General features: G+C 29.5%; 58 protein-coding genes, 4 tRNA genes, 3 pseudogenes and 2 riboswitches. Of the genes and pseudogenes, 13 read left to right on the plus strand and 52 right to left on the minus strand.

The genetic code is table 11. The features are described from left to right. The 6 genes and pseudogenes from BR66_RS24550 to BR66_RS0122365 all read right to left on the minus strand — a co-directional run. Positions 1–404: pseudogene (locus BR66_RS24550) on the minus strand (Ig domain-containing protein); the annotation flags it as partial. A gap of 799 nt (positions 405–1,203) precedes the next feature. Beyond that, complete coding sequence (locus BR66_RS0122345; protein ID WP_026884911.1) at positions 1,204–1,674, minus strand: GNAT family N-acetyltransferase; 471 nt, start codon at positions 1,672–1,674, stop codon at positions 1,204–1,206. Continuing rightward, positions 1,671–2,471 carry an alpha/beta hydrolase gene (locus BR66_RS0122350; RefSeq protein WP_026884912.1) on the minus strand — a complete coding sequence of 267 codons (801 nt, stop codon included), beginning with the start codon at positions 2,469–2,471 and terminating at the stop codon, positions 1,671–1,673. Before BR66_RS0122350 ends, BR66_RS0122345 begins: the two co-directional genes overlap by 4 nt. 158 nt (positions 2,472–2,629) lie before the next feature. Further along, the gene (locus tag BR66_RS26890) at positions 2,630–3,250 is read right to left on the minus strand and encodes a winged helix-turn-helix domain-containing protein (RefSeq protein WP_423219394.1); all 621 of its coding nucleotides are present in this window, start codon (positions 3,248–3,250) and stop codon (positions 2,630–2,632) included. Between the two features lie 53 nt (positions 3,251–3,303). Continuing rightward, positions 3,304–3,573 carry a response regulator gene (locus tag BR66_RS26895; RefSeq protein ID WP_026884914.1) on the minus strand — a complete coding sequence of 90 codons (270 nt, stop codon included), beginning with the start codon at positions 3,571–3,573 and terminating at the stop codon, positions 3,304–3,306. 507 nt (positions 3,574–4,080) lie between these two features. Continuing rightward, positions 4,081–4,590, minus strand: a complete 510-nt coding sequence (locus BR66_RS0122365) for an HXXEE domain-containing protein (protein WP_026884915.1) — start codon at positions 4,588–4,590, stop codon at positions 4,081–4,083. Between the two features lie 154 nt (positions 4,591–4,744). Between BR66_RS0122365 and BR66_RS0122370 the strand changes: the two genes are divergently transcribed. After that, complete coding sequence (locus BR66_RS0122370; protein WP_026884916.1) at positions 4,745–5,314, plus strand: TetR/AcrR family transcriptional regulator; 570 nt, start codon at positions 4,745–4,747, stop codon at positions 5,312–5,314. Positions 5,315–5,409: 95 nt separating this feature from the next. On the opposite strand, the gene BR66_RS0122375 is transcribed toward BR66_RS0122370, so the two are convergent. From BR66_RS0122375 to BR66_RS0122435, 12 genes are all read right to left on the minus strand, one after another. Next, on the minus strand, positions 5,410–5,607 hold the full coding sequence (locus BR66_RS0122375; RefSeq protein WP_026884917.1) for a helix-turn-helix transcriptional regulator: 198 nt from the start codon (positions 5,605–5,607) through the stop codon (positions 5,410–5,412). Then, positions 5,604–6,116, minus strand: coding sequence for a hypothetical protein (locus tag BR66_RS0122380; protein ID WP_026884918.1), 513 nt, complete (start codon positions 6,114–6,116; stop codon positions 5,604–5,606). Before BR66_RS0122380 ends, BR66_RS0122375 begins: the two co-directional genes overlap by 4 nt. Positions 6,117–6,379: 263 nt before the next feature. After that, positions 6,380–7,537 (minus strand): 2-iminoacetate synthase ThiH, encoded by a 1,158-nt coding sequence (gene thiH, locus BR66_RS0122385; protein WP_026884919.1) that lies wholly within the window; start codon positions 7,535–7,537, stop codon positions 6,380–6,382. Positions 7,538–7,550: 13 nt separating this feature from the next. Next, the gene (locus BR66_RS0122390; RefSeq protein WP_026884920.1) at positions 7,551–8,327 is read right to left on the minus strand and encodes a thiazole synthase; all 777 of its coding nucleotides are present in this window, start codon (positions 8,325–8,327) and stop codon (positions 7,551–7,553) included. Positions 8,328–8,580: 253 nt separating this feature from the next. Beyond that, a riboswitch (TPP riboswitch) is annotated at positions 8,581–8,678 on the minus strand. A gap of 123 nt (positions 8,679–8,801) precedes the next feature. Continuing rightward, on the minus strand, positions 8,802–9,719 hold the full coding sequence (locus tag BR66_RS0122400; RefSeq protein WP_026884921.1) for a class I SAM-dependent methyltransferase: 918 nt from the start codon (positions 9,717–9,719) through the stop codon (positions 8,802–8,804). Positions 9,720–10,034: 315 nt separating this feature from the next. Continuing rightward, positions 10,035–11,333 (minus strand): MFS transporter, encoded by a 1,299-nt coding sequence (locus BR66_RS0122405; protein ID WP_051624353.1) that lies wholly within the window; start codon positions 11,331–11,333, stop codon positions 10,035–10,037. A gap of 435 nt (positions 11,334–11,768) precedes the next feature. Continuing rightward, positions 11,769–13,064 (minus strand): histidine--tRNA ligase, encoded by a 1,296-nt coding sequence (gene hisS, locus BR66_RS0122410; protein ID WP_026884923.1) that lies wholly within the window; start codon positions 13,062–13,064, stop codon positions 11,769–11,771. 515 nt (positions 13,065–13,579) lie between these two features. Beyond that, positions 13,580–14,209, minus strand: a complete 630-nt coding sequence (locus tag BR66_RS0122415) for an HD domain-containing protein (protein ID WP_026884924.1) — start codon at positions 14,207–14,209, stop codon at positions 13,580–13,582. Positions 14,210–14,317: 108 nt separating this feature from the next. After that, on the minus strand, positions 14,318–15,055 hold the full coding sequence (gene nfsA, locus BR66_RS0122420; protein WP_026884925.1) for an oxygen-insensitive NADPH nitroreductase: 738 nt from the start codon (positions 15,053–15,055) through the stop codon (positions 14,318–14,320). Between the two features lie 269 nt (positions 15,056–15,324). Further along, positions 15,325–15,422, minus strand: a riboswitch (TPP riboswitch). Continuing rightward, positions 15,406–15,750 carry a class I SAM-dependent methyltransferase gene (locus BR66_RS0122425; RefSeq protein WP_026884926.1) on the minus strand — a complete coding sequence of 115 codons (345 nt, stop codon included), beginning with the start codon at positions 15,748–15,750 and terminating at the stop codon, positions 15,406–15,408. (Overlaps the previous riboswitch by 17 nt.) 72 nt (positions 15,751–15,822) lie before the next feature. Then, on the minus strand, positions 15,823–16,125 hold the full coding sequence (locus tag BR66_RS0122430) for a DUF6442 family protein (RefSeq protein ID WP_026884927.1): 303 nt from the start codon (positions 16,123–16,125) through the stop codon (positions 15,823–15,825). Further along, positions 16,115–16,345 carry a helix-turn-helix transcriptional regulator gene (locus tag BR66_RS0122435; protein WP_026884928.1) on the minus strand — a complete coding sequence of 77 codons (231 nt, stop codon included), beginning with the start codon at positions 16,343–16,345 and terminating at the stop codon, positions 16,115–16,117. The genes BR66_RS0122430 and BR66_RS0122435 overlap by 11 nt, the downstream gene beginning before the upstream one ends. 330 nt (positions 16,346–16,675) lie before the next feature. On the opposite strand from BR66_RS0122435, the gene BR66_RS24565 reads away from it, so the two are divergent. Then, positions 16,676–17,500 (plus strand): CPBP family intramembrane glutamic endopeptidase, encoded by an 825-nt coding sequence (locus tag BR66_RS24565; RefSeq protein WP_051624354.1) that lies wholly within the window; start codon positions 16,676–16,678, stop codon positions 17,498–17,500. A 108-nt stretch (positions 17,501–17,608) separates the two neighbouring features. Here the strand turns inward: BR66_RS24565 and BR66_RS24570 are convergent, their stop codons facing one another. Together BR66_RS24570 and BR66_RS25945 are read right to left on the minus strand one after the other, a co-directional pair. Then, positions 17,609–18,292, minus strand: coding sequence for a GNAT family N-acetyltransferase (locus BR66_RS24570; RefSeq protein ID WP_026884929.1), 684 nt, complete (start codon positions 18,290–18,292; stop codon positions 17,609–17,611). A 12-nt stretch (positions 18,293–18,304) separates the two neighbouring features. Further along, the gene (locus BR66_RS25945) at positions 18,305–18,460 is read right to left on the minus strand and encodes a hypothetical protein (RefSeq protein ID WP_156946358.1); all 156 of its coding nucleotides are present in this window, start codon (positions 18,458–18,460) and stop codon (positions 18,305–18,307) included. 479 nt (positions 18,461–18,939) lie between these two features. On the opposite strand from BR66_RS25945, the gene BR66_RS0122455 reads away from it, so the two are divergent. After that, positions 18,940–19,764, plus strand: coding sequence for a sugar nucleotide-binding protein (locus tag BR66_RS0122455; RefSeq protein WP_026884930.1), 825 nt, complete (start codon positions 18,940–18,942; stop codon positions 19,762–19,764). A 163-nt stretch (positions 19,765–19,927) separates the two neighbouring features. Here BR66_RS0122455 and BR66_RS0122460 read toward each other — a convergent pair whose 3' ends face one another. Continuing rightward, a complete protein-coding gene (locus tag BR66_RS0122460) occupies positions 19,928–20,221 on the minus strand; it encodes a hypothetical protein (RefSeq protein WP_026884931.1) in 294 nt (97 codons plus the stop codon). Between the two features lie 586 nt (positions 20,222–20,807). Here BR66_RS0122460 and BR66_RS24575 point away from each other — a divergent pair. Continuing rightward, positions 20,808–21,065, plus strand: a pseudogene (locus tag BR66_RS24575) (winged helix-turn-helix transcriptional regulator); the annotation flags it as partial. Between the two features lie 6 nt (positions 21,066–21,071). Then, positions 21,072–21,881 carry a nitroreductase family protein gene (locus tag BR66_RS0122470; RefSeq protein ID WP_026884932.1) on the plus strand — a complete coding sequence of 270 codons (810 nt, stop codon included), beginning with the start codon at positions 21,072–21,074 and terminating at the stop codon, positions 21,879–21,881. Here BR66_RS0122470 and BR66_RS26690 read toward each other — a convergent pair. Next, positions 21,861–21,992, minus strand: a complete 132-nt coding sequence (locus BR66_RS26690; RefSeq protein WP_278246829.1) for a hypothetical protein — start codon at positions 21,990–21,992, stop codon at positions 21,861–21,863. The two genes, BR66_RS0122470 and BR66_RS26690, sit on opposite strands and share 21 nt — an antisense overlap. A gap of 365 nt (positions 21,993–22,357) precedes the next feature. On the opposite strand from BR66_RS26690, the gene BR66_RS25425 reads away from it, so the two are divergent. Then, the gene (locus BR66_RS25425) at positions 22,358–22,525 is read left to right on the plus strand and encodes an aspartyl-phosphate phosphatase Spo0E family protein (RefSeq protein ID WP_084156588.1); all 168 of its coding nucleotides are present in this window, start codon (positions 22,358–22,360) and stop codon (positions 22,523–22,525) included. A gap of 2 nt (positions 22,526–22,527) precedes the next feature. Here BR66_RS25425 and BR66_RS25950 read toward each other — a convergent pair whose 3' ends face one another. The 12 genes and pseudogenes from BR66_RS25950 to BR66_RS0122545 all read right to left on the minus strand — a co-directional run bounded on the left by BR66_RS25950 (position 22,528) and on the right by BR66_RS0122545 (position 35,935). Further along, positions 22,528–22,701, minus strand: a complete 174-nt coding sequence (locus BR66_RS25950; protein ID WP_156946215.1) for a hypothetical protein — start codon at positions 22,699–22,701, stop codon at positions 22,528–22,530. A 330-nt stretch (positions 22,702–23,031) separates the two neighbouring features. Then, positions 23,032–24,234 (minus strand): macrolide family glycosyltransferase, encoded by a 1,203-nt coding sequence (locus tag BR66_RS0122490; RefSeq protein WP_026884933.1) that lies wholly within the window; start codon positions 24,232–24,234, stop codon positions 23,032–23,034. A gap of 515 nt (positions 24,235–24,749) precedes the next feature. Beyond that, positions 24,750–24,902, minus strand: coding sequence for a hypothetical protein (locus BR66_RS25955; protein ID WP_156946359.1), 153 nt, complete (start codon positions 24,900–24,902; stop codon positions 24,750–24,752). Between the two features lie 36 nt (positions 24,903–24,938). Continuing rightward, positions 24,939–25,760, minus strand: a pseudogene (gene spo0A, locus BR66_RS24580) (sporulation transcription factor Spo0A). A 465-nt stretch (positions 25,761–26,225) separates the two neighbouring features. Continuing rightward, the gene (locus tag BR66_RS0122505; protein ID WP_026884934.1) at positions 26,226–27,056 is read right to left on the minus strand and encodes an amidohydrolase family protein; all 831 of its coding nucleotides are present in this window, start codon (positions 27,054–27,056) and stop codon (positions 26,226–26,228) included. Beyond that, positions 27,053–27,715, minus strand: a complete 663-nt coding sequence (locus BR66_RS0122510; RefSeq protein ID WP_051624355.1) for a TetR/AcrR family transcriptional regulator — start codon at positions 27,713–27,715, stop codon at positions 27,053–27,055. The genes BR66_RS0122505 and BR66_RS0122510 overlap by 4 nt, the downstream gene beginning before the upstream one ends. A gap of 950 nt (positions 27,716–28,665) precedes the next feature. After that, positions 28,666–30,168 (minus strand): hypothetical protein, encoded by a 1,503-nt coding sequence (locus tag BR66_RS26560; protein ID WP_242841208.1) that lies wholly within the window; start codon positions 30,166–30,168, stop codon positions 28,666–28,668. A gap of 396 nt (positions 30,169–30,564) precedes the next feature. Further along, complete coding sequence (locus tag BR66_RS0122525) at positions 30,565–31,044, minus strand: hypothetical protein (protein WP_026884937.1); 480 nt, start codon at positions 31,042–31,044, stop codon at positions 30,565–30,567. A 13-nt stretch (positions 31,045–31,057) separates the two neighbouring features. Continuing rightward, entirely contained in the window at positions 31,058–32,491 is a 1,434-nt protein-coding gene (locus BR66_RS25015; RefSeq protein ID WP_051624356.1) for a hypothetical protein, read from the minus strand. 1,023 nt (positions 32,492–33,514) lie between these two features. Beyond that, positions 33,515–34,006, minus strand: coding sequence for a carboxypeptidase-like regulatory domain-containing protein (locus BR66_RS24590; RefSeq protein WP_051624357.1), 492 nt, complete (start codon positions 34,004–34,006; stop codon positions 33,515–33,517). 137 nt (positions 34,007–34,143) lie between these two features. Then, positions 34,144–34,464 carry a hypothetical protein gene (locus BR66_RS24595; RefSeq protein ID WP_035796949.1) on the minus strand — a complete coding sequence of 107 codons (321 nt, stop codon included), beginning with the start codon at positions 34,462–34,464 and terminating at the stop codon, positions 34,144–34,146. A 1,108-nt stretch (positions 34,465–35,572) separates the two neighbouring features. Then, positions 35,573–35,935 (minus strand): YmaF family protein, encoded by a 363-nt coding sequence (locus BR66_RS0122545; RefSeq protein ID WP_051624358.1) that lies wholly within the window; start codon positions 35,933–35,935, stop codon positions 35,573–35,575. Positions 35,936–36,492: 557 nt separating this feature from the next. Here BR66_RS0122545 and BR66_RS25960 point away from each other — a divergent pair. Continuing rightward, complete coding sequence (locus BR66_RS25960) at positions 36,493–36,660, plus strand: hypothetical protein (RefSeq protein WP_156946360.1); 168 nt, start codon at positions 36,493–36,495, stop codon at positions 36,658–36,660. Positions 36,661–36,803: 143 nt separating this feature from the next. On the opposite strand, the gene BR66_RS25020 is transcribed toward BR66_RS25960, so the two are convergent. From BR66_RS25020 to BR66_RS24605, 3 genes are all read right to left on the minus strand, one after another. Then, entirely contained in the window at positions 36,804–37,619 is an 816-nt protein-coding gene (locus BR66_RS25020) for a methyl-accepting chemotaxis protein (protein ID WP_051624359.1), read from the minus strand. Between the two features lie 206 nt (positions 37,620–37,825). Then, on the minus strand, positions 37,826–38,131 hold the full coding sequence (locus BR66_RS0122560) for a hypothetical protein (protein WP_026884939.1): 306 nt from the start codon (positions 38,129–38,131) through the stop codon (positions 37,826–37,828). Between the two features lie 161 nt (positions 38,132–38,292). Next, positions 38,293–38,871 (minus strand): DNA cytosine methyltransferase, encoded by a 579-nt coding sequence (locus BR66_RS24605; protein WP_051624360.1) that lies wholly within the window; start codon positions 38,869–38,871, stop codon positions 38,293–38,295. 148 nt (positions 38,872–39,019) lie between these two features. Here BR66_RS24605 and BR66_RS26300 point away from each other — a divergent pair, with 148 nt between their 5' ends. Next, positions 39,020–39,379, plus strand: a complete 360-nt coding sequence (locus BR66_RS26300; RefSeq protein ID WP_026884940.1) for a hypothetical protein — start codon at positions 39,020–39,022, stop codon at positions 39,377–39,379. A 348-nt stretch (positions 39,380–39,727) separates the two neighbouring features. Here BR66_RS26300 and BR66_RS24610 read toward each other — a convergent pair whose 3' ends face one another. Next, positions 39,728–40,096, minus strand: coding sequence for a DUF1847 domain-containing protein (locus BR66_RS24610; RefSeq protein WP_242841209.1), 369 nt, complete (start codon positions 40,094–40,096; stop codon positions 39,728–39,730). 336 nt (positions 40,097–40,432) lie between these two features. Between BR66_RS24610 and BR66_RS0122580 the strand changes: the two genes are divergently transcribed. Further along, on the plus strand, positions 40,433–41,041 hold the full coding sequence (locus BR66_RS0122580) for a TetR/AcrR family transcriptional regulator (RefSeq protein ID WP_026884941.1): 609 nt from the start codon (positions 40,433–40,435) through the stop codon (positions 41,039–41,041). Continuing rightward, complete coding sequence (locus BR66_RS0122585; protein ID WP_026884942.1) at positions 41,025–41,894, plus strand: alpha/beta fold hydrolase; 870 nt, start codon at positions 41,025–41,027, stop codon at positions 41,892–41,894. The genes BR66_RS0122580 and BR66_RS0122585 overlap by 17 nt, the downstream gene beginning before the upstream one ends. Positions 41,895–42,190: 296 nt before the next feature. Here the strand turns inward: BR66_RS0122585 and BR66_RS25430 are convergent, their stop codons facing one another. From BR66_RS25430 to BR66_RS0122615, 6 genes are all read right to left on the minus strand, one after another. Further along, positions 42,191–43,375: an IS3 family transposase gene (locus BR66_RS25430; RefSeq protein ID WP_084156591.1), complete on the minus strand. Its 1,185-nt coding sequence runs from the start codon at positions 43,373–43,375 to the stop codon at positions 42,191–42,193. Positions 43,376–43,487: 112 nt separating this feature from the next. Continuing rightward, entirely contained in the window at positions 43,488–43,946 is a 459-nt protein-coding gene (locus tag BR66_RS0122595) for a sigma factor-like helix-turn-helix DNA-binding protein (protein WP_051624361.1), read from the minus strand. A 69-nt stretch (positions 43,947–44,015) separates the two neighbouring features. Next, on the minus strand, positions 44,016–44,222 hold the full coding sequence (locus BR66_RS0122600) for a hypothetical protein (RefSeq protein WP_026884945.1): 207 nt from the start codon (positions 44,220–44,222) through the stop codon (positions 44,016–44,018). Positions 44,223–44,421: 199 nt separating this feature from the next. Further along, a complete protein-coding gene (locus BR66_RS26730) occupies positions 44,422–44,553 on the minus strand; it encodes a PDDEXK family nuclease (protein WP_341350090.1) in 132 nt (43 codons plus the stop codon). Between the two features lie 11 nt (positions 44,554–44,564). Then, complete coding sequence (locus tag BR66_RS25970; RefSeq protein WP_156946362.1) at positions 44,565–44,744, minus strand: hypothetical protein; 180 nt, start codon at positions 44,742–44,744, stop codon at positions 44,565–44,567. A 210-nt stretch (positions 44,745–44,954) separates the two neighbouring features. After that, positions 44,955–45,872 (minus strand): DUF2935 domain-containing protein, encoded by a 918-nt coding sequence (locus BR66_RS0122615; protein ID WP_026884946.1) that lies wholly within the window; start codon positions 45,870–45,872, stop codon positions 44,955–44,957. 63 nt (positions 45,873–45,935) lie between these two features. On the opposite strand from BR66_RS0122615, the gene BR66_RS0122620 reads away from it, so the two are divergent. Beyond that, positions 45,936–46,439, plus strand: coding sequence for a tyrosine-type recombinase/integrase (locus tag BR66_RS0122620; protein WP_026884947.1), 504 nt, complete (start codon positions 45,936–45,938; stop codon positions 46,437–46,439). A 763-nt stretch (positions 46,440–47,202) separates the two neighbouring features. On the opposite strand, the gene BR66_RS0122625 is transcribed toward BR66_RS0122620, so the two are convergent. From BR66_RS0122625 to BR66_RS0122640, 4 genes are all read right to left on the minus strand, one after another. Further along, positions 47,203–49,131, minus strand: a complete 1,929-nt coding sequence (locus BR66_RS0122625; RefSeq protein WP_026884948.1) for an ABC transporter ATP-binding protein — start codon at positions 49,129–49,131, stop codon at positions 47,203–47,205. Next, positions 49,118–50,857: an ABC transporter ATP-binding protein gene (locus BR66_RS0122630; protein ID WP_026884949.1), complete on the minus strand. Its 1,740-nt coding sequence runs from the start codon at positions 50,855–50,857 to the stop codon at positions 49,118–49,120. Before BR66_RS0122630 ends, BR66_RS0122625 begins: the two co-directional genes overlap by 14 nt. A 79-nt stretch (positions 50,858–50,936) precedes the next feature. Next, positions 50,937–51,368: a MarR family winged helix-turn-helix transcriptional regulator gene (locus BR66_RS0122635; protein ID WP_026884950.1), complete on the minus strand. Its 432-nt coding sequence runs from the start codon at positions 51,366–51,368 to the stop codon at positions 50,937–50,939. A 331-nt stretch (positions 51,369–51,699) separates the two neighbouring features. Then, positions 51,700–52,107 carry a nucleotidyltransferase domain-containing protein gene (locus BR66_RS0122640; RefSeq protein WP_026884951.1) on the minus strand — a complete coding sequence of 136 codons (408 nt, stop codon included), beginning with the start codon at positions 52,105–52,107 and terminating at the stop codon, positions 51,700–51,702. A 283-nt stretch (positions 52,108–52,390) separates the two neighbouring features. Between BR66_RS0122640 and BR66_RS26735 the strand changes: the two genes are divergently transcribed. Together BR66_RS26735 and BR66_RS26740 are read left to right on the plus strand one after the other, a co-directional pair. Next, positions 52,391–52,771: an Rpn family recombination-promoting nuclease/putative transposase gene (locus tag BR66_RS26735; protein WP_423219395.1), complete on the plus strand. Its 381-nt coding sequence runs from the start codon at positions 52,391–52,393 to the stop codon at positions 52,769–52,771. A gap of 48 nt (positions 52,772–52,819) precedes the next feature. Further along, complete coding sequence (locus tag BR66_RS26740; RefSeq protein WP_026884953.1) at positions 52,820–53,098, plus strand: hypothetical protein; 279 nt, start codon at positions 52,820–52,822, stop codon at positions 53,096–53,098. A gap of 226 nt (positions 53,099–53,324) precedes the next feature. On the opposite strand, the gene BR66_RS0122655 is transcribed toward BR66_RS26740, so the two are convergent. The 4 genes from BR66_RS0122655 to BR66_RS0122670 form a co-directional block, all read right to left on the minus strand. Continuing rightward, positions 53,325–53,401 (minus strand) — tRNA-Arg (locus tag BR66_RS0122655). A 65-nt stretch (positions 53,402–53,466) separates the two neighbouring features. After that, a tRNA-Gly gene (locus BR66_RS0122660) sits at positions 53,467–53,540 on the minus strand. Between the two features lie 6 nt (positions 53,541–53,546). Then, positions 53,547–53,621: transfer RNA gene (locus BR66_RS0122665), tRNA-Gly, on the minus strand. Between the two features lie 47 nt (positions 53,622–53,668). Then, positions 53,669–53,751: transfer RNA gene (locus BR66_RS0122670), tRNA-Leu, on the minus strand. Positions 53,752–53,805 lie beyond the last annotated feature (54 nt).

Below are 53,805 nucleotides of genomic sequence, written 5' to 3' on the forward strand. Positions count from 1 at the left end.
CTGTATTGTATTGAATAGCCTGGCATATTCTCTAATGTTAATTTAATAGCTTCAACTCTAAGAGCTTTACCATCTGTACCAGCTTCTTGTCCATCTTTAACTGTATTTTGCCAACCTATATTTTCCACATGTGCCTGTACATCTACATGAGCACCTGCTGGAGCATTTGTTAAATTGACTTTAAGTGCCTCAACTCTAAGACCCCTTCCATCAGTTCCTGCTTCTGCACCATCGCTAACCCATGGTTGCCATCCAATGTTTTCTACATGACTGTCATAGGTGACTCCTACTTCCGTAGTTGATGCAGGCGTGTCTGCTTTTACAGTTTGTCCATTCATTAACACTAAAATTGATACGCATAAAAAAATTGCAAGTGTTAACGATAATAATTTTTTTCTTTTCATTGAAACTTCCCCCGGCATAATTTTATTTTATTCCAATACAAATAATAATTTTTCAAATACATTATACAATATTTATCTGCATAAATCACCATAAACTCTAAATTATTCACATAGATACATTTTTATTTTTTATTGTCACTTTAAGTAAGTTTAAATCTAGCATGTATATATAACCATTACCAACTATTGAAAAATCAAACGCAATAAAATAACCACGAGCGTGAAATTTCCCCGATGTTTTTTCATACATTCAATAAACAAGTATAAAAAAATAGCTGTTTGAAATTCCAACCCTATTGTAAATAAACTTGATTTAATGCAAAAGTAAAAGCCAACAAACACTAATTTTGTTGGCTTTGGTGGTGCACCCAGAGGGAGTCTAACTCTCGACCATCAGATTTGTTTTATCGATTTTTTACTTTTCTACTCTTTTATGTAAATATTAGTATTACTGCATTTCCCTACTTTTGCTCACTAAGCCAATCTAAATCTAAATAACACTTGTATTGGAAAGATGTGTGAATATTTTTGTGAGATTATATCTCTTTCCCTATTGATCTTTTTTGTTCCTTTTGCAGCACTATATCAGACAATAAAATATAGAAATCTTGTTCTTCCCTCGTTTTTGATTTTTTAAATAATTCTTTAAAATCTTTATATGAATAATTCAAAAACTGCTAGTACAATCTATTTTTTTCATTTATCAATAGCCACACCCCAATATATATTTTTTAATTTTATTTACCATTCTTATATGATATTTTCACAAGTATATAATAATAAATGCATCTATGCTATTCTATAAAATTTTTATATACCAAACATCGCAAGCATAATGTTCTGTTTCAACTATCGGTTTTTCTAATTGAATAAATTCATTTTTTTTATAAAATTTATTGGCCGCAACCATGTTTTCAAAGGTCTCAAGATAACACTTTTTATAATACTTTTTTGCAAATTCCAAAGAAATTTTTAGTAGTTCTTTCGCAATTCCAGTACCTCTCACATCTTTTAGAGAATACATTTTCTGTAATTCACATATATCTTCTGTATTAGTTAAAGGACCAATACCACAACCGGCTACTATTTTATTATTCTCTAGAGCAACCCAATATTTAGATTTTTCATTTTGATAAACTTGATAAAATTTCCCTAAATTGTCATCTTCCCATGCACATCCTGGCTTATTTGCTCCAAATTCTATTAAACAAGTTCTGATAAGCGACTCAACTTGTTCATTATCTTTTTCTTGTATTTCTCTAATTATCATAAACTACCTCCAGCATAAAATTTTAGATATTTTTCAATATTGGATTGTATATACTCAGCACTATGATTGCCAGGGAATACATTATTTTGAGGATTTATGCCTTTTTCTTTCAATATTTGGTGTAAAATTGAACATCCTTCATAAAATTTGCCTTCATCCTTATCTCCAGCATCAAGATAGACATCAAGATCAGAAGAAATATTATGGTTTCTAGCAATAAATATTGGATCATATTTTTCCCATACAGCCATATTTTTAAAATATGGCTTGTCTTCCTCTTCAAGTTCCAATTCTAAAGCCGGCATATGACCTCCAACCTTTGAAAACATCTGCTGATGCCTAAATGTATTGTGAAGGGCTACGTAGCCACCTGCAGATATTCCACCAATATATCTCCCCTTTCTATCTTTTATAGTATTGAAGGTTTTATCTGTTAAAGGTACTATTTCTTTTATAAAATAATCTTCATACATTCCTAAATTTATGATTCTATTATTATCTTTAGGATTAGGCATTTGTTTACATATTAAGGATGAATTCAACCCCCGGCTGTTTTCAATTCTTGGACATGCAATTATCATAGGAGCAATTTCCCTTTTATTGATCATTTCATCAACTTTAGTGTTAATATCCATTTCAAACATTATATTTTCACTCCCGCTTCTTCCATGTAGAAAATATAATACGGGTAAAGGAGTTAAACTATTATAGCATTCAGGTAAATACACCAGCATGGTCATTTCTTTACCAAGTATATCACTATAAGATTCGACTTTTTCTACTTTTGATTTATTCATTTTTTTGCACCTCATTTGTTAAATTTATAATTTTGCTTATAGTTATACCCTGTAATTTTCTATATAATTTTAAGTTCCATGATAATATTCTTGGATGTTTCTTAATAAACTTCTACAAATGAGCTTCATATTCCTTTATTAATAAGATTTTATATTGTCTAATTACTGTTCTTAATAATGTTTTTTGCACCTATAATAGAATGTATTAAAGCCAAACCCAAAGGTGTAAAAAAATAAATTGTTGTTTGAATAAAAATGGATTTATTGATTATTCCTTCTTCTACTCCTATTTTCCTTAAAATCTTCAAATATAAAACCAAGTTCCTCTCTTCTAAATCTTTAACTTTCATTTTTGTTATATCCTTACCATTTATAAGTTTTCCGCATGCAATAGGTGTTTTAATTTCATGAACCCAGGACTCAATATATTTCTTGTATTCTCGTTGCTGCTCACTGAACTCTTTTATATGTTCAAGCATATCTCTATTTGTAACAGTTATTATTTCATAAAGGATTTTTCCATCCATAAATTCAGGTTCAGTTATTATTTCACTTAACAAATATTTTCTGTCTAGGCCTTCTAGGTTTTTTAGTAAATTATTATAGTAATCTGATGACCATAAGTATTCCATTAATTCTTCTCGTGATACTATATTACTCTTATTTTTTATTAAAAAGCTTAATATTTTCAATTCATTTTTTGTAAGCTCTATTGTTTTTTCTCCAAACATTATACTTCCATTTGCCAGACTTAATTGCAAGCCTTTATGAATTAACATATCTGTATCTTTAGAATTGGCATATGTTCTTTTTAATACAGAAGATATTCTTACTAGTAAAATTTGAGTATTATAAGGCTTTGTAATGAAATCATCAGTTCATCAAATTCACTAGCTCTACTTGTAACTACAATAATTGGTATTTGAGATTTTTTTCTGATTTCTTTACACAAATAGTATCCATCATACACTGGTAAATTTATATCTAAAAGAATTAAATCTGGATTAGCCGAATTAATATATTGCAGAATATCATCGAAAAAATTAGGAGCGTCTGTGCTATATCCATATCTATTTAAAAGTTCACTTAGTTCCAACCTCATAGTTTCAGAATCTTCAATGATTATAATCTTAGGCAGTTTTATATTGAAAAAATTGATGAACGAAATAAATTGATAATGCAACAAACAGGTTCAATAGGCTATGATATTGCTCTTGTGAGTCTTACAGTAGCAATGCTTGTTTCTAGTTTCTTTAGTATTGTTGTATGTATTACACTTTTTTTACAACCTTATTTTTAGCTATCATTAAAATATCATTAAAATTCTATTATCGTAAAAAATATTAACTTATAGTTTTTATGACCAGTAAGCAATTTTATTTGAATTTACTTCGAAATCGTGGTGTGAGAGGTCGTGAGATTTTAATTATATTCCCCTGGATTAACAATTAGAAAGGAGAAATTAATGATAAAAAAAACAAAATAAGTGAAAATTAAACGATCATAGTGATATTTACTCGCTGTGGCCGTTTTAAGATTCATTTGTATTAAATATTAGTAATACCAGCAAATTTGTACATATGCTGGTGCTAGACCTACCCTTACATAATCATTCCACTAATCTGGCAAGCTGGTTAATGTTATTATGTAGTATTTTCATGTTTATGAACCCAAATACAATTGCAATAGTTACCCAGATAGCGACTTCACCAGCAGAGTAGCCAAGGATGTTTTGGGCAAGTTTTAAAATATAACAGCATGGAATAACCGTCAGCCATGCCGTTACTTCCCCAGGGACATAATGGCGGTAAGACAATGGTAATAATATAATATGAAATAAAATCAGATGCACGATATTAGCTACGAGTAAGCCGTACCATAATCCATAAAATCCACTTATATTACCAATCATAGTTGCAATCATCCACAAAATTAGCTCTTCATATACACCTATGGCAATACCAGCTGTGCTTTTTGTGCCTCCAAATGGTGTTATTGGAAGATGGATATATTGTTTAAAACCTTTTGCACACCAGTACTTTGCCATAATGATTTCTTCCATATCATGTACAATAAACAACAATGGAAACAACCAAACAAACCATTTTAATTCATTCATTTCTTATTCCCCCCTTTGTTCTCTATTTTAATCATCTGCTTTAATGTTTCAACCATCAGATTTTCAATGATTATATAATTAAGCAACGAAAAGCATACATAATGTTGTTTATCTGTACAAAGTGTTTTAAAATAAAGGTAAGGAGGAATTCTAAATGAATCAAAATGATTTGCGTGTTATAAAGACAAAAAAAAATATTGAGACATCTTTTATTTACTTACTGGATAAAAAAGACTTTTACAAAATAACAGTGCAGGATATATTGGATACTGCTTTGATTAACCGCTCTACTTTTTACAAGCATTATCCAGATAAATATCAGCTGGCTGAAATTCTTTGCAATGAAGTATTTGATTTACTAAAAGCTGGTGTTAAAGATCGATTTTGCTGTACTACTGCGGAAGATACCCTCATGATTATAAAACCATTATATCAAATTCTATCTGTCAAACGAGAAGAGATTTTAGCGCTCTTTAAAATTAATACGGATACCATTCATTTGTATGATGACTTGTCTGATTTCTTAAAAGAAAGTTTTTACGAGCAGCATTGCTTACAAAATAAGCAATCCCATGACGTTTTAGACTATTTGTCTGAGTTATATGCATCACTTGTTATGACTTCAATTAAATGGTGTCTTCAAAATAATGGATATAAACAATTGTTCAATCATACTCAGCTTTTTTTGAAATTAGCAGAAGTGTTTGAATATCCATGCGAATAAATAATATTTACGATTTAATGTATTGTAACTTTAATTCCATAAAAAATTTCAAAATAATTCATTTTCAATATTTACAATATCCAGTCTCATTAGTGTTACTTTTGTGATAACACAAATAACTCTTCCACTGGAACATTTAGATATTTTGCCAAACGCATGGCTAATTCTAAGGTTGGATTGTATTTATCATTTTCTATGGCTATAATTGTTTGACGAGTAACCCCTAAAATATTAGCAAGCTCTTCTTGTGTTAATTTATATTGTTTTCTGTATTTCTTAATATAATTTTTCATGATATTTTCTCACCAAAACCGCATAATATTATAAATTTAGCTACAATATAAAAAATAATTTGCAGTACTATTATTATAATTGATATTCCAAGTTCTCCCTTGGCAAAAATATCGTAAATGCCCCAAATAATAAAAAAAATATTAATATAAACAAAGGTTACGAAAATTGATTCATCTGCAACGATACGCTCCCTTTCATCCATAAATCTGAAACTGTTAGTTCCGCTAACTAAAGGTTCACGTTTACCACCTAAGCGTTTATTAAATATTGCTTGTGTAATAAATAATACTAAAATTTGTGTGCTAATTATAATTACTATATTTTGATTAAGTGAAATAGAAATATGAATTAAAGATTTAAATAAATATATTGGTGATAAAACCACTACATTCTTATATATACTTGATGCAATAAATATAACTGGTATTAGCAATATTTCAAAAAAGTACGTATAACGAATTGTAATATTTCTAGCAATTTTAACGCGCTCATCTCTTTTTTTTAACATCTTGTCTCTCCTCCTAAATGTTAAAACATCTTTACATTTATAATACAATAACATTTAGGTAAATGTCAATACTTCTTTACATTTTGATTTGAATATTTTATTTAAATACTCCATTATTATTGAGATAAATTTTTCCAACTAAAATTAAAATCCACCCAATAAACCCCCGACTAATTTATTAATTGTCGAGGGTTTCATTTGTATAAGCTAACGCTACTAACTGTATCATATAATTTTATTCAACAAAATTAATTGATATCTTTTTATACATATATATAATCACTCATAACTGGTTGAAGACCATGACTTGCAATTACATCAGATATTTCTGATACTGTGCGGGGGTCCGAAATCTCAAATTGTTCATCACCTTTAGCTTCTTCATTATCACTGTGACCGCCTATTCCAACTGAAACTCCAGCTGAAATTTTAGTTGCTGCAAGTCCAATTACATTATCACGAAAACCAGCACGTTCACGGGTTGATATGGTAATGTTTGCAAAAGGCAAAAATATTCTATATGCAGTAATTATCTGTAGCAGCTGCTTCTCATGTACATCTTTTGGATTAATTTTATCATTATTAATTATTGGACATAACCTTGGACATGAGATGGCAATTTCAGCATGTGGATACTTACGTTGAAGAATGTATGCATGAAGTCCTGTTGCAAAGGCATCCTTTCTAAAGTCATCTAATCCCAAAAGTGCTGCAAATCCAACACCGCGCATTCCACCTTTTAATGCTCTTTCCTGTGCGTTAAAACGATAAGGGAAAACACGTTTGTGTCCCTCTAAATGCAATGTTTCATATTTATCTGAATTATAAGTTTCCTGAAATACGGTAACAAAATCCGCACCACATTTATGTATGTATGCATATTCATCTGAGTTCATTGGATATACTTCAAGACCAACCACCTTAAAATGTTTTCTAGCTATCTTGCAGGCTTCACCAATATAAGAAACATCCGACATACTACGACTTTCACCAGTAAGAATTAATATTTCTTGTAATCCGGTTTTAGCAATACTTTGCATTTCTTTTTCTATTTCCTCTGCATTGAGTCTAGCGCGCTTAATTTTATTATAGCGGTTAAAACCACAATAAATACAATAGTTTTCACAATAATTAGAAATATAAATTGGAGTAAACATATAAATTGAATTTCCAAAATGCTTATGTGTTTCTAATTTAGCGCGCCTAGCCATATCCTCAAGAAAAGGTAACGCTGCTGGTGACAATAAAGCTGCAAAATCTTCAATATCTAACACATCTTTCTTAAGAGCCTCAATCACATTATGAGCTGTATATTTTTCAGAATCATATGCTTCCATTTTTGAGATGACCTGATCCATTACTTTAGATTTAATCTCCTCCATACCTTCCATATATTTCATATGATCAACACGTTGTTCCATTTAAATCCCCTCCTTAATTTTCAAGAAATCCAGTTAATGGTGATGAAGCCGACGCACCTTTATAAATAATGCTACCAAGCCCTGAAAGATATGCGCCTCTTCCTGCTTCTATTGCCTTCTTAAAAGCATCCGCCATAGCTGGAATATTACCTGCCGAGGCAACTGCAGTATTAACCATAATAGCAGCAGCTCCCATTTCCATAGCTTCACAGGCCTGAGAAGGTCGACCAATTCCTGCATCCACAATAATTGGAAGTTCAATCTCATCAACTAAAATTTTAATAAAATCACGTGTACATAATCCTTTATTTGATCCAATAGGTGCCGCAAGTGGCATAATAGCTGCAGCTCCTGCATTTACCATATCTCTTGCAACGTTTAAATCTGGATACATATAAGGCATTACTATAAATCCCTCATTTGCAAGAATTTCAGTGGCTTTTAATGTTTCATAATTATCAGGTAGCAGATATTTTGAATCACGAATAACTTCAATTTTAATAAAATCTCCACATCCAAGTTCACGAGCTAAATGTGCAATTCGAACTGCTTCTTCAGAATTACGAGCTCCTGATGTATTTGGAAGTAATGTAACGTTTTTAGGTATATAATCTAAAATATTAGCAGCACCTCCCAAATTAGCGCGACGTAATGCTAACGTAATGATCTCGGCACCAGCATTTTCAACCGCTGCATTTATTAGATCAAGTGAATATTTCCCAGATCCTAATATAAATCGCGAACTAAATTCATGTTTACCTATAATAAGTTTGTCAGTATTGTTTTCCATGTTTTTTTCCCCCTAATTTGTTAACATTTCACTAGTTGTAATTCCAGTCTTGAAATTCATTTGTTTACCATTTATTATGATTTTAAACCCTCCTTTTGAATAAAAAAAAGCATAAAAAGTAAATACACCCGCGGTGGTGTACCCCTTTTTATGCTTTTGTAAATTCACATAAAAGTTACGTGTTACTCCATTTTAAGTTTACTTAACGTCAAAAAGATGCTTCAATCGTATAGATTAAAGCATCTGCATCATATCAAAATTCATGCTTGTTCCCTACGGCAGTATTAACTGACAGGTTCTAAGGGTCAGGTTTTATCCTTCTCAACTATATTAGTTCCCCTACAATTCATATTAAATTAACTTATTCTAAGTATGACATAAATTTATTTTTAATGCAATACTCTTGATAGATATTCTTTGCTACTTTAATATAAAACCATTTAGTAAAGATCTACTCATTTTTTCATATTGATTTTATTTCTTAATCGCCAAACAATAATTCACATTATCAAAGGCTTTTATAGGACATTTTGAATTGGACTGATTATATTTTTTGAAATACTGATTAGTTATTTCACTTGGTTTCAAATGTTTATAAATCGAGAAACTTCCATGAGATAATAATCTTTCTAGCTCTAAATAAGAATAACTTGCAAGCATTTTTTCATTTGCTGCACTAGCAAGTGCAATTGATTTTTTAACCCTTTCCCCTGCCTCTTGAGCATAAGTATCCTCATCTGGATAATCAAAAACAATAGTACTACCTTTGGGAACTATACTTGAAATAGTGCTGATTGTTTCTGAAAAAGTCTCTTTAGAAAGATAGTAGCTTAGTCCAAGTAAACTGCAAAAACTCATTTTGCTTTGATTAAATTCTGAACTAGCAATTATTTTACTCTCCCAGTTTCTTTCTGTAAAATCTACAGATACATAGTTTAAATTAACAGGCTTTTCTACTACTAATGACTGAATACGCTTTTGCTTGTCAGCGCCAGTAGCAGGCTGGTCAATTTCAAAGATTTGAATTTTTGCCGCCCAGTCAGGTTGACGATATGCAAATGTATCATAGCCTGCAGCGAAAATCAAGTATTGCTCTGCACCACAAACTCTCACAGCATTTTCAAGTGCCTCTTCTGCGAATGCCGCTCTACCAAGTGGAGTTGGAGATAAATTATTATTAACAATCCAACGCAAAGCTTCTTCCTCCGTACCAACAAAAGATGGATTGAAAAAAGATATTCCTTTTGACATATTACTTGCAATTTGTTCGTATTCATCCTTTCTAAATATTTTTTTTGCCAAATAATCATCAAATACTTTCTCCGAATTTTGTGCTGAATGATATGCTCTTGAAAATGCACTTACGAGTGCTGTCATACTTTTTTTCTCCATAAAATTATCACCTCTAATAATTAATACCATTTTTATTGGCAACAGTACAAGACTTGAAATTTTCCTTATTTTGTGGTATAATAGAGGTAGAAAAGATAGTTAATTTACAAAATATTCACATTTAATTGAAATTAAATCATTCTTAGTTGCTTCTTTAATTATCACAGTTCGTCACCTCAAAATTCATATTTATGACGTTTTTTTATACTCTTGTTAACATCCAGAGCCAATAATAATGTGGTGCTTAAATGAATATTCCGAAATAAATATTGTATAAAAAGTTTACTGTAGATTTGGATTATTTACTGTGTAAACTTAAGTATCCAATTCTCTATATTTTGATTTTTTTAATGCAATTAGACTTGCAATGCATCCTACTGTACCAGTAATAAAAAACATAATTGCCATTCCAGAACCTTTTCCTATTCCAAATACTGTTGAAAGAATTTGTTGTAAAGGCAAAGCGGTTTTCATAAATGGCTCAAATATATTATCTGCTAGGAAGCCACCAAGAAATAGTCCTAATGGTCTAGTAAAAAATTGAAGGGTATCTCGGGCAGCAAATACTCTACCTTGCATTTCTATTGGTATGTTAGTACGCATGATTGTCGTCATATTAACACCTATAAATGGAATTAGAACATTACCAGCAAACGCCGCAAATATCCAAACCCAAACATTCCGCCCAATTGCCCACAATTCATTAGTGAGTAAAAATGAGGCGGCTAAAGAAATAAATATAACCTTAGTTTTGCTCTTAGGTGGTTTCATTACTGTTACAATAGAGCTGCCAACCAATGTACCAATGCCGATAAAAGAAGAAACTAATCCTAGCACAGTTTTATTGTTGCCCGACCTTGCAAGTATCATGGCTGGCATTATACCATACTCAGTCATATATGAAAGCAAATTGATAAAGGAAAAGAATATTATAATTTGTAAAAGAGCATTATTATTCCGCAAAAAATTTATGCCATCAAAACATCGTTTAACAAATGGCTCTTTTCCTTTTCTACCATCGGTTTGTAAGGAAGGTATTTTTATAAAAAACAGTAATGATACAAAGGCAAATACAAAGGAGATTAAGTCGATTACAAATATAATCGAAAGCCCACCAAAGACAAGTAACGCTGTAGCAAGTGCAGGAGATGTAATAGATATAATTGAACCCGAAAATGCTTGTAATCCACTTGCACGAATATAATGCTCTCGCGGAACGAGCAGACTTTCTGCAACATACGAAGCAGGATTTTGAAAAGCGCCAATAAAACTTAGAAGAAAATTAATAATATAGATATGCAATATGTGCAAATTTCCTGTTGTAAAAAGGATAAAAACAGTCAACGTTCCAAGTGCAGATAAAGCGACGCCTAATAACATGATTATTTTTTTATTATATTTATCAACTATTGTTCCTGCTACAAAACTAAACAAAATTTGTGGTAATAATGCGCAAAAAGAAAGCATTGTGATACTTGTAGCTGTTGATTTTTGCTGATATACCCAAATGATTAATGCGTAGCTTGTCAAAGAAGAACCTAGTATCGAAATAGACTGGCTACTCCAAAGTAATAAAAAATCTTTCATTCCTGAAAACTTATTTAATTTTATCATTATTTTGCTCCTTTAATTATATTTAAAATAATTAGTAGAAACAAAATCCGTATTTGGACATAAAATAGTTATTTATTTTTATTATTGCTCCATACAAACGTCTGTCCCATTCGGATTTTGTATAGAGCTAAAGTAGCGCAAATCACCGATAGCACCTCCTTATACAACAATATATACATAATCGGTAATTCATCTTAAATTACCGATTCGTCTTAATCTGATCTTAATTTCAATGATATTATATTACTACTTATGTATAAAATAGTAAATGATTTTTATTTTTAACACCGCATTATTGAATTTTCAAAGAACATTGTTCGTATTTTCATTTTAATAGTTACGTCGTCTTTTTTTCACATTACTCACTTATAAAAAACTTATTTCACCCTAATTATTTTCTTCTAAAATCTTCAACATTAAATTGATTTTATTGATTTATAATAATTTATAATCAATATTCTTATCCTCACCAGACCACATATTTTTTATTTTTACTTCATTTTTTATCATCTCTTCTTCCCCAATTAAAATCACATTTTCTACACCTAATTTATTAGCATATTGCATTTTTTTCTTTAATGAATTATCCTCAAAATACACTGTTACCCCGTAACCATTTTCCTCTAAGCATTTCATAACTTTTACGCAGTAATTCATGGTGTCTCCAATTGGTATTATTAGATAGTCTAATGCATCTTTTATTTTATAATTTTCTATAAACCCTATTTCTTTTAACACGAAAAATAATCTAGTTATTCCTATTGAAATCCCAACCCCTGGCAATAAATTATCTGTATAATTTTCTGCCAAGTTATCATATCTTCCCCCAGAACAAATGGAACCATAATTTTGATTTCCTACTAAGATTGTTTCAAAAACTGTCCCCGTATAGTAATCTAAGCCTCTAATAATCTTTAGATTTATTCTGAATTGTTTACTATCTACATCTAGAATTTCTAGCATTGATTTAACCTGACTTAACTCATTTATTCCTTCAAGAAAATAATCATTTTTAATATCAAGTTTCAATAGTTCATCTAATATTATTTCATTAGTTCCTTGGATATTAAATATCCTATTTAAATATTTGCTTTTTTCATTGCCAATAATATTTACAAGCTCCTTTTCAAAACATTTTTGACCAATCTTATCATATTTATCAATTAAAATCATCACATCAGTAGCATTTTCTATGTCCAATTCACTTAGTATACCTTTTAATATTTTCCTATTACTAATTTGAAACTCATAATTTGCTACTCCTATATTTCTAAAAGCCTTGTCTGCTAAACTTATAACCCAAGCATCGTTATTTATACTTAATTTATCTTTACCAATGACATCAACATCACATTGATAAAACTCTCTATACCTGCCTTTCTGATTTCGTTCACCTCTATACACTTTTCCTAGTTGATATCTTTTAAACGGAAAGATTAAATCATTATAGTATTGAGCTACATACCTTGCAAAAGGTACTGTTAGATCAAACCTTAATGCTAAATTATTTTTACCCTTTTGAAAACTATATACTTGCTTTTCTGTTTCTCCACCACCCTTAGCAAGTAAAACCTCTGCTTTCTCTATTATTGGTGTATCTACAGACATGCATCCATTATTTTTATAAACATCTGTAATTTTATCCACTATGTCATTAAATATTTCTTGTTCTTTAGGTAATAACTCCATAAATCCCGCTAATATACTTGGTTTTATAATATTCTTCTTCATTTTATTAACCCCATATCTTATTTTATTTTTATATAACAAAAAAACCATGTAGGCAAAATATCCCACACGGTTCAATAAATCATGATTGCACTTAATTTATCATTACCTAGAGACACAAGTCTACTGAAATAGGCTTGTATCTGCTTCAACAGATCAAGTCTCTAGTAATGATGATGTAATAATTTTATACCATTTATAATAAGTGCTTCCATAATAGTCCTCCTGAGTTTATATTAGTAATATTATATATTAAACTATAGTAAACGTCAATAATATGATCTTTTATATTATTAATTTTCTGATCTAATCGTGATAATGTCTTAGTATACCGCAAGTGACTATGTCCCAAAAGAATGTAGTATAATAAAACCTCCTGACTAAGAAATGATGTGGATTTTTTCCCCGAATACATCCTTAAGCCCAATGAAACGCAAAAAACAGGAGATTACCATAAAATATCTGCTTACTATGACTGCTCCCTATTCATATGATTGTGAACCATTTATTTAATTTGTCTATTTTACTGGTGGTTTCCATAGTGGTGCATCTATAAATGTGGTTTCTTTTACATTTGGAAGAATATCATATATAGAACAACTCATTTGTTGTTCAAAATACTCCTTCATCTCAAATGTTGCATTCCAACGTTCCACAGTAAATGTAAATATTCCATAGCGTCTTGTTGTATTAACGAACCTTTTTTCTAACATGCAAAATCCTTTGTCGTCTGCAAGTGAATCACAAACAATCAACAGTTTATCGTAGTCATCATAAGTCATCTCATTTAAATACTTCTTAACAAATTCGCTTTGTTCTTCATTCATGTCATTTTTGCCTATTTCTTTATCAAAGTTAGGATCTGGGAATGAATGAGTCAAACAAATTCTAGCCACTTCATCCCAACCTTTTTCCATCATAAATTTATATCCGTCAATACCATGTCTTCTTGCACTTACACCATATCTTCTACCTATATCATGAAGAAGTCCTAACACATATGCTTTGTCTGAGTTAAGATTGCCACATTTTTCAGCAATGATTTCAGCCGCTAGTCCTACATTCATAGAATGTTTTGCCCATGGTCCTTTGTTTAACTGTCCTGCTATCTCTAATTCCTTTTCAGCCATTTCTCTATTTGGAAACATATTTTCCTCCTTGTATAGTTGTACTATGCCTTGTCCTTTAGTTTATCAAATCTCCGTGTATTTACTTTATAAATTACTATTGTTAATAGCAATTAATTTATGACCAATTCATTTCATCTTAAAACCTTGGTTATCTAAAAAGTTTTTCATATGTGGACGTTGAGGCTTACTCATCATAGAAGAAACCTGAGATGTCCATGTGTCTGATCTTTTTCCATCGGTCCTTTTTTTGTAATAAGCCATAGTTTTGGCATCATATTGTTCTATTCTTTTAGAATCACCATCTATGTTATACTCATCCGTTTTAAACACTACATCTAATGGTAATCTTTCTTTTTTATCCGGATTATCATCTGGATAACCAATACACATTCCAAATACAGGGTATACACTAGAAGGTATACTTAAAATTTTGCATATTTCTGATGGTTTGTTTCTTATTCCCCCTATATAAACTCCGCCTAACCCTAATGATTCTGCAGCAATCATAGCATTTTGAGCAGCGAGAGTGGCATCTGTAGTTGCAAGAATAAAAGCTTCGGTATATCCCTCTTCCATAGTTTTATTATTTGTTTCACAGGCTATTTTATTGCGGTTTAAATCAGCGCAGAAGACTAAAAATAATGGACACTGTTCCACATAACTTTGCTCCCCTGAAAAATATGCTATACTTTTTCTCTTTTCTTTATCTTTTACACTTATAATTGTGTAGGCTTGGATAAAACTAGAAGTGGAAGCACTTTGCGCACATTCTATAATTGCTTTTATCTTTTCATCTTCAATAGGTTGATTTTTATATTTTCTTATAGATCTGTGAGCTTTTAATAAATTTATAGTTTCATTCATATTCTTTACCACCTTTTTAGTTTATAGCATCTATTCTAAACAAAATTCAAACTTTTTAACCAAGTAAATAATATCTACCTCAATAAAAATCATTATAAGAAACCCTATGAATACTAAATATTTAACTATTTATGATACATTTTTCACAATTCCAATTATTTCCTAATACCACTCACTTATAGTCTTATTATAAGCTAATAAATACTCAATGCAAAGAAATCACTACACTATTTCCATTCAATCGTATAGATTAAAGCATCTGCATCATATCAAAATTCATGCTTGCTCCCTACGTTAGTATTAACTGACAGGTTCTAAGGGTCAGGTTTTATCCTTCTCAACTATATTAGTTACCCTGCCTGTTGAGCATAAGTATCCTCATCTGGATAATCAAAAACAATAGTACTACCTTTGGTACCTACACTTGAAATAGAGCTGATTGTTTCTGAAAAAGTCTCTTTAGAAAGATAGTAGCTTAATCCAAGTAAACTGCAAAAGCTCATTTTGCTTTGATTGAATTTTGAACTAGCAATTAATTTACTCTCCCAGTTTTTTTCTGTAAAATCTACAGATACATAGTTTAAATTAACAGGCTTTTCTATTACTAATGACTGAATACGCTTTTGCTTGTCAGCGCAAGTGGCAGGGTGGTCAATTTCAAAGCCTTTTTGTCGTGATTTACGAAAAGTATGCATAAACCTCCCTTTATAAAACTGTGTACTATATTTCATGATCAAGCTACTAGCATCTTGTAAATACTTATTAAACTAACTAAATTTTTTTAATATAAAAGCTAATGCTACACCCAAAATGGCTGTAAATATAAACAGAAATAATATTGATATTTTCCAACTCCTTGTAAATATTTTCTGTTTATACTGGTATACAGTTGTTGGTAAAGCGCTTAACATAACTATTCCAAGTAAGTCCCATGATGATTGATTAAGCCATATACCTCTGTACACAACATCAAGAAGTAATGCAATTGAAATAAAATTATATCCATATTTAAAACTTTTATTTTCTATAAATGTTGCTCTTTCATCTTTATCTATATTTTTAATTAACATTGTCATTTTCCTCCTCAAAATAAAATAGTTCTTCAAATTTTTTATCCAGCGCCTTACAAATCATTAATGCTAATTTTGCAGTTGGACAATATTGCCCAGTTTCTATTGAACTTATTGTTTGTCGTGTCACACTGGCCAGAATAGCAAGTTGTTCTTGTGAAAAATTTTTCTCAGCTCTGGCTACTTTTAAATGATTTTTCAAAACAATTTTTTCATTCATTAAACTACCTCCTGTTAATTTTATTATATTAAATATAATTTTTATTGTCAAGTTAACTTGTCATAAAGAATAGTGAACTTGTCATTTGCAAATAAAAATAAAAATCAGAAGTTATTTTTAAACTCCTACTTTATATGATATATAAACTTAATCATTTTGTAAGAATTGCTTAATAAAAAAGAAAAGTTTAGGTTATAAAATGAATTTGTAATTATGATGGGAAAAGAGAATATATTAATAATTTATACTAATAAAACTTGAACTAAAAAATATGCGAGGAAGATTATAAAAACTTCCATAAAAAAATGTGTCGGATTTGGAGTGATTTAAATGAATGAAAAAAAATATGCAAAAACTTATATAGTGTCCGTACTTTTAATTACTTGGATTATTACAGCTACTTTATTTATTCATCCTAATACAGGTCTTAAGCTTTTTACACTAATTATGTTTATACCTGGGATACTAGCTTTGATTTTTAATGACATCCAGTATAAAAGAAAAGATAAAATATACGAATGTTTTACAAATAGAATTAATAAAAAAGCAATGTTATTTGGTATATTCTATCCTATACTATTTATAATGATATGTTCTCTTATAGCATTTACTACAGGTATAGGAACATTAACTTCTGAAAAAATCCCTGTAACAAGAGACATTATATATCTTATATTTGCTTCTATCTTAACTTTGCCCTTTGCATTAGGTGAAGAATATGGTTGGAGGGGTTATCTTCTTCCTAAACTTACTAAAATATATGGTAAAACCAAATCCACCATAATAGTAGGTATTGTATGGGGTTTGTATCATGTTCCAATAGTGTTTTTACTTGCAAAAACAACAGGCTTACCAAATCCATTTTTGCTTTGTATTATCCAAGCTTTAGCTGCATTTACCTTTAGTTTTCCTTCTTCATATTGTTATTACTTATCAGATAATATAATACCTGTTCTATTTATTCATTCTGTATGGAATTCAATAAATGTAATGATGCTTGGTGATATATACAAGAATCAGTATGGAATTATACGTGGAAATTTAGTAACCATTAATGGAGAAGGTATTTTAGGTGTTATATTAGGTACAATTTTAATATTTGGGTTTATTAAAGTATGTTTTAACTCTACAACTCCAAGGTATTTAAAAAATTGAAAATGAAAAATGCTGCTACTCTAAGAAATTAGTACAACAGCATTTTTTTGCAACGAAACAATTCCTTATAAATTATTTCAGTATAAAACCTAAATCTGCATTGTATTACTAAAATTCACATCTATAATAATCAACTTGAAAATCGATCTTAAATCCACACTTCTTATATAAATGAAAAGCCGTTGGATTTTCTGAATCCACATCAAGCACTACTTTATCAGATTTGGCTAGTCCCTCAGTCAAGGCAAACTCAACCATTTGCTTTCCAAATCCTTTTCCACGGTATTTTGTAACAATACCCACGCCATAGAGAAAAGTATCAACTTCCTCATAATTAAAGGTAAAAACACCTACTGGAATCCCATCTTTGCAGGATATATATCCCTTTCGGTATTTAGAAGAAATTATAGTATCAATAAAATTATTGCTTTCCTCTAAATCTGGAAAAACATCCCGTGTACTTTCTGCAAATATTTCTTTGTTTTGATTATTCACCTCAAAAAACTGTAAATCCGAGTATTGTGGCAGAGTTTTCAACCCATTATGAGACATCTTGTATTCTGAGTGATCCAACTTAGCACACTCAAAATTTTTTAAAACCCCTGCACCGCTTTTGCTTTTCGGTTCTACAACTAACAAAAACCTATTTATCCCCACCGATAATAACGTTTCTTTAGCTAGCTTCAACAGTTTTTTAAAGCATCCCTTTAATCTCTGCTCTGGATGTGTAACCGCTAATATTTCCGCTTCATAAAAAGTTGGCATAAATGTAGTTAAAAAAGCAATCAGCACATCATTTTCATATCACATGTAGAAGCACTGCAATGTTTTATCAAAGTTAATTTCGTTTGATAAAAAAGCATGATTTTCTAAAATATCTTCATGAAAAGCGACTGTTTCTAAATTTATAATTTCACTCATCTGATTTTCTGTTAATATATTTGTAGTTTCGATCCTCACGTAAATTCCTCCTCATCAAATAAATATGCCAATAAAGAAACATTTTTGGTGTGTTTTGACAAACATTATGAATAACTATTGTCAACTTACTACCACAACACCTTATATATCATGTTGTTATATCTTTACACGCACATCTGCAGAAATAGTGTAGAAAAAAGCAAGTATATAAAAAAGGCTTATGTTTTATTGCAGATACTAATCAATGATGGGAAATAATTATTTGTAATTGTTTGTAATTATTTACTTTAATATTGATAATTTAGGACTTATAATATTCTAAAGCATAAAATCAATTAATAATTGTTTTAAAATGGGACAAGTATTTATACTTTATGGTAACAAATTATCAGCGTTTAATTTCTTTTTGAAATTTATAAAGGAATTAAGATGTTAATAAAATTTATTTGAATGGAGGTAAATTCTATAGAAAAATTAGATAATATCATTGAAATTATTGTAAGGAAGGTGCTTATATAGTGGATAAAATTTTGGTTTTAGGTGGAAGTGGATTAGTTGGGAAAGCTTTAATTAATGAATTAGAAAATGATTATGATGTCTATGGTACATATCACAGTGAATATAATAATAAAAATGCAAATAATTTATTTAAACTAGATATAGATAATTTAAATGATATAAAAGAAATAATAAAAACAGTAAAACCGAATATCATAATTTCATGTTTAAGTGGTGATTTTAATGAACAATTTAAGATACACAAAGAAATAGAAAATTATTTAAGCAGAATAAACGGTAAGTTGTATTTTTGCTCTTCTGCTAATGTGTTTGATAATGAAGTAGATAAAGTTCATTACGAATATGATTGTGTATCGGCTGAAAGTGATTATGGAAAATTTAAAATTAAATGTGAAAAAGAATTAGCTCTAATATTAAAAGATAAGTTATGCATAATTAGATTACCTTGTATTTGGGGTAAGAATTCACCGAGATTTAACAATTTAGTTGAAATGTTAAAAAAGCATGAAGAAATACCTGTGTACTCTAATTATTATTTAACAAATAATACTGATGTTATGTTAGCAAAACAGATTCATTATATTATTAGAAATAATTTTAAAGGTGTATATCATTTATCTACTAATGATGTAGTAAATTATCAAGAATTTATAGAGGAAATCATAGAAAAATTAGAGTACAAGGATATTAAATTTAAAATTACTAAATTACCTTCAGAAAAATATTATTTAGCAATTTCAACTATTCATACAGATATACCTAGCAATTTTAAAATTACAAATAAAGATGTAGTGAATTATTTAACTATGGTTTTTTTTGCCTAATACCCCCAAAACACCAACATTTACGACAACCCCCACTCTAAGAAAAATAGTACCATAAACCTTCGTTTAAGATACTTAAATAGAAAAATCGAAAGCCACACGATAGTAATTGTGTGGCTTTCATAATGATTAAATCTAATGAACAATATACGAATATTATGTATTAAATACCAGCTGATTTAATTATTGTCGAAATCATCACAAATAGTAAAAATGCAGAAACAATGCACATGAAAAAACCTAACACTCTTTGTTTTTGGTAACTGAAAGAATTAAGACCACTTAACAACATTATTAGACATAAACTTCCTTGAGTTAAAATACGAAATACATAACTATTACTATTACTATTACTATTACTATTACTAATAGTTAGTGATGAAAATACAATGGTGAAAATTGAAGCAATTATAATTGCTATTATAATTGGTGTATTCTTTTTTAATTCTATTTTCATAATCTTCAACCTCACTTTTTTAATTTAGTGAACAATAATTAACAAATATAACTCAAACATATACAATATTATACCATAATATTGATTAAATGGTAGATTGTAATTATTGAGATTATAGAGTATGAATTCCACACAATAACAATTGAGTTGAAATCATTAAATAGGCTTGAAGCTTTTGTACTTTATCCATTTATAAAAGTTAGTTCAACATAATATAATTATACAAATCACATGATACACTATTGGGACCTATTATCAACGTTTATTCTCTTTATTCTCTTACCTTTTCCTTGTCTCATATAACTATAGTTAAATGAGACGTAGTTAATCAAAGAAAATAGGTAGCATAAACTTAATATTTAGTAAAGGCACAAAAATGTGCGTACTAGCTTAATTGTTGCCTGGGCGTATAATAGGTGTTGTGGAGAGGTATTTTAGCAAATCATTCTACGACTAATGATTAAGCAAGGAGAAATAAAAAATGAATAGGAAAAATATTTATGGTGATGATTTCCCCATTTTACATGCACTAAACATTATAGGCGGGAAATGGAGACTTCCAATTATATGGTAATTATCGGATGGAGGTCTGCGTTATAACCAAATAAAAAGAAATTTAAATGGAATTACTAACATTATGCTAACTCGTTCATTGCAGGATTTAGAAGAATATGGCCTTGTCATACGTATTCAACATTCCGTAATACCACCACATGTTGAATATTTTCTAACTGAGCATTCAAAAAATCTTATTCCTATAATGACGCTGATTTCAGAATGGGGCAAAGATCAAATGTCCAGAGAAAAGAATGAGTTATTTCATTATAAAGATAAAAAGGAGTGAAAACCAATGGACTTGATTAAAGTGAACCAATCTAAATGTATTAAATGTGGATTTTGCGTGAATGTGTGTCCGTTAAATGTTTTATGTATGGGAGAAGATGGTCCTATAGCAATCAGCCCACAATCATGTATGAAGTGTGGACAGTGTGTTGCTATATGTCCTCGTAGAGCCATTGACAATATTAAGACACCACTAGCTAATCAATCCGTAATTAACGATTCTCTTTTTATAAATTCAGAAACGGCTGAACAATTTCTTAGGTCACGTCGATCAATTCGCTGTTATAAAAATAAAGCTGTACCTCGTGACCAATTAGAAAAATTAGTGGATATTGCGCGTTTCGCCCCCACTGCTAGTAATAGGCAAGATGTATCATACATTATTGTAGAAAATAAGGAGATAATTAAAAAAGCTACTGAGATAACTATAGAGTGGATGGAATCAGAAATTAAAAATTCTTCTTCACACTATAGTTTTCCATACCATGTTCATGCTTACAGAGAGACTGGCACAGATACAATCCTACGTGATTGTCCATATCTTATTTTGGCAACAACTCCAAAGGATTTTAAAAATGGCCGAGAAAATACAATGTTATCACTTGACTACCTAACGTTGTTTGCAACTACTTTTGGGCTAGGCACTTGTTGGGCCGGAGTCTTTGAAATGTGCGCATTTGCAAAGGATTCTCCAGTATTAAAGTTGTTCAACATTTCAGATGATAAGATTATAACCGGAGCAATTATGATTGGTTATCCCAAATATAGTTATAAGAGAATGGTTGATCGCAGACCATTAGATGTTACTTGGATTTAATGTTTTCTCGCTTGGTTGTTTAAGTACTCTAAAATGTGCATCACCTATCCAACCGTCCGTTACTATCCAAGCATCTTTAGTTTCAATCAGCTTTGGTTTGGGTCTATTCATTTTAAATTACCTTCATTCATTTTAATTTGAGCTCAAGCTTTTGGATTTGATTTCCTCGCCTTTTTATCCCATTATACCAAATAGTTCATATTTCCCCATATGGTTCAATCAATTTATGTATAAAATATTCTATATTGGTTATAACTTAAAATATCATACATTATTGTATATCAATCCTTAGAACGTGCCGAATGGTGAGTTCTTTTTTCTAATTGTCTACAGATAAACTATATGATTAGAGCTATTAGAATATCTTAAGGAATTTATTTGTATTGATTTATCCAATATAGTACATTACAATTATATGACATAGCAAATATATGACATAGCAAATATGTAAATATAATCAAAAGGGATTGATACTTATGAATTTAGATGAAAATATAGAAATTCTGAGAGAGCAACTAGATTATATGTTATTAAATGAGTGCGACATATTCGACGATAAAGTAATTAAATCAAGTACAGAATTGGACGAGCTTACTAATAGATATTATTCCTATGATGATAAACCTAATTTTAGTACCAATTGATTTTATCTTCTCATTTTTAATTTATTAGATCTACTATCCAAAAATCTTTTCTTTTGATACGTAAGGCTTTCATATTCTTTGTCATCTATTAAACCTCTTTGCTTAAGTTTATCTAATAAATAGATCATATGTTCACAAAGTTCTTTTATATCGTTCTCATATTTATTATTTTCCACACTAAACATCTCCAAATATAAAATCTTTATATTGCAATAATATCATATTTTAACAATTTGTTAAATACTTTGTTACATATTCGTTACCGGACCTAGTTCAGAATAATTTAATGTTACCGATAATTAGTGTGTACAATAGTTAATATTCAAATGGTCTCACCTAAGATGAACGTACCAAATGGTGCGTTCTTTATTATGTATAAAAATAATAATATAAATATTTATATGCATTCATTATAAATAAAGGAGAGCATAAGACTAGTCCTCCCATAATTTCCTTATTAATTATTACGTACACAATATTGAACTTAAATATATTTTTTTATGTTATTAATCAAAAATATGTTTTTCTTTTTTTAACTTAAAAATCTCTTCAACCGCTTTTTGATACCCCCCTGTTTGTTTAAAAGAGCTACTTATCTTTTTAATATTTTCAAGATAACTTGGATTAATTAAAACTTCTTTAACAGAATTTTTTAAAATTTCTGAAGTGAGTTTGTCTTTATCAAGAGAAATAGCTGCTCCAAGTTCTGAAGCTCTTCCTGCCATATATGGTTGATCTGCTCCTATAGGTATTGCTACAAAAGGTATATTATTATATAGTAAATCATTTGTACTATTCATTCCTGCATGAGTTATAGCAACATCAGTATACTTTAGAATTTTTGATTGCGGAACATAATTCCTAACAATGAAATTACTTGGTATATCAAATGAAGATAAATCTACATTGTACGCCGACATAACTACAATCACATCACTGTTTGCAAAACTTTTAAAGAATATATCATAGAGCTTACTGCTAGTATTGTTAAAGACTGTACCTAATGAAATATAAATTACTTCCTTACCTTCTAATTTTTCAAAGGGAAAATCCAAATTATCTTCACCGTCATATATTGGTGGACCAATAAATATAAAATTTTCGCTATAATATTCAGGATGTGGTACAAAATATTTAGAAGTATATGCAATGTTAATATCTCCCATATTAAAATACATATCAACTATCTCTGGCATTTTAATATTGTAAGTTTTTTCTAATTTACCTGCCACGTTTTTATAAATTCCAGTATTTTGATAATTTTTTATTTGATTTTCATTTATAGATAATGAATTCGCTGGCCTTAGTTCTTCTTTGGTGGCAAATATTGCAAATGAAGAAATAGTAGGAATCTTTAATATTTGACTAATAATATTTGCATAAGGAAACATAGCACTGTAAACTATATAATCAAATTTTATGTTCTTAATTTTTTCTAAAATTTCACTTATAGTTTCTTGACTTTTATAAAGATCATTATTTATAATATCTAAATAATCGTCAATAGTACTCATTTTTCCTGGAATATGATTTCCCCTAAAATTAGCATAGCTCTTAAATATAGCCCCAGTTTTTTCTATTTTCTTTTTAAATTGATCTGTGCAAAAATAGACTACATTCTCTCCTTCTTTAATTAGCGCATCTACAAGCCCTAATGTTGGATTAATATGACCATGAGCTGGAATATTTAAAAAAAGTACATTTGACATATCCTCACATCCTAACCTTATTTATACTGATATTTTACTACAATTATTAATTATGTCAATATATGAATAAACAATTTAATTAATAAATGTTGCATCAATCATTTCAACTCGGAATTCTAAAAATCAATAAATTATATATTGACCTTTTTTAATGGATTAAAATAAAAAAAATCTAGCTAAATATTAATCAAATTAGACTTCCAGGAATAATATCACTTTGTAAAAATAAAATCCAAGATATTATGTCCAAGATTTAAATTTATAATTTAGATTTTTGAATTGTGGCAACAATTTTTCTATTTTAATATTATTTTTTCCTCACTAATCAATGAAATGGTGCTCCAAATGGTGTGTTCTTTTGGTTCATGTACTCTCAATGATCTAATGTATCTTTTTAATTTTACTGAGTATACTATAATTGAATCAATATTGATTATAGATTCAATTATGCTATTTTTGTCAAAAAGAAAGCCAAAGGACTTTTTCTCCTTTGGCTTTCCCCATAGTTTATAATTTTACTTATTCTTGAAAGTTATAAACACAACTTCGCTACATTTTTTACATACTAATGCTATAGTACCATCTTCACAGTTTCTAATCTCAAAATTCACTATTTGATTATCTATTTTTAAATCTTCTATATTTCCACACTTACACATTAATTTCATTGTGTATCCTCCCCATTTTTGTACAGCTTGCATAACTTAATTTGCTATTTTATTACTAGACCTTATCTTATCTGCAATTGTAGCGATAAATTCGCTGTTTGTAGGCTTTGTTTCCCCGTTCCTCACCATACAACCAAATAGGTTATTGATGACTTCCGTTTGCCCTCTGCTATAGGCTACTTCTATTGCGTGTCTTATTGATCTTTCTACCCTACTTCCTGTTGTATTATGTTTTATAGCTACAGAAGGATACAGTTCTTTTGTAACTGCAGACATTAGTACCATATTATTCACTACCATACTTATAGCTTCCCTTAAGTATATATATTCCTTAATATGTGCAGGAATACCAATCTCATGGAAAATATCAGTTACAGATACCTCTAAGTAATATGAATCTTTAAATTCTGATACAGTCTTAGGCTTATTTGTTTTGACAAATGAATCTTCAAACTTAACTTCATCACTTAATAAAATATCATTTGCCATTTTCCTAATTCTTTTAATCAAAACCTCTAAATCGAAAGGCTTAATTATATAATAATCTGCTCCTAATTCTAATGTTCTCTGAGTAATTTTATCTTGTCCTACTGCTTATAATACAATAATTTTTGGCATTGGATTAAGGTTCATACTGTTTAATTCTTCAATAACTCCTATTCCATCTATATGAGGCATTATAATATCTAATATTACTAAATTAGGTTTTTTCTTCTCTATTAATTTTAAACCTTCTACTCCATCATTTGCTATTCCAGTTACAATTATATCTCCCTGATTTGACAAACAATCGTTAAGAACACTACAAAATTCTCTGTTATCATCTACTATAATTATACTAATTTTACTACTGTTCATACTTTTATTCTCCTTTATTTCTATATTATGGTAATAAAGGTTTCCGACAAAAGAGTCATAATTCCTTCTTATTTTAAAATAAAAAAAATTATTGATTACTCATCCCTATGTTTTCTTTTATTCTATAAATTTATTTCTTTAGAATATATTACCCTTACAATTTACCAACAAAAAACGTGCCAAGTGGTGCGTTCTTTTTTTATTGTAACATATTCTCATTTACTTATATTTATATTTATATTTATGTTTCCTCATTTTTTATTGTTCTTTCTCAATTTTATTAAAAGGCGCACCTATAAGGTGATACGCCTTTTTTGTTTTTTGAATTTATTATAAAAATCATCTTACAGCTACTTTACCCTGGTTACATGAATGCTGCTACTACCTCTCGTACAAATGTAAAGTGATCAATTAAATCTTATATCTCCCATCGTCTTTTCATAATAGTACTCTTAATTTCTCCAATTATATTCTTAATAACTTTTGCATATTTTTGCCTAGGATTAATTCTTTCTGTATATCTGATAATCCTAATTCCTGTATATTAGTTATGGCGTTTTTTAAATTTTCTCTCCCATTTGGCGTATCAGAACCCATTATTATCTTTTCTGCACCAAATTTCTCTATAGCTGGTACAATTTTATTTTTTGGTACTATTTGTGGACATGATATATCGAAATATATGTTTGAAATATCTATTTGGGAATTTATAAAAACTTGTAAACCGATAAGATGCGCAATAATAAATTTCGTATTTGTATGTTTCTTTATCAATTCAACCATATCAAAAGTATCCTTCTTTGTGCAAAGATGAATAAATATTGGCATTTCTTTTTCTCTAGCCCACTCTGAAATTTCATTCATGTAGCCTTCTTTCAAATCAAATTTATTAATACATTGATGTAATTTTATTCCTTTGAAATTATAGTTTTTATAATTTACATTTATCTTATCAATAATGTTCTTTTCGCAGGGATTAACCCAATAAAATTGAATTATTCTATCAGGTTGTTGTTTGACCAAATTATAGACATATTCATTTCCCAAATCTATTTTTGTTGAGGACCTATTAAAAAAATTCACTGTCTTTATAATATTATTAAGAATGTAAATAAAGTTTTCAGGATATTTTTCTATAAATTTAGAAAAAAAGGATAAATCATAATTTTTTTCACAATTTATTTGTGGAGTACCAGCTAATACTACATAATCTACATTATTTTCATCTAATATTTTTATGATATTATTAGTTTTTAAAAAATCTCCAGCAGCGTGTGCATGTCCATCAATTATCATACATTTGACCTCCTACTTGCTAATCCTTCAGCTAATAACTCAATTAAAAATTTTATTGAACTATCATAAATTTCCTCACCAATTTGATTTTTATGTAATGATATCGTGAATATGGAACGAATCAATCCAACAATAATTTTAGGCTGTTTATCAATTATAATTCCTTCATTCTGCCATTTTTTTATTAATCGTAATAACATTTCAGCATCCATTCTTTTATGTTTAGCAATTTTTTCACTTGGAAGCTTTCTAATAAATATTTCCATATTATTCTCAATGTATAATTGCTTAATAAATACATTAGTATCAATTAATTCAAAAGCATGAATAAGAAATTTTTCTATTACTTCTTTAGGAGAATCATTTATTAACATAATTTCTTCCAAAAGAGTTGATTTTATTAAATTTTCTTCTTTTTCTAGAATCTCAAAATATAGTTCTTCTTTTGATGAAAAAAAGTTATAGAATGAACCTTGAGCAATACCTACTGATTTTATCAAATCCCCTATACTGGTCTTTTTAAGCCCAAATGTATTAAAAAGACTTTTTCCTTTTTCCATTAGTTCGGCTTTTATTACTTGTTTTTCTTTATCATTAAAACCCCTTGGCAAAAAACCACCCCTTTCATGAATATATGAATATAAAACAAATATATTCATATATATTACTTCCATTTGACACTTTATTCAAGAATTTTAGTAAAATTCATTTTATTAATCTAGTTATACAATATTATTGGTAGAATTTCTTTATGTTTTATTTAGGTATCAATAATAATCCATTTAAATTATGCTCTAAACAAACTAATTTATTTATATCACTAAAAAATGTCCCCAGGGGATACCTTAGTTAATGAATACTAATTTTAGTAACCATCTTTAATATTTCAAATATACTTTTATATTGATCCTTTATTAAATTATCAATTTTTATTTTAAAATCTTGAACTTGAAAAACTGTTTAATATCTTTTTTACTAAAAAGAATAAAGTCTCTATTTATCATACCTATATTAAACCATTTGTTTACCTTCTGTTTTAGATAACATGAGAATTCCCTTCTAAAAATCATGTGGCAATTATTTCAAAATGCGTACCTAAATGTACGCTCTTTTTTTGTAGAAATATATTTAAAATTTTAATGTTTAAGGAGTGATTGAAATGGTTATAGAAAAAGGTGATAGAGTATACCTTAAAGGTAAATATGGGATGAGTTATGACGTCTCAGTTAAATCAGTCAATGGAGAGTATGCAACTGTACAATGAGATATTACATTTGGTACTAAAAAAGTTAAATTAAATAAACTAGTCAAACCACCTTCTTAATAGTTATTTATAAATTGTTTTATAATATGGTTAGTGTGTCGAGTATTCCTAAACGGATGCCCGAGGGGTTGGTAAATTTATGCCAACCCTTTTATTATTCAAAAAAATAAAGCCTAAGAGAAATTAATCCCTTAGGCTTTTACTGTTCCATAAAATTGTTTTTAATTTATTAGTTCAGGATAGCTTAATACTAAAACTATTTTCAATTTTTAGATTATATTTTCTACTTGATATTCTTCAAATTGATATTCTTCAAACTTACTACAAAATTATTAATAATCACTTTTAGCTACTATACTGTTTTAGTAATGCTTTTGTAATCAAATATAAATAACTAAAAATTTCATCTTCTGTTCCTGTTTTAGTAATAACCAAATCTTGCCTTTCATTTACACCATAAAAATACCAAATATCATTTTCTTGATAGCATCCTGTAGAATACGGTATATTTGTCTTTCTTCCAATCACAATATTTAATCTTTCCAAATTTATACCACCATTTGTAATTAATTCTCCATTTACTGCCCATGGAGAAGCTTCTCCCATAACACCGTACGTAGAATCTATTCCTTTTTCTTTACATAACTCAATCATATTAGGGTTGTTTTGAAATTTAATATAATCATCTTTCCATAAAACAATATCTGCTGCATCTACTTTTCCTAATCTTGTTCCATTTATTTTATTTTGTATATCAATAATAGAATTTATTTTATTAACAGACTCCTCTGGATTATCAATATCAAAATCTTTTATAGTATCAATTGCATATTTATAATATGTTCCTTCAAATTTATATCCATTTCTCGCATATTCATTTTCAATATTACAAATGGAACGTTCATTTTGTGTACAATGATATCCATTTTCCACTACACCCAAATTATTACCATAAGGACTACCAAGTCTATCTAAGTTGTTTGGTATTTCTATTTCCCCTGTCACCCCATTATACACAGATTTTGCAGTATTTTTATTTAATCCTGGGAAATCCGGCCAATCAATATCTGGCCATTCTCCCCAATTGGATTTTTCAGCATTTTTAAGTATTCTTACCTCATTTAAAACATTAAAATTAACTTTTTGTTCTGGTATTAACTTATCAAAGTTAGCTATCATAATATCAATCTTATCTGAATTAGATAACGTTTCATCACACCAAACATTTTCTCTCAAATATTTATTGAAATTATCTTGTGATTCTTTTCCTATACTTTTAAATGAATCACAAACATATTTTTTTAACTTAGGATTTAAACTAATTTTAGGATTACTAACCAACTTATCGATTCCATTTATTTCATCACTAGTCTTCGCTATATCTTCTGCTGTACTACTTATTTCTTCAACCTTAGATAAATCCCCACTTACTTCTCCTGCTTTTCCTGCTACACTTAACTCCCCTCCCCCTACGAATAATGTACCTATATTTAATGCCCAATCAGTTAGAAAGCTAGCTCTTGTATAAGCATCTCCATGTATTAAATTCCCATTGATTTCTTTACTTATAATCCCTTCTAATCCTTTTTCAAATCTCTCGTCATCCTCTGTTTTAGGCATTGCTGGATTTACTAATGCCGCTATATCTAGACCGACTCTTCCCAAATTTTTTATAGTGCCCTCTGGATTTTCTCTTAAGTCATAATATTGATCCACTATTCCCTTTCCAATACCTACTACTCCATCTATTGTTCCTTTTCCAAAATCATAAGTTCCTGCTATTATTCCTGCTCCTATAGGATTTATTTTTTTATATTCTCCCCAAGCTTCCTCTGATACAGAACCCATTTTATTCTTTACATCTACTGCATCACTTGCTATTTCTTTTATTTTACCATCCTTTATTATATCTTGTATCCCACTACATATATTGCCTGCTTCTTTTTTTATTCCATTAAATGCTTTTTCTTCATCATTTCTTAAACTATCAAATGTTTTTTCTCCATCTTTAAATAAAGACCTTGCTGTTGTTCCTATTTTTTCTCCAATTGATGTATTGGATCTTCTTATTTAAATTATTCTATATTTATTTTTATACAGTCAATTTAGGCTTAATTTTACAGCTAAATATTATTAACATTTTCTACAACTTTCAATAATTCTTTCAAAAGACATATTTTTTTTCTCATAATATCGGTGAGTCCCTTGCAAAAAATCTCACAAATTTTCACCATTTTTCAATTCCTATTCAACTATCAATCTAAATCCATATTCCGTATTACAAACACTATCAAAGCGTTCAATGCTATTCCAAACTCCTTTTTTAATAAATCCATCAGATAATTTAATATATTCCAATAATAATTTTTTGTTTTCAGCAATTTTATTTTGCAACTTTGTGATTATAAAATCTTTATTTATTTTAAATGGTGCAATATTATTTTTTTCTTTAAACATCTGACTTGTAACATATAATACTACTAAATAAATATCCATTGCATCACCATCCAACATTTTAATCAATGCATCTTCAAATATTTCCTTTGTTACTGGACTTTCTTTATACCTTTTATAAATTGCCTTTGACAGCACCTTGCCTGCATCTGTCGGTTCAACTCCAGGCATATATTGCGATATTTCTATTCTATATTCTTTTTCACCCCGCAAAAAAGCTAATATTTCTCCATGCTTTATAGCTTCATCTAATAATATTTTATAATCCATATTCTTCTCCTTTTTATTTTAATTCTATAATACTTACTTTTGAATCAACATTAGGAATTAAGTTCGAAATAGCTTCTGGTGTTCCACAATCAGTATACCCTCCTGGTAACCAATGTGAATTGGCACCAGCCTCATTTCCAGATGGCATTCTTAAATTTAAATCACTCACATCATTTATATTTATTTGCACTAAACCTCCACCATCTTCAAAATGTCCAATATCAAACCCTAATGATTCCTCATAATAAGATATATTCCCATTTGCTTTTGTTGCTATCTCCTCACATACATTTTTAGATAAAATAAATTGTGTTCCATCATCTGGTATTCCTATGTAAGAGTTTCCCTTGACATAATTTATATATTGCTCTTTTGTCATAATAATTGAAGCGCCATCATCAAACTGTACTAAATGCTTTTTAATATATTCTTTGCTTAAATAGGTTGAAGGATCAGGTCGTGATCCTTTTTCCATTGATAAGATTTCGTCAATTTTAGGTCGACTAATTTCAGCATTACTTGCCCCCACATCAATCTTACTTACATCATTTATTTCTTCTCCAACTTTAGTACCTTCAGACACTTCTCCTAACTTACTTCCTACTGCAAGTTCTTCGCCTCCAACTAAACATGAGAGTATATTCAATTTTAAATTAGTCACATATCTAACCCTTGTTAGTGTATCACCTTTTATAAATTTTTCGTCAAATTCCTTTACCATATAATTCATAATAACTTTTGGCGCTTCTTTTATCTCAGGATGTGAACTAACATATGATGCAATAACAGCTAGAAATCCTCCTGTATTATATTTGAAAACATATGGTGCCCATCTTTTTATTGTTCCCACTGGATCTGACTCAAATTCTTTGGTTTTTTTAATAAAAACATTAGCAATATTAATTGGGGCTGTAATTATACCTTTTACAAAATCATATGCTCCTAATATTTTTCCTGCTTTTATTGGATCTGCTTTTTTATATTCTTCCCACTCCCCTTTAGCTTTTTCATATCCCGATTCTAATCCTTCTTCACCATATTTAATTGTTCCTTTAATTTTAGCCTCTAATTCTCCAAAAAAGCTTTCATCTTTTTTACTTGCATTTCCTCCTACAGCTCTTATTCTTGCTTCACAGGCACTATCTACTTCCTTGAATCTTCTTATTGCTTTATCTACTTTGTTTATTGTACTTTCGATATCACTTTGCATTCTTGTAACTTGTCTTGAATAATCTCTAAGCTGGTCCGTTGCCATTTTTATTCTCGAGGAACCTTTATCCACTTGAAGTTTTGTTATTACTGTATTTATTTTTCTATTTAAATCTGTACTTCTATCTCTTGCACTTTCTAAGTTACTTTTTACTCTGTTCATTTCACTATAATCTATTCCTATTATTCCATTCCCTGAATTTATTAAGCTCAATAAATCAGTACCAATATAAATCATTTTAAAACTTTTTATTATGCTATTATCGTCATGTATTGCTTGGAATGAATAGTTATTCCTAAATTTAATAAAAATATCCTTTTTAAACTTTAGATAGGCACATTCCAGTAATTTCGCAATGATACATATAAAATAAATGCTAGAGAAGTCTTATATGCTCCCTTTAAAGTAGACAGTTTAAATACATAAACTATTACTTTGGAGGGATCATATCATTGCTCATATTTAGGGTTTCTTTTATTTTAAGATTATTTTTAATTTATTTGTTTAGAATGGTTGGATAGTATCGATAATTATATTACCCTTACAATTTACCAACAAAAGACGTACCAAATGGTGCGTTCTTTTTTTATTGCAACATTTTCTCATATATTCCATATAATAAAAGAGATGATATAAATGTATGATAGATGTATTTATATTTTCTCATTCTTCATAGTCTTTTTCCCAATTTTATTAAGATGCGTACTTGAGTGTACGCTCTTTTGTAAAAAAATAAAGCCTAATTTAATCCCTCAGCTCTTTACTGTTCTATAAAATTGTTTTTAATTTATTAGTTCAGAATACGATAATGTGTGTACAATAGTTAATATATACATGTCTCACCTAATATGAACGTGCCCAATGGTGGGTTTTTTTTATGCAAAAGTAATCATAAATGTACTATATTAAATTGATTTTTATAATTTCAATGTAAAATACGAAAATAAGCGTTAATCATAATATACGAATTTACGCTTATTTAACCACATGCACACAATTGTTTAACCTGTTGATCTTATTTAAATCCATAATATTTATTAACAGTTTATAAATTACTTTTGCAACTTTAATAAACACAAATAGGATACTATTTTAAATGTTATAAAATGCATACCTTTTTAGATACTTAACAGTCGCAGTAATTATGCATTCTATGGGTAATTGAAATCTATATTCTGATTAAAACATTATCTTATTAGGATACCGTTCACAGTAACGATTATAACGGAAGTTTTAAAATTTATAGAATTAAAAACAGTATTAATGTCTCTTTTTTTTATGATATATACTCTCTGTTAAATATATAGGTTGGTTACTATTCTGACCTGGCAGAACCTTTATATTGTACATTGTAGTCATAATGGAATCATTATAGATTGCTTTAATACTATAAAAACCTGGTGGTAAGTCCTCAATTGAATAGCATCCATTTTTATCTGCATTAGTCTTGTAAACAGGAAAGTCACTTACACCACCAAAGTAAAGAAAAATCTCAGCTTCTGTAGCAATAGCATTTTCTTTATTTATATATATAATGCCTGTTATCTTTCCAGAATAATTTTCTAGCTTAGTATTAACAGTTACATCAATTCTTTGAAGATTTATTTGTGAAGGTTTTACATCTACTTGCTGTTCTTGATCAAGATCTTGTTTATTTTCTTGTGTACTATGCTGATCTTGAAGCTTATTACTCCCAATTACACGTGCATTGTCTATAATTCCAGTTTCTCCTTCGTTTACCATTTTTTTCACGTAGATTCCTCCTTTTCTTATCAAATGCTTAATCTATAATATTCTAAAAGTATATTATGGGTGAGCAAAAAGTAAAAATCGTATAAGCAATAGATAATTACTTCTCTATTGCTTATACGATTAGTAACCTTTTTATATTAATATTTTTTATTTCTATTCTCTGCTTCTGCTTTATTCTTTGCTTCTGCTTCTGCTTCTGCTTCTGCTTTATTCTTTGCTTCTGCTTCTGCTTCAGAATCAGAGTCAGAGTCAGCATCATTTTCAGCTTCAGTTCTTTGTCCCTGGTCCTGTTTTACAATTTGTTTTTGATCAAAATGATTATAGTTTATTTGCTTGTTATATTGTTTTTGTTTGCTATCTTGATCACTATCTTGATCATTATCTTGATCTACATCTACATCATTTTTGTTTTTAGGTTCCCAATCTACTGCCAGTTCCTCAAAATATAAATCTTTCATAAAATATCCCCCTTTATTAACATACGTTAAAGTACTATAGATCTGTAACTTCAACTATTAATCTATACACCATGAAAAATCATTGAAGATTCGATATTTTCATAATGTATAGATTAAGTTTTCGTATTACATATCTATAATTAGTACTTTAATGTATAGTATTCAATAAGCCAAAATCCTGCTACAAATGGATTTTTATTTATTAATAATATACTTTGTTATTATCACAAATTATAAAGATTCACCAGTTCAGCAAATGGTTTTTCTCTAGCCCTCTAAGGAAATGGTAATTGCAAGTGTCTAACTGAAGTCTCATGTTAGTTCCCATAACCGCAACTAACATATGTAGATGATATGATATGCATACATGTGTCTCTATTATTTCTGCTTCTTTATGGATAACATCTAGTGTGCTGTCTCCTATTAATTAGAAAATCAATATTTTATCTAAATCTTTAACTATAATCTTTGAAAAACCAATTGTATTATCTTTAATTTTTTTCTCCAAAAATACTCTTTAACTCTATTGGATGTAAACTGTAAATTGGAGAATCAGGTTACAATTTATCTAATATTACACATTATAATTGTCTAAAAAACTATGGATTCAACTTAATAACCGCTATCCTGTAGAGCTCATTTTTTATTTAAATTTTAAGTATACGAATATGTTTATAAAGCTTATAAATAACAGGAATAGGAGATAAAATGTTTATTCTTCTATTAGAATTGATGTGGCTGCTGTTTCTACTATATGTGCATTATTTTTAGCTTTATTGTTTAGAATTTTAAATAGTAATAAGAATTGAGATGTAGACAAAATTATAAAGACGTGCCAAAAGATGTGTTCTTTTTTATGCAATATTTTCTCATATATTCCATATAATAAAACAGATGATATAAATGTATGATAGATGTATTTATATTTTCTCATTCTTCATAGTTTTTTCCAATTTTATTAAGATGCGTACCTAAATGTACGCTCCTTTTGTTGTAAAAAATAGGCAATATCTTAATTTAAAATCTAATTGCTAATGTTTTATAATCATATAACCAAACAAAAGGAGCAACATTTGAGTTGTTCCTTTTTATATTCTTTAAATCGCACTTATACAAGTGGACTATCTATTTGAGTAGTAAACAAAAAATCATGATTGTGTCCATCATCAATTGTTGTAGAACCTTTAACTACGTGTACATGCTTATTAGTACCTGTAATTTGTATATTTGGTCCTGTTGTAACTCCAATTTCATGATGGTGATCAAGAAAATCTGTATTGCTTAATATTGCATGAACATGTTGTCCATTCCCTATTGGAATAACTTCACTCGTAACTCCTGCTACACGGTGATTATGCCTATCCTCTCCATTCTCGGCTAGTTTTGTGCTTTCTGCAAATTCGTGCACATGCGTTTGTGTCCCTGTTGAAGACTGTTTGGTTAGGCCATTATTACCTTTATCAATAAGCATAGCATATTCCTCCCATAGTATAATAGAAAATATTCTTGCACATTTTCTATTATAGATTATGTTGCTTATATAACAAATGTTCATAAAAATTAATGCATATCTTTTAAGTTTTATTGCACATACTATAATTACAGCAATGTTTGATTATAAATTTTTACTGTTTTATAAAATTGTTTTTAACCTGTTAGTTCAGAATAGTTAGATAGTATCCATAAATATATTACTCTTACAATTTATCAACAAAAGGCGTGCCAAGTGGTGCGTTCTATTTTGTAACATTTTCTCATATCTTTCATATAATAAATAGAGGATATAAATGTATGATAGATAGATTTATGTCACCTCATTCCTTATTGTTTTTTCCCAATGTTATTAAAATGCGTGCCTACCTGTGCGCTCTTTTTTTGTAAAAAAATATTTAAAATTTATATATGTATAAAAACTATCCAATATATAGAATATATAGATAATGAGAACATATTATTAGTTTATATACCCTCGTAGAGACCTTATATAAATATATTATAGAAAATTTTAATATTCAAGGAGGGATTGAAATGGTTGTAGAAAAAGGTGATAGAGTATACCTTAAAGGTAAATATGGGATGAGTTATGACGTGTCAGTTAAATCAGTCAATGGAGAGTATGCAACTGTACAAGGAGATATTACATTTGGTACTAAAAAAGTTAAATTAAATAAACTAGTTAAACATACTTCTGAATAGTTTCTAAAAGATTCGCTTTAGATTGATAAAGACATGAAAACACTAAGTTATTAATTTAGTGTTTTCAATATATATAATTTTAATAAATAAAATTATATATAGAAATAACACCCAGCTTTAATTTTACTAAACCTAGAACTACTCTATATTATTTTAGCTATACTATCCAAGTTTACTGCCGATGTTGCAAGATCTTCGATGGCTTTCGCTATATCATTTATAGCTGTTGATTGGCTTTCTCCAAGACTAGCTGCCTCCAGAATAGTTTTATCCATAATTAATGATTTCTCTTGAATGTTTTCAAGTATTCCCTTTATGCTTTTTACAGAATCAGAACTATTAGTTGACATTTTCCTTATTTCTGATGCTACTACTGAAAACCCTCTTCCTGCTTCTCCTGCCCTAGCTGCTTCAATTGCAGCATTGATTCCTAATAAATTAGAATTTGAGGCTATATTATTTATAAATTTCAATACCTCATCTGTTTTATTAACTTCATCCATTACATCTTTAACCTTTGATTTTAGGCTTTCTAAATCTTTTGCTAATACTGTTGCAGATGCAGCGACTTCTTCTGTAGTTGCTGTAATTTCTTCGGATGTTGCCGCAATGTTTTGAATAACGTTCTGTAAAGTTTCTTGAGATTTCAGGCTTGTGGCATTTCCAACTGCTCCTATAATTTTATTATCCTGATAAATTGGCGTTCCAATTGCTTTTACAGGAACACCATAAACCTCATTTGTAAGAGTTTTATGAATCACTTTACCAGTTGATAAACATTCGGCTACCGCACTTCCTTGTGGTAATTTAGTACCTATATTAGCATTTAACTTAAAACCCTCTGCATCAATAAAATTCACTATTATACCTTCATTGTCTGCTATCATAACAACAGAATCCAGTGGATTTAAATCTTTAAAATTGTTTAAATATGAATTCAATACTTCCAAATTATTCACGCCAATCATCTCCATTTTGTATTTTTTGTCTTATTATATCTAATTTTCGTATATTTTATCATAATTATAACATTATCATTGTACTAATTACTATATTTACTATATTTTCATAATAAAATAAAGCCTAATGAGATTAACTCCTACTAGACTTTTAACAACCTACTATCATTAAGTGAACATTTATTTAATGGTCTTAAAAATTATAATTATAATGAACAAATTCTAACTTTAAATTTTTCATTTCTTAAATCTTTCACTAAATTAATTAAATCATCATTGCTTCCATGTCCAGTTTCATGAATAACAACCAAACAATTACGTTCATATAATTTGGAATTCAAATTTTCAACATCAATTAGTTTTTTAACACCTCCAAGTTTATAATTTGGAAATCCTGGATTTAAATTAATAATTTCTTCTTCACCTTTTATCCATATTGGGCATGGTGCAAATACTAACCCATAAGAATACTCTGTTGACTCATATGAACTAAAAACAACTGTGAATTTCATATTATATGCCTCACTCTATTAATGTATTTTTGATTACATTCAACAAAAGCACCGAAAAATCCTTCAAAAGCTCAAATAAAGCCCAGTTTTAGATTTTATAACAACCCCATACTTAGAGCTATTTCTTCATTGTATTTAATTAAGGGCTATTAAACATTGATTTACCTTGCTTTTATAATGATAATTAATAAACAGATTATTTTTTTAAAAGAATCTTTGCAAATGTCTTTTCTTATAGACACTACAAAAACCCTTTCTCTATGCTGAGGTACTCCATAATCTTTACTATTCAATACGTTCCAATAATTACAGTAACCTAACTTCTCTAGCGTATTTAAATACTTATCGAAATTATGCTTATGCTTCTTACATGTTACTGCCTTTACATTTTCCCAGATGACATACTTAGGCATCTTATTTCTAATAATATGAACTGTATACCACATTAATGATGATTTAGTTCCACTGCCCTCGTCTCCGCCTTCTCCTTTTCCTGCAAAACTAAAGCTTTGACATGGGCTACTATGTGTTAATAAATCAAAATTTTTAATATTGCTGATATCAACTTTTGTTATATCCCCTAAATTATAGTCTTCAGATATTCTATGCATTACTGAATATGCATAACTTGGAAATTTATCAATTTCACAATAATTTACTAACTTATAATCTACTTTTAGATTTTCTAGTGCTTTCTCAAAAGCACCAATTCCACTAAATAAACTAAATATTTTTATCATTTTACGCTTCTCCTTATTTTGATATTAGGTTATTTACACACCGCCCGTCACACCAAAGCAAGAGTTACAATACATTATTTATTGTAACTTTAATTTCTATAAAAACATACAATACAACTGTAGATAATTTAATTTCTTGGAGGAATATATGTTTTATAGAAATGAAAATAACTCTTCTAACCCGGATAATGAAAAACATAGTGATGCAATTATCCAATATACACAACCTATAGGCGATAATATCGATACCATGAATTCTTCTATGCACAATGATAGCCAATCATTTTATTGTCCATTTATGAATAGGCAAAGACCTTATCCTGTACAACGAAGACCTTATCCTATGCCCCCAAGGCGTCGTAGGCGTCGTAGACGTCGTAGACCATTCCCTTTTTTACCATTTCCTTTTGGTTACCCATATTCTCCCCAACATATGTCTTCTGATTATTATGATGATTATGACAATTATGATGACTATGATGACTATGATGATTATGATATGTATTAACGGACGTTAAAATAGTACCAAATCAATCTAATAGAGAGGAACAATCATCACTGAACGTTCCTCCCTTGCTTTTTCTATGATATTATCGTACTACTATGAATTAAGATATATTATATTTAAAATAATTTTAATATTTATTTAATTGTTTAACCAGAAGTATAATTTATTTACATTACCCTTATTTATATATTGATGATTTTTGTGTACAATTATATGGGGTGAGTAATATGAGAAATCAAGTCGATTATACAGAACTTGGAGACCGAATAAGGATTCAACGAGGATATTTTGATATGAGTAGAGAAAAATTAGCCTGACCTATTGGATTACACATTGTCACATTTGAATCTATATCAATAAAATCTTTTGATATATACCTCCATTTTTACAAATTACAGAATTTACAATAAACCTATTATAACTAAGAACTTTATTTAAAATCTTAGCTTCATTAGATAAACCAACACAAAATGCAATTGCTATACTTTTATACTGACATCTTTTACCGAAATCAGTTGTTTCTTCTAATCTTGCCTTTTCACCATATCCGTCACTCACAACTAATGCTGATACTTTAGCAATTTTAAAAATTTCTTCATCTTTATAAACTTCTTTAATTTTTTTCATTTTCTCATCAAGACTTGGACAATTTTTAGGTGCTTTATCCAGTTCTGTTTTATTACAAGCATGAATAGAACATAACGCTGAATTATACATAAAAAACCTTCTTTCATATAATCTCTACAATCATTTAAATATCATATTTAATTTTATTCCATCTTAATTATTTTTTATTTAATACTTTACTTCACAATTTTACCATTGTTGAACAATAAAAGAAAGATATGAAGTAACTGTCTGTAAATATAGTTTTGAAAAATCATCTTTATATTCATTTATAACTTCGAAAATAAATCTTATTTTATTCTTATAATAATACAGTATGAGAAATAAATACAAAAATAGATATTGATTTTTCACATAATTAAGTGGTATAATATCTACGACTTAAAATAACATATTAGTCATATAGTATTTGAAAGAGGTGGCAATATGGCAAAAGGCTTTAGTAGTAACGAAAAGGAAACTATACGAGAAACGCTTTTAAATGCTGCAGAGAATTGTTGGAGTAAATATGGCATTAGAAAAACAAGCGTTGATGAGCTTGTTAAAATAGCTGGAATTTCAAAAGGTGCATTTTATTTATTTTATAAATCAAAAGAACTTCTTTTTTGGGATGTTCTTCAGCGTATTGATGAACGCCTTAAAAATATGATGATTGAAACCCTAAAGGATTGCAATTGCACAAAAAAACAAGCTTTTATGAACGGATTAAGACAAATGATTTCAGAAGTTGAGAAAAACCCTTTTATTTTAAATCTTCAAAATGGTGATTATGTGCTACTCATGCGAAAACTAACAGATGAACAGATTAAAATGCACTTATCCAGCGATGATGATAAAACCAAACAGCTCTTTAAATTTTTTGACATTGATACCGATATTGAATTTGTGTCTAGCGTTATAAGGACTTTGTTTTTCACGACTCTTCATCAAAACGAAATTGGGAAAATTCGCTTTGATGATGTAACAGAGTTCTTAATTGAAAGTCTTGCAAACAAAATATTTATTGGGGGAATTAGCGATGAAATCAATATATAAAAGTACTGTTGGTAAGGAAAAAATACTTGATATTTATAACAAATTGCAAGCTCAATTAAATACAAAGTTTGACAGTTGTTATATAGACACACGCTTTGGTAAAACACATATACTAGTTGGTGGAGATGAATCTGCACCTCCTATAATATGTTTTCATGGTGGAAATGTAGTAAATCCAATAACGTTAAAATGGTTTGAACCACTTGCAAAAAATTATAGAATATATGCACCTGATGCCATTGGACATCCTGGAAAAAGTGATGAAACACGACTAAATCCAAAAAACAATGAATATGCAGAGTGGGTCTGTGATTTTATGGACGGGTTGGGAGTTGAAAAAGCTAAATTTATCGGTCATTCTTATGGAGGGGGAATAATTGTAGGACTAGCTGCATTTGCTCCAAAGCGAATAGAAAAAGCTGTACTTGTTGCACCTTCTGGTATTGCAGGAGGAAAAATATATGATATGATACGCAAAATACTTGTACCACTTACAATTTATAAAATATTCCCTAATGATAAAAATTTACTGAAAGCTTGTGTTGCAATGTTTGATGATGTGATCCAAGAAGATGTATTGCTAGAAATAAAATATGTTTACGACTATGTGAAAATAGAAACAGCCTTTCCAAAATACGCAACAAAGGAAGCCTTGCACGAGTATAGCTCTCCAACATTGCTCTTTGCTGCTGAAAATGATGTTTTTTTCCCTAGTAAGCTCATTGTTCCAAGGTCAGAACAAATTTTTTCAAATTTAACGAAAGCAGTTATTCTTCAGAATTCAAGCCATATGCAAAATAATACAAACATAAATAAAATATTGACTGAAATAGAATATTTTTTTAGCAATTAAAATTATCATCAATGCTAATAACCATCTAGATAGTACCGCAAAGGTATATAATGCAGCACTCTTGCCTAAAAGGGAGTTCCAGCAGCTGTGCAACCGGGGCTAAAGTAGCTGAAACATACTAATTATCATAAGTGACAAAGCAGAAAAAAAGCATATTGTATTGGTAATTCTCCATATTTTACAATTTCAAAGTAATTAATAACGCAATTATAGTCTATTATTTAACTAATATATATAATAGTACATATTAATCCGGATCGCTCCCTCTATTATGGACAATTTCTAACGTATGCTAACTAATTTGTAGATTCCCTAATAAATTGATTTGGACTTATGTAATTCTGACTTCCATGAATTCTTTCTTCATTATAAAATCTTATATATTCATCAATAAGTCGGTAACCGTCAGTGAAATTTTTAACCTCATTCCAAGATATACATTCCTTAGAAAGTAAGGAGTGAAAAGATTCAATATGTGCATTATTGTTAGGTGAATTTACTGGAATACGCTCGTGATATATATTATTTATTTTGCATAACTGTTCGAATTTAATCGAAGTAAATTGTGGGCCATTGTCACTTCTGAGAATCAGGTTCGTGGTAATTTTATTTTCAATGAGAGCTCTTTTTATTGCGACAATAGCATCATCAGTGGTTGCAGTTCTAGTTATTTCTCTACCAACAATTTTTCTGGAACAAACATCAATAATATCTGTAAGCATAATAAATTGCCCATTTAATGCTTTAACATATTTGATATCTATTTGCCATAATTGATTTATAGCTGTTATGTTTCTTGCGATAGCAAGATGACCTTGTTTGGTATGTTTAATATATGGTAGCAACAAGCCTAGTTGCTTAGCTATGCGATAAACCTTCTTAGCATTTATATGTAAATCATAATTCCTACGGAGGATCTTAGTAATCTTTTTATAACCGTAGAATGGAGTTTTTTCACATGCTTCGTGTAAAAGAGTTTCGATGACAGAATCATCTACAACACAGTTATTTATTCCATAGGAAAATTCAGGAACAGGTCTACCGACCTTAGCATTTTCATCACTAGCGATTTTTATAGCTTTTTTCTTTGGATAATAAGCCGATCTTGATATTTGTAGCATCATGCATGCTCTAGATATTTTAAGACCCATTTGATAATATATTTTAGCTAAAGATATCTTGTACTCTACCGTAGGTATTTCTTTTTTTTTTAATAAATCTTGAAGCATATTAAGTTCTAATTCTTTTTTACCAACGAGTTCTCTAAGCTTACGATTTTCATCTTCAAGTGCTCTTTCTTTAGCACTTGGTTTATATTCGTCTGGCTCAGTGGCATTAATTACATTAAGTTGTCGCTTAAAGGTGGAGAGTGTGGACGGTGATAATTCATATTTTTTGCAAACTTGAGCATTGGTTAAACCATTATTTATTTCTTCAATAATCTTTATTTTATCATCTAATGTAAATCGTCTTCTTGCCATATTTCTAACCTCCATCTTATATTTTAATATTAACATGTTCGTTAGAAACTGTCGAAGACTATTATGGGGTCAGAATGAATCCATTTACGAACTTTGAGAAATTTTATCAAAACTACATTACGAACACCAAATTAATCAACTTATTTATTATCTTAGACTTAACCTCGCTTATCCTTTGCTCCGCTAAATCCAATCTTATTGCTACATCCTTATTTGATATATTTTCAAAATACCGGAGTTCTATTATCTTATATTCTCTATCAGTTAATATTGAAAGTTCATTATCAATTTTTTTAATTTTCACCTCTAGCTTATGTTTCCTTTTTTTAAGCCACTCTAGTTTATATCTTTTGGATATCATTTCATTTTCGACTGGACTGTTAAATTTATTTGTTGGAGCTGACTTTTCCTCATATGAAATAGATCCACACCCTTGATATTCATTTTCTAGTTCAGCGATTTCTAGCTCTATATTTTTAATCTCAGCGTGCATTGCTTTGTAACCATACAGCATATCTTCAACCGCTTTATAATAGTCTGTAATGCTACATTTTGTTTGCTCAAATGCCATGGATTCATTCCTGCCTTTTTATCAGCCACTTAATAAATATTAACCTGTCCATATATCACCCTTCTAAAATTAATTTTCTTTTTTTATTCTGATTAACTCTTGAATTATTAAATCATAGTTTTCTTTCTGAAATGTATCTAAATTAATGAGATCCATTAATGTTTCATATATTATTTTTCTTCTCTGCTGAATTATTTCTTGATCCTTTTTAATATCTTCATCAAGCTTCCCTGGATTAAAAAAATATTTGCTACTCGGGTTACCAGTAAATTTCATTCACACAGCCCCTTTTAACTCTTCATAAGCTCTATACATTTTCATATAATCATCTAATCTCAGAGTTACTAACCATTCACATCTATCTTTCCTGTGAAATACTTTAGGCATTTCTTCCTCGTTAGCGTCTGTTTTAGCTTGGGTTATTGCATCATATATATTTGTCTTTCAACTCTTTTTACTTCAATATGTACGCCATTTAGCCCAACAACGTCTGCATCCCATTAGCTCCACAGTATTGTTGTCCACGTCTAGTGTTATAGCCATACTCTTTTAATTTAGATGATAATTCACGTTCACCACGAGCACCCTTTTGCTTTGAATTGGTCATATTATTCCTCCTCATTTTCGTTTTCTTCTAGCTATTTTGCTATATTTATAATTATTTGCAATCCATTGCTTTTTTCTTTCATCATTTTTACGTTTTTTCTCTATGTCAGCTTTCATAATGAGCGATATCTCTGTGAATTTACCCATAAACTCCATCCCCAAAATAGATAAAATTAAATATTTATCGTTCATTTTCTCGCCTGCTTATTTATTGATTACAAACCCATTGAATTGCCACGCAAAAACACCGTAAAATTCAATTTACAATTTTGAATAGTACGGTGTTTTATTAGTAAATTACTTAGTTTTTAATAATTAGGACATTGCGAAAAACATAAATGAAACAATTATTTGAAAATAAGTAACAAGAATTTAAAGATATATAAAGGAAGACCCAAATTATTATGCACCCTTTTGAAATATCTTCAATAAGCGTAAATAGTGATTTGCTTCGCGTAAAGTATGATCGCCTAACAATGGTATTATTATGGACTTGATCTTGCACTCTACCAGTCCTTGCGTACCTTGTGCTTTAAATTTACTTATTTCTATAGTTGCTTTAAAACTATCCTCTGTAACTTTTGAAATTGATGTTGTCTTATCCATAGCTTCTTTTGTCAATTTATCAAACTCGTTTCCAAAGTTATTTGCAGCATTTATGAGCTCATTTTCAGTTGGATCAAGAAGTCCACGAATAAATTTTGAATGTTCAGCCATAATTCTATTCCAAAATACTTCTTGATCATAAGCCTCTCGTTCCAAATTGATTTCTTCCCGATTTTGCAATCTTTGAACCATGGAAAAGTAGAAATTTGCTTCTCTTATAATATGGTCTAAAAGTAACGGATAGTTGTTTGTAAATATCCTACAGGATATAACATCTGATAATATTCTGTATTTAAACTGTACTAAGGATTTAATTAAATACTGTGATCTTTCATTAAGTGTACACACTCTTCTTTCAAGAACAGTACTATCCATTCTTAAGTTATCACCCATTAAGCCTTTCTCTGCTTCGGTCAAACCAGTTGCAATATTTATCCCTGTAAAATATGATGACGCCATCTCAGCTTTTAGTGTAAAAGGTGTTATTATTTCACCAGATTTCAATACACTAGAATTAACAATACCATTAGAAAGTGATATAACATCTGCTAAAAGCCTATCAAATTCTCTTCTAAAGGCATCCGCTTCATGTATAAACATTGACTCCTTCTGTGTAAAACCTATTTCTAAAAAAAATGAGTGTTCTTTCATAATCCGTGCAAAAAAAAGATGCAATTCAAGAGACTGCTGTATGAAATTAATGTTTGATACCATAACTTACCTCTTTTAATATAATAATTATTCACTTCTAATTAATTTATTAACTTAAAATATAAAATGTTACAATTTATATTTACCCCATACTTACTTGACTGTTCTTTATTAATATCATTTTTTAATTATGCTGTAGATGAGGGCTACCTTATAAAAAATCCATGTATTGGTAAAAAGATTGTTATACTTGGACAGGTTGAAAATAAAGAACATATTGTTGAAATATTTACGAACAAAGAAATTAAATTGTTGTTTACGGCTTTAGAAAATCATAGATTAAAAGCTTTAATTTTATTGGATCTTGGGACAGGATTGAGGAAAGGTGAATTGTTAGGTTTAAAATGGAGTGACATTGACTTTGATAATAAACAATTGAAAGTTGAAAGAAATGTTAAAAAAGTATATATTATTGCCGCTGATGGCAACAAAGAATATAAGACTATAGATCAAACTCCAAAATCAACTATGTCTACTAGATCTGTTCCTATACCATCATCTCTACTACCAATATTAAAACAACATAGTGCAGTACAAAAACAAGAAAAATTAAATGATTTATTTATCTAGAGTGTGGGAAGACAAAAATACAAGCCAATTCACATTTCTGTAAACTGGTTTGTATCAATGCTTTATGGTGCACCCAGGGGGAGTCGAACCCTCGACCATCAGATTTGTTTTATCAGTTTTATATTTCTCCACTTTTTTCTATAAATGTTGGTATTACTAGATTTCCTTACTTTTACTCACTAAGCCAATCTAAAGCTAAATAACACTTGTGTGGGAAAGATGTGGGAAGATTTTAGTGACATCATATCTCTTTACCTATTACTCTTTTTTATTCCTTTTGCAGCACTATATCAGACAAATGTACATCTATTCCTTCTATGTGCACATTCATAAAAAACGGTACTATCTTAATTTGTTTCTCGTGTACACTCACACTTTGAGTATATAATGATTATAATTTACATAAACCATTTTTAAATTTAAATCTTTAAACTTGATGTGGATACCTATATTTAGCTACTACAGTAATATATATTTATAATAAATAGTGTAGAATAAAATGAAGATAGGCAAAAACACCTCATTCCGAATTGAAGATTAATATATTTTATCCGATGACTAGCAGCCGTAATACTCCCATCTTCTATAAAAGTGGGAAAAGCAGAAAAGTAGAAAAGTAGAGAATCCAATCTTTGATTGGTGCTAGTCACTTAGTAGTTTCATCAATCGCTTTCTCTTTAGAGTATAACAGCTGCTACGTACATGGATAACGGTTTCTAAGTTTGAGATGGAAAAAAACTTGAACTGAAACAAAAAAATTTGTTTATGACAATTCAAATGCACCTGTATAAAGTTGATAATAATTGCCCTTTTGTTCAATTAATGTATCATGATTTCCTCTTTCAATAATCCTGCCTTCCTCTAATACCATAATCACATCAGAATTTTTAACTGTAGAAAGTCTATGCGCAATTACAAATACTGTTCTTCCTTTCATAAGCTTATCCATTCCCTCTTGAACAATTGCTTCTGTTCTTGTATCAATACTTGATGTAGCTTCATCAAGTATTAAAACTGGTGGATCGGCAATAGCTGCTCTAGCAATTGTTAATAATTGCTTTTGACCTTGTGATAAATTTCCTCCATCACCTGTAATAGTTGTTTTATAGCTATTGGGCAAATGTTTTATAAAGCCATGTGCATTTGCAAGTTTTGCTGCTGCAACCACTTCTTCATCCGTTGCGTCCAATTTTCCATATCTAATATTGTCCGCAACAGTTCCTGTAAATAAGTGAGGATCTTGTAATACCATTCCAAGGGACCTTCTTAAATCATCTTTCTTGATTTTGTTAATATTAATACCATCATATCTTATCTTTCCCTGTTGAATGTCATAAAACCGATTAATTAAATTAGTAATTGTAGTCTTTCCTGCACCTGTAGCACCTACAAAGGCTACCTTTTGTCCTCGTTTTGCATAAAGATTTATATTATGCAATATTATTTTTTCACTATTGTAGCCAAAATCTACATCATCAAATATTACTTCTCCATGAAGTTTTGTATAAGTAACTGTACCATCTTCATGGGGATGCTTCCATGCCCAAATTCCAGTACGTTCTTTAGACTCTGTTAATTCCTCTTTTTCATTTTCCTTTGCCTTAACTAATGTTACATACCCTTCATCCATTTCTTTCTCTTCATCAAGAAGCTTAAATATACGTTCTGCTCCTGCTAAAGCCATAATAACAAAATTCAGCTGCTGAGACATCTGATTTATTGTTTGACTAAAACTTCTTGTTAATTGTAAAAATGAGGCTAAGCTTCCAATTGTAAATCCACCAAATGCTCCAATAGCCAAAATGGACCCCAAAATAGCAACACATACATAATTAATATAGCCTATATTTCCCATTATAGGCATTAAAACATTGGCATACATATTAGCATTATTTGCACTTTCACAAAGGAGGTCATTTAATTTATCAAAGTTTAATTTAGCTTCCTCTTCATGACAAAACACTTTTACAACCTTTTGTCCATCCATCATTTCTTCTATATAACCATTTACTTGACCTAAATCTTTTTGCTGTTTTTGAAAGTATTTCCCGCTTTTGGCTCCAATAGATTTAGTAACATAAACCATTAATATTACAATTAGTACTTGAACTCCTGCAAGCGGTAAACTCAAATAGATCATGGAGATAAATATACTGAGTACACTAATAATTCCTGCTAACAATTGTGGTATACTTTGACTAATCATTTGCCTTAACGTATCTGTATCATTGGTATATAAACTCATTAAATCTCCATGAGAATGTGTATCAAAAAAACTTATGGATAAAGATTCCATATGTTCAAACATATTATCTCTTATTTTCTTAAGAGAACCATGAGAAACTCCAATCATTATACGGCTATAAACATATGTTGATAATACTCCAACATAATAAATCGCTGCCATTGTAACTATCATTTTAAGCAGTGGTCCAAAATCAGTTCCATGATATTTTAAAAGTGGTGATATATAGTCATCAATTAATTGTCTTATAAATAAAGTACCAATAACATTAGCAAGAGAACTTATAATAATAGTTGCTATTACAACAAAAAATCGAAACTTATAGTCCTTAAACACAAAAAATAGTAGCCTTTTTAGTATCTTCAATGAATTTTTACTAAATTTTGCATGACCATGTCCCCTGCGTCCATTTATCTGTCTAGGTTTACTGATATTACTTTGACTCATTGCTATCATCTCCTTTTACTTGAGATTCGTATACATCCTTGTATATAGCATTTGACTTTAACAATTCATTATGAGTTCCAAACCCACCTATCTTTCCATCATTTAATACAATAATTCTGTCTGCATCTTGAACTGAAGAAATACGCTGTGCAATAATAATCTTTGTAGTATTAGGTATTGTTTCTTTAAAAGCTTGTCGTATAAGTGCGTCAGTTTTAGTGTCCACAGCGCTAGTAGAATCATCTAAAATCAATATTTTAGGCTTTTTAAGTAAAGCCCTTGCAATACATAACCTTTGCTTTTGTCCTCCAGATACATTTGTCCCTCCTTCTTCAATAAAGGTGTCATATTTATTAGGCAGTTTTTCTATGAATTCATCAGCTTGAGCCTGCCTTGAGGCAGCAATAAGCTCTTCATCTGTGGCATCATTATTTCCCCACCTTAAATTTTCCTTTATAGTTCCAGAAAATAATACATTCTTTTGTAGTACCATTGAAACTTCATTCCTAAGAGTTTCTATATCATATTTTGTAACATCAATATTTCCAACTTCTACGCTTCCTTTTGTAACATCATATAACCTTGGGATAAGTTGAACAAGGGTTGACTTCCCACTACCAGTTTCTCCAATAATGCCTATAGTTTCACCAGAATTAATTTTTATATTGATATCTTGTAGAACTAGATTGTCCATACTTTTGTTATAACTAAAACTAACATTATTAAAGGTTATAGACCCATCTTGCACTTCATAAATAGGGTTTTCGCCATTTTTCAAATCACTTTTTTCATCTAAAACTTCTATAATTCTTTCAGCAGATGACTTTGCCATAATTATCATTACAAATACCATTGACATAATCATAAGACTCATCAATATATTAGTTGTATACGTAAATAGACTCATTAACTGTCCAGTTGTCAAAGATTTTGAAACAATCATTTTTGCACCAAGCCATGATAAAAGCAAAATGCAAGTATACACTGTAAACTGCATTATAGGAGCATTGAATACAATAATTTTTTCAGCTTTTAAAAAATATTGATATAACTTTAGGGATGATTTATGGAATTTTTCCGTTTCATGATCTTCTCTTACATACGCTTTTACAGTACGTATGCCAGTTAAATTTTCCTGAACACTTGCATTTAAATCATCATATTTTTTAAATACCTTTAAAAAATATGGATGTGCACTACTCATAATAAAATATAATACAATTCCAAGAAAAAATATGGCGCCTAAAAATATGAAGGATAACTTCACATTAATGTAAAAACATATGGACATTGCAAAAATTAACATTAGTGGAGCTCGCACTAATATTCTTATTATCATTTGAAATGCATTTTGAACATTTGTTACATCAGTAGTTAATCTAGTAACAAGCCCTGCTGTAGAATACTTGTCTATATTAGCAAAGGAATAATTTTGTATATTATAATACATACCCTTTCTTAAGTTTCTAGCAAAGCCTGTAGATGCACTAGCCGCATATTTACCATTTAATGCTCCAAAGGTAAGTGATAAAAAAGCTACTATTAACATAACCACTCCCACAATACATACATATTTTACATTGCCTTTTGACACTCCATTATCAATAATCCATGACATAAATAGTGGAATAATCATCTCCATAGCTGCTTCAAGCGCAACAAATATGGGGGTAATAATAGTATCCCTTTTAAATTCTTTAATATAACTTGCTAACTTCTTTACCATAACCTTCCTCCTCATGTTAGACTTCTAACTAATTACTTGAAAAAATTGTAATTAGGCATCTCAAAAATTTAATGATGCCTTAATCAGCAATTTTTTCAGATAATCTATTAATTAAATTAATAAGTGTATTTGCTTCTTCATCGCTTAATTCATCGCTTAAGGATCTCTCAAATTTAAGTATAAAATCGTGTACATTTTTCTGAATTTCCATTCCCTTCTCTGTAAGTATTATTTTTTTAAGACGTGCATCTTCAGAAACACTTAATCTTTTTATATATCCGTTTTTATCCATCAGTTGAAGAACACTAGTTACTGAAGAACGTCTAATATCAAGTTCTTCTTCTATATCCTTTTGAAAGATGTCTCTTTTGTGAGATTCATGGTATATAAATCCTATCACTCTTGACTGTACACCTGTTATCCCATACCGTGCTGCTTCTTTACCTATCTTTCTATGAATCCTGTTTGCACAAATACTTATTTGTTTTCCGATATGTACATCTTTATCCATGTTTACACCTCGTAATTATGTTAGATTCCTAACTAATTATAAATTTAAATATTTCTCTTGTCAATATGATACTATTTCAACTTCAATTTGCAATTTTAAAATTACGAACAAAAATACAAGCCAATTCACATTTCTGCAAACTGGCTCGTATCAATGCTTTATGGTGCACCAAGGGGAAGTCCAACCCTCGACCATCAGATTTGATTTAATGAATTTTTATTTTTCTACACTTTTCTATAAATGTTGGTATTACTAGAGTTACTCGTCTTTACTTTCTAAGTAAATCTAAATAACACTTGTGTGGGAAATATGTGGGAAGATTTTTGTAAGATTATATTTCTTTCCCTATTACTCTTTTTTGTTCCTTTTGCAGCACTATATCAGAAAAATGTACATTTATTCCTTCTCTCTGCACATTCATAAAAAATGGTAGTATCTTAATTTGACTTTCGTATACACTCACACTTTGAGTATATATTGAAATTACAATACTATATTCTAAGGATAAATCCACCATTATATCAGTTATTGCATCTTCATGTTCTCTAATTTTATTCTCATCTTCATTTACAAGTACCAAAAAATTAATATCCGATTCCGCTGTATTTTCATTTCTTGCATAAGATCCATAAAGAATGATATTTCTTAATTTACCTTTAAAAAGATCAACCATTTTATTATCAATTTTTTTTAGCATTTCCCTTATTTTTATATTTCTTATACAACTTATATCCTTCATTTTTGCTCACTTCCTATCTCATAATAATATTATACAATATTATTTTTTTAACACCAGAAATAATTACATATATTCTTTTGTAATTTACATAAACCATTTCTAAATTTAAAAATCAAGGCTTTAGAATTGATGTGGATACCTATATTTAGCTACTACAGTAATATATATTTATAATAAATAGTGTAGAATAAAATGTAATTTTTTGATAAAATGAAGATAGGCAACAATAAATATAATAATTAATGCGGAACTTATAAAAGCATTTAAGCAAGATAAAAAAGGCATACTTGATGTTAAAGTAAGAACAAAATCAGTTAAAGAAATCGATGTAGAAATTCAAATACTACCCACAGAATATATGGCAGAAAGGACTATTTTCTACTGGAGTAAGATGTATACAAGTCAGATCAAACCTGGAGATACTTATGATAAGTTAAAAAAATGTGTAACCATAAACATAGTAGATTTCAAGTGTACACCACTAAAAAAGCTCTACTCAAGCTATCATGTCACAGAAGATAAATCAGGGTATAGGTTAACAGATATACTTGAAGTTCATTTTCTAGAGATTCCCAAATTGTTTGACGATGATATTGAAAAAGATGAAAATGATCCAATAGTTCAGTGGATGGAGTTCCTAGATGGAAAATCGAAAGCTGCATAAATAATATTTATGCAGGGCAGTATGAGCAATACCTAGAGGGTGATGGAAATGTTAGCAGAAAAAAACAAGGATATAAAAAAGGCTTATGATTTATTGCAGATAATAAGCAAGGATGAAAATGCAAGAATGCTATATGAGTCAAGACAGGCAGAAATTAGTGATCAACTTACTAGGATCAAGTCCGCTGAAGAAAAAGGATCAAATAAAAGAGCATTGAGAGTAGAAGAAAAAATGTTACGAAGTGGAGACAGTATAGAAGATGTAGTTGATTTAACTGAATTACCAAGGGAAATTATCATGGACATAAAAAATAAAATGAACAACTAATACCAAAATAGAATCGTCAGAAATGGCGATTCTATTTATTTGATTTTGTAACAAATTTTGATTTTGTAACAAATTTTAATTTTCTCAAATAAGCTAAACTATTTGTATAACCTAATTTAATGGCTATTACTTTATGGCACAAACTGAAAGTTTCTAAGACTTTTGTGGGAAGACAAAAATACAAGCCAATTCACATTTCTGTAAACTGGCTTGTATCAATGCTTTATGGTGCACCCAGGGGGAGTCGAACCCTCGACCATCAGATTCGAAGTCTGCAACTCTATCCAGCTGAGCTATGGGTGCATATATAATAAAAAGCCTAGATTAAACATTAAGTTCAATTCCAGGCAAGTTTACTGTTTAAAATATGGAGCGGGTGGAGAGAATCGAACTCTCATAACTAGCTTGGAAGGCTAACACTCTACCACTGAGTTACACCCGCAAATTTTGGAGCGGAAGACGAGATTCGAACTCGCGACGTTCACCTTGGCAAGGTGACGCTCTACCACTGAGCCACTCCCGCAACATTAAAAATGCCACTTAAACTATATTAGACTTACTTTTATTAAATGGTGCAGGTGAAGGGACTTGAACCCCCATGCCTAAGGCGCTAGATCCTAAGTCTAGTGCGTCTGCCATTCCGCCACACCTGCACATTTGGTGGCTTACCGGGGAATCGAACCCCGGACAACATGATTAAAAGTCAT

Source organism: Clostridium akagii DSM 12554, from assembly GCF_000686725.1.
GTDB classification, from domain to species: Bacteria; Bacillota; Clostridia; order Clostridiales; family Clostridiaceae; genus Clostridium_I; species Clostridium_I akagii.

What these genes read in the sequence shown, in the direction of transcription:
- BR66_RS26690 (WP_278246829.1), bottom strand. Translation starts at nt 21,992, where the DNA reads ATGAATAGACCCAAACCAAAGCTGATTGAAACTAAAGATGCTTGGATA.
- thiH (WP_026884919.1), bottom strand. Translation starts at nt 7,537, where the DNA reads ATGGAACAACGTGTTGATCATATGAAATATATGGAAGGTATGGAGGAG.
- BR66_RS0122635 (WP_026884950.1), bottom strand. Translation starts at nt 51,368, where the DNA reads ATGGATAAAGATGTACATATCGGAAAACAAATAAGTATTTGTGCAAAC.
- BR66_RS0122405 (WP_051624353.1), bottom strand. Translation starts at nt 11,333, where the DNA reads ATGATAAAATTAAATAAGTTTTCAGGAATGAAAGATTTTTTATTACTT.
- BR66_RS0122620 (WP_026884947.1), top strand. Translation starts at nt 45,936, where the DNA reads ATGTTACAATTTATATTTACCCCATACTTACTTGACTGTTCTTTATTA.
- BR66_RS0122580 (WP_026884941.1), top strand. Translation starts at nt 40,433, where the DNA reads ATGGCAAAAGGCTTTAGTAGTAACGAAAAGGAAACTATACGAGAAACG.
- BR66_RS0122505 (WP_026884934.1), bottom strand. Translation starts at nt 27,056, where the DNA reads ATGATAATTGATGGACATGCACACGCTGCTGGAGATTTTTTAAAAACT.
- BR66_RS0122400 (WP_026884921.1), bottom strand. Translation starts at nt 9,719, where the DNA reads ATGGAGAAAAAAAGTATGACAGCACTCGTAAGTGCATTTTCAAGAGCA.
- BR66_RS0122390 (WP_026884920.1), bottom strand. Translation starts at nt 8,327, where the DNA reads ATGGAAAACAATACTGACAAACTTATTATAGGTAAACATGAATTTAGT.
- BR66_RS24610 (WP_242841209.1), bottom strand. Translation starts at nt 40,096, where the DNA reads ATGTATAATTCAGCGTTATGTTCTATTCATGCTTGTAATAAAACAGAA.
- BR66_RS24565 (WP_051624354.1), top strand. Translation starts at nt 16,676, where the DNA reads ATGAATGAAAAAAAATATGCAAAAACTTATATAGTGTCCGTACTTTTA.
- BR66_RS0122435 (WP_026884928.1), bottom strand. Translation starts at nt 16,345, where the DNA reads ATGAATGAAAAAATTGTTTTGAAAAATCATTTAAAAGTAGCCAGAGCT.
- BR66_RS0122615 (WP_026884946.1), bottom strand. Translation starts at nt 45,872, where the DNA reads ATGGTATCAAACATTAATTTCATACAGCAGTCTCTTGAATTGCATCTT.
- BR66_RS0122630 (WP_026884949.1), bottom strand. Translation starts at nt 50,857, where the DNA reads ATGGTAAAGAAGTTAGCAAGTTATATTAAAGAATTTAAAAGGGATACT.
- BR66_RS24605 (WP_051624360.1), bottom strand. Translation starts at nt 38,871, where the DNA reads ATGATAAAAATATTTAGTTTATTTAGTGGAATTGGTGCTTTTGAGAAA.
- BR66_RS25015 (WP_051624356.1), bottom strand. Translation starts at nt 32,491, where the DNA reads ATGATTTATATTGGTACTGATTTATTGAGCTTAATAAATTCAGGGAAT.
- BR66_RS0122545 (WP_051624358.1), bottom strand. Translation starts at nt 35,935, where the DNA reads ATGCTTATTGATAAAGGTAATAATGGCCTAACCAAACAGTCTTCAACA.
- BR66_RS0122585 (WP_026884942.1), top strand. Translation starts at nt 41,025, where the DNA reads ATGAAATCAATATATAAAAGTACTGTTGGTAAGGAAAAAATACTTGAT.
- BR66_RS25970 (WP_156946362.1), bottom strand. Translation starts at nt 44,744, where the DNA reads ATGAACGATAAATATTTAATTTTATCTATTTTGGGGATGGAGTTTATG.
- BR66_RS0122350 (WP_026884912.1), bottom strand. Translation starts at nt 2,471, where the DNA reads ATGAATAAATCAAAAGTAGAAAAAGTCGAATCTTATAGTGATATACTT.
- BR66_RS25955 (WP_156946359.1), bottom strand. Translation starts at nt 24,902, where the DNA reads ATGAAATTAATGTGTAAGTGTGGAAATATAGAAGATTTAAAAATAGAT.
- BR66_RS0122510 (WP_051624355.1), bottom strand. Translation starts at nt 27,715, where the DNA reads ATGAATATATTTGTTTTATATTCATATATTCATGAAAGGGGTGGTTTT.
- BR66_RS0122470 (WP_026884932.1), top strand. Translation starts at nt 21,072, where the DNA reads ATGGACTTGATTAAAGTGAACCAATCTAAATGTATTAAATGTGGATTT.
- BR66_RS26895 (WP_026884914.1), bottom strand. Translation starts at nt 3,573, where the DNA reads ATGAGGTTGGAACTAAGTGAACTTTTAAATAGATATGGATATAGCACA.
- BR66_RS0122625 (WP_026884948.1), bottom strand. Translation starts at nt 49,131, where the DNA reads ATGAGTCAAAGTAATATCAGTAAACCTAGACAGATAAATGGACGCAGG.
- BR66_RS0122365 (WP_026884915.1), bottom strand. Translation starts at nt 4,590, where the DNA reads ATGAATGAATTAAAATGGTTTGTTTGGTTGTTTCCATTGTTGTTTATT.
- BR66_RS0122595 (WP_051624361.1), bottom strand. Translation starts at nt 43,946, where the DNA reads ATGGCATTTGAGCAAACAAAATGTAGCATTACAGACTATTATAAAGCG.
- BR66_RS26730 (WP_341350090.1), bottom strand. Translation starts at nt 44,553, where the DNA reads ATGACCAATTCAAAGCAAAAGGGTGCTCGTGGTGAACGTGAATTATCA.
- BR66_RS0122415 (WP_026884924.1), bottom strand. Translation starts at nt 14,209, where the DNA reads ATGTTTCCAAATAGAGAAATGGCTGAAAAGGAATTAGAGATAGCAGGA.
- BR66_RS0122560 (WP_026884939.1), bottom strand. Translation starts at nt 38,131, where the DNA reads ATGAAATTCACAGTTGTTTTTAGTTCATATGAGTCAACAGAGTATTCT.
- BR66_RS26890 (WP_423219394.1), bottom strand. Translation starts at nt 3,250, where the DNA reads ATGTTAATTCATAAAGGCTTGCAATTAAGTCTGGCAAATGGAAGTATA.
- hisS (WP_026884923.1), bottom strand. Translation starts at nt 13,064, where the DNA reads ATGAAGAAGAATATTATAAAACCAAGTATATTAGCGGGATTTATGGAG.
- BR66_RS0122430 (WP_026884927.1), bottom strand. Translation starts at nt 16,125, where the DNA reads ATGTTAATTAAAAATATAGATAAAGATGAAAGAGCAACATTTATAGAA.
- BR66_RS26300 (WP_026884940.1), top strand. Translation starts at nt 39,020, where the DNA reads ATGTTTTATAGAAATGAAAATAACTCTTCTAACCCGGATAATGAAAAA.
- BR66_RS26740 (WP_026884953.1), top strand. Translation starts at nt 52,820, where the DNA reads ATGTTAGCAGAAAAAAACAAGGATATAAAAAAGGCTTATGATTTATTG.
- BR66_RS0122370 (WP_026884916.1), top strand. Translation starts at nt 4,745, where the DNA reads ATGAATCAAAATGATTTGCGTGTTATAAAGACAAAAAAAAATATTGAG.
- BR66_RS0122640 (WP_026884951.1), bottom strand. Translation starts at nt 52,107, where the DNA reads ATGAAGGATATAAGTTGTATAAGAAATATAAAAATAAGGGAAATGCTA.
- BR66_RS0122600 (WP_026884945.1), bottom strand. Translation starts at nt 44,222, where the DNA reads ATGAAATTTACTGGTAACCCGAGTAGCAAATATTTTTTTAATCCAGGG.
- BR66_RS0122425 (WP_026884926.1), bottom strand. Translation starts at nt 15,750, where the DNA reads ATGCATACTTTTCGTAAATCACGACAAAAAGGCTTTGAAATTGACCAC.
- BR66_RS0122375 (WP_026884917.1), bottom strand. Translation starts at nt 5,607, where the DNA reads ATGAAAAATTATATTAAGAAATACAGAAAACAATATAAATTAACACAA.
- BR66_RS24595 (WP_035796949.1), bottom strand. Translation starts at nt 34,464, where the DNA reads ATGAAAGATTTATATTTTGAGGAACTGGCAGTAGATTGGGAACCTAAA.
- BR66_RS25425 (WP_084156588.1), top strand. Translation starts at nt 22,358, where the DNA reads ATGAATTTAGATGAAAATATAGAAATTCTGAGAGAGCAACTAGATTAT.
- BR66_RS0122380 (WP_026884918.1), bottom strand. Translation starts at nt 6,116, where the DNA reads ATGTTAAAAAAAAGAGATGAGCGCGTTAAAATTGCTAGAAATATTACA.
- BR66_RS0122490 (WP_026884933.1), bottom strand. Translation starts at nt 24,234, where the DNA reads ATGTCAAATGTACTTTTTTTAAATATTCCAGCTCATGGTCATATTAAT.
- BR66_RS26560 (WP_242841208.1), bottom strand. Translation starts at nt 30,168, where the DNA reads ATGGGTTCTGTATCAGAGGAAGCTTGGGGAGAATATAAAAAAATAAAT.
- BR66_RS0122460 (WP_026884931.1), bottom strand. Translation starts at nt 20,221, where the DNA reads ATGAAAATAGAATTAAAAAAGAATACACCAATTATAATAGCAATTATA.
- BR66_RS25430 (WP_084156591.1), bottom strand. Translation starts at nt 43,375, where the DNA reads ATGGCAAGAAGACGATTTACATTAGATGATAAAATAAAGATTATTGAA.
- BR66_RS0122345 (WP_026884911.1), bottom strand. Translation starts at nt 1,674, where the DNA reads ATGATAATTAGAGAAATACAAGAAAAAGATAATGAACAAGTTGAGTCG.
- BR66_RS0122525 (WP_026884937.1), bottom strand. Translation starts at nt 31,044, where the DNA reads ATGGATTATAAAATATTATTAGATGAAGCTATAAAGCATGGAGAAATA.
- BR66_RS25960 (WP_156946360.1), top strand. Translation starts at nt 36,493, where the DNA reads ATGGTTGTAGAAAAAGGTGATAGAGTATACCTTAAAGGTAAATATGGG.
- nfsA (WP_026884925.1), bottom strand. Translation starts at nt 15,055, where the DNA reads ATGAATGAAACTATAAATTTATTAAAAGCTCACAGATCTATAAGAAAA.